This is a genomic window from Streptomyces vastus (genome assembly GCF_039532825.1).
In the GTDB taxonomy this organism is placed as follows: Bacteria; Actinomycetota; Actinomycetes; order Streptomycetales; family Streptomycetaceae; genus Streptomyces; species Streptomyces vastus.
On record NZ_BAAASJ010000104.1, the window covers coordinates 142,581 to 199,357 of the forward strand.

49 protein-coding genes, 1 tRNA gene and 2 pseudogenes (2 of these 52 cut by a window edge) are annotated in these 56,777 nt (G+C 69.7%); 24 read left to right on the forward strand and 28 right to left on the reverse strand.

What is annotated here, in order from left to right; genetic code table 11:
* Positions 1-661 carry the 3' portion of a PaaX family transcriptional regulator gene (locus tag ABD357_RS33645; RefSeq protein ID WP_425585116.1) on the forward strand. The gene continues 212 nt to the left of window position 1, outside the view, so only the last 661 of its 873 coding nucleotides appear in the window; its start codon lies off the left edge, out of view; the stop codon is at positions 659-661.
* 337 nt (positions 662-998) lie between these two features.
* Positions 999-3,107, forward strand: coding sequence for a glycosyltransferase family 4 protein (locus tag ABD357_RS33650; protein WP_344394970.1), 2,109 nt, complete (start codon positions 999-1,001; stop codon positions 3,105-3,107).
* Between the two features lie 131 nt (positions 3,108-3,238).
* On the opposite strand, the gene ABD357_RS33655 is transcribed toward ABD357_RS33650, so the two are convergent.
* On the reverse strand, positions 3,239-3,910 hold the full coding sequence (locus ABD357_RS33655) for a TetR family transcriptional regulator (RefSeq protein WP_344394972.1): 672 nt from the start codon (positions 3,908-3,910) through the stop codon (positions 3,239-3,241).
* On the reverse strand, positions 3,907-4,917 hold the full coding sequence (locus tag ABD357_RS33660; RefSeq protein ID WP_344394974.1) for an acyl-CoA desaturase: 1,011 nt from the start codon (positions 4,915-4,917) through the stop codon (positions 3,907-3,909). The genes ABD357_RS33655 and ABD357_RS33660 overlap by 4 nt, the downstream gene beginning before the upstream one ends.
* 317 nt (positions 4,918-5,234) lie before the next feature.
* Here ABD357_RS33660 and ppc point away from each other — a divergent pair, with 317 nt between their 5' ends.
* Positions 5,235-7,967 (forward strand): phosphoenolpyruvate carboxylase, encoded by a 2,733-nt coding sequence (ppc, locus tag ABD357_RS33665; RefSeq protein ID WP_344394976.1) that lies wholly within the window; start codon positions 5,235-5,237, stop codon positions 7,965-7,967.
* A gap of 581 nt (positions 7,968-8,548) precedes the next feature.
* Here the strand turns inward: ppc and ABD357_RS33670 are convergent.
* From ABD357_RS33670 to ABD357_RS33695, 6 genes are all read right to left on the reverse strand, one after another.
* Positions 8,549-9,034, reverse strand: a complete 486-nt coding sequence (locus ABD357_RS33670; RefSeq protein ID WP_344394978.1) for a hypothetical protein — start codon at positions 9,032-9,034, stop codon at positions 8,549-8,551.
* A gap of 65 nt (positions 9,035-9,099) precedes the next feature.
* Positions 9,100-9,702: an aminoacyl-tRNA hydrolase gene (gene pth / locus ABD357_RS33675; RefSeq protein ID WP_344394980.1), complete on the reverse strand. Its 603-nt coding sequence runs from the start codon at positions 9,700-9,702 to the stop codon at positions 9,100-9,102.
* Between the two features lie 95 nt (positions 9,703-9,797).
* Positions 9,798-10,388, reverse strand: coding sequence for a 50S ribosomal protein L25/general stress protein Ctc (locus ABD357_RS33680; RefSeq protein ID WP_344394982.1), 591 nt, complete (start codon positions 10,386-10,388; stop codon positions 9,798-9,800).
* 222 nt (positions 10,389-10,610) lie between these two features.
* Positions 10,611-11,585, reverse strand: a complete 975-nt coding sequence (locus ABD357_RS33685; protein WP_344394984.1) for a ribose-phosphate diphosphokinase — start codon at positions 11,583-11,585, stop codon at positions 10,611-10,613.
* A 109-nt stretch (positions 11,586-11,694) separates the two neighbouring features.
* Entirely contained in the window at positions 11,695-13,143 is a 1,449-nt protein-coding gene (gene glmU, locus ABD357_RS33690) for a bifunctional UDP-N-acetylglucosamine diphosphorylase/glucosamine-1-phosphate N-acetyltransferase GlmU (protein WP_344394986.1), read from the reverse strand.
* 143 nt (positions 13,144-13,286) lie between these two features.
* Positions 13,287-13,358: transfer RNA gene (locus ABD357_RS33695), tRNA-Gln, on the reverse strand.
* Between the two features lie 225 nt (positions 13,359-13,583).
* Between ABD357_RS33695 and ABD357_RS33700 the strand changes: the two genes are divergently transcribed.
* From ABD357_RS33700 to ABD357_RS33710, 3 genes are all read left to right on the forward strand, one after another.
* The gene (locus ABD357_RS33700) at positions 13,584-13,991 is read left to right on the forward strand and encodes a YciI family protein (protein WP_344394988.1); all 408 of its coding nucleotides are present in this window, start codon (positions 13,584-13,586) and stop codon (positions 13,989-13,991) included.
* Positions 13,992-14,026: 35 nt separating this feature from the next.
* Complete coding sequence (locus ABD357_RS33705) at positions 14,027-15,172, forward strand: RNA polymerase sigma factor (protein WP_344395065.1); 1,146 nt, start codon at positions 14,027-14,029, stop codon at positions 15,170-15,172.
* Between the two features lie 131 nt (positions 15,173-15,303).
* Positions 15,304-16,617 (forward strand): sensor histidine kinase, encoded by a 1,314-nt coding sequence (locus tag ABD357_RS33710; RefSeq protein WP_344394990.1) that lies wholly within the window; start codon positions 15,304-15,306, stop codon positions 16,615-16,617.
* A gap of 22 nt (positions 16,618-16,639) precedes the next feature.
* Here the strand turns inward: ABD357_RS33710 and ABD357_RS33715 are convergent, their stop codons facing one another.
* The gene (locus ABD357_RS33715) at positions 16,640-17,137 is read right to left on the reverse strand and encodes an SUKH-3 domain-containing protein (RefSeq protein WP_344394992.1); all 498 of its coding nucleotides are present in this window, start codon (positions 17,135-17,137) and stop codon (positions 16,640-16,642) included.
* Between the two features lie 67 nt (positions 17,138-17,204).
* Positions 17,205-17,708: a YwqJ-related putative deaminase gene (locus ABD357_RS33720; RefSeq protein WP_344394994.1), complete on the reverse strand. Its 504-nt coding sequence runs from the start codon at positions 17,706-17,708 to the stop codon at positions 17,205-17,207.
* Between the two features lie 274 nt (positions 17,709-17,982).
* Here ABD357_RS33720 and ABD357_RS33725 point away from each other — a divergent pair, with 274 nt between their 5' ends.
* The 3 genes from ABD357_RS33725 to ABD357_RS33735 all read left to right on the forward strand — a co-directional run bounded on the left by ABD357_RS33725 (position 17,983) and on the right by ABD357_RS33735 (position 23,325).
* The gene (locus tag ABD357_RS33725) at positions 17,983-18,969 is read left to right on the forward strand and encodes an SMI1/KNR4 family protein (RefSeq protein ID WP_344394996.1); all 987 of its coding nucleotides are present in this window, start codon (positions 17,983-17,985) and stop codon (positions 18,967-18,969) included.
* Positions 18,970-18,976: 7 nt separating this feature from the next.
* On the forward strand, positions 18,977-22,168 hold the full coding sequence (locus ABD357_RS33730; RefSeq protein WP_344394998.1) for an SUKH-4 family immunity protein: 3,192 nt from the start codon (positions 18,977-18,979) through the stop codon (positions 22,166-22,168).
* Positions 22,169-22,428: 260 nt separating this feature from the next.
* Entirely contained in the window at positions 22,429-23,325 is an 897-nt protein-coding gene (locus tag ABD357_RS33735; RefSeq protein ID WP_344395000.1) for a coiled-coil domain-containing protein, read from the forward strand.
* A gap of 3 nt (positions 23,326-23,328) precedes the next feature.
* Here ABD357_RS33735 and ABD357_RS33740 read toward each other — a convergent pair whose 3' ends face one another.
* The 7 genes from ABD357_RS33740 to ABD357_RS33770 form a co-directional block, all read right to left on the reverse strand.
* Entirely contained in the window at positions 23,329-24,939 is a 1,611-nt protein-coding gene (locus ABD357_RS33740) for a sodium/solute symporter (RefSeq protein WP_344395002.1), read from the reverse strand.
* Positions 24,936-25,379 carry a DUF485 domain-containing protein gene (locus ABD357_RS33745; protein WP_344395004.1) on the reverse strand — a complete coding sequence of 148 codons (444 nt, stop codon included), beginning with the start codon at positions 25,377-25,379 and terminating at the stop codon, positions 24,936-24,938. The genes ABD357_RS33740 and ABD357_RS33745 overlap by 4 nt, the downstream gene beginning before the upstream one ends.
* Before the next feature lie 167 nt (positions 25,380-25,546).
* Entirely contained in the window at positions 25,547-25,981 is a 435-nt protein-coding gene (locus ABD357_RS33750) for a nitroreductase family protein (protein ID WP_344395006.1), read from the reverse strand.
* 460 nt (positions 25,982-26,441) lie between these two features.
* Positions 26,442-27,302, reverse strand: coding sequence for an ABC transporter permease (locus tag ABD357_RS33755; protein ID WP_344395008.1), 861 nt, complete (start codon positions 27,300-27,302; stop codon positions 26,442-26,444).
* Positions 27,303-27,313: 11 nt separating this feature from the next.
* Positions 27,314-28,246: an ABC transporter ATP-binding protein gene (locus ABD357_RS33760; protein ID WP_344395010.1), complete on the reverse strand. Its 933-nt coding sequence runs from the start codon at positions 28,244-28,246 to the stop codon at positions 27,314-27,316.
* Positions 28,243-28,587, reverse strand: a complete 345-nt coding sequence (locus ABD357_RS33765) for a transcriptional regulator (RefSeq protein ID WP_344395012.1) — start codon at positions 28,585-28,587, stop codon at positions 28,243-28,245. The genes ABD357_RS33760 and ABD357_RS33765 overlap by 4 nt, the downstream gene beginning before the upstream one ends.
* Positions 28,584-29,096, reverse strand: coding sequence for a hypothetical protein (locus ABD357_RS33770; protein ID WP_344395014.1), 513 nt, complete (start codon positions 29,094-29,096; stop codon positions 28,584-28,586). Before ABD357_RS33770 ends, ABD357_RS33765 begins: the two co-directional genes overlap by 4 nt.
* A 437-nt stretch (positions 29,097-29,533) precedes the next feature.
* Here ABD357_RS33770 and ABD357_RS33775 point away from each other — a divergent pair, with 437 nt between their 5' ends.
* Positions 29,534-29,770, forward strand: a complete 237-nt coding sequence (locus tag ABD357_RS33775) for an XRE family transcriptional regulator (protein ID WP_344395016.1) — start codon at positions 29,534-29,536, stop codon at positions 29,768-29,770.
* A 63-nt stretch (positions 29,771-29,833) separates the two neighbouring features.
* On the opposite strand, the gene ABD357_RS33780 is transcribed toward ABD357_RS33775, so the two are convergent.
* Positions 29,834-30,241: an ATP-binding protein gene (locus ABD357_RS33780; protein WP_344395018.1), complete on the reverse strand. Its 408-nt coding sequence runs from the start codon at positions 30,239-30,241 to the stop codon at positions 29,834-29,836.
* Positions 30,242-30,426: 185 nt separating this feature from the next.
* Between ABD357_RS33780 and ABD357_RS33785 the strand changes: the two genes are divergently transcribed.
* Positions 30,427-30,843 (forward strand): DUF3662 domain-containing protein, encoded by a 417-nt coding sequence (locus ABD357_RS33785; RefSeq protein WP_344395020.1) that lies wholly within the window; start codon positions 30,427-30,429, stop codon positions 30,841-30,843.
* 54 nt (positions 30,844-30,897) lie between these two features.
* Here ABD357_RS33785 and ABD357_RS33790 read toward each other — a convergent pair whose 3' ends face one another.
* Together ABD357_RS33790 and ABD357_RS33795 are read right to left on the reverse strand one after the other, a co-directional pair.
* Positions 30,898-31,296, reverse strand: coding sequence for a cupin domain-containing protein (locus ABD357_RS33790; RefSeq protein WP_344395021.1), 399 nt, complete (start codon positions 31,294-31,296; stop codon positions 30,898-30,900).
* A gap of 47 nt (positions 31,297-31,343) precedes the next feature.
* Positions 31,344-32,240: an alpha/beta hydrolase gene (locus tag ABD357_RS33795; protein ID WP_344395066.1), complete on the reverse strand. Its 897-nt coding sequence runs from the start codon at positions 32,238-32,240 to the stop codon at positions 31,344-31,346.
* A 118-nt stretch (positions 32,241-32,358) separates the two neighbouring features.
* On the opposite strand from ABD357_RS33795, the gene ABD357_RS33800 reads away from it, so the two are divergent.
* The gene (locus ABD357_RS33800; RefSeq protein WP_344395023.1) at positions 32,359-33,393 is read left to right on the forward strand and encodes a PucR family transcriptional regulator; all 1,035 of its coding nucleotides are present in this window, start codon (positions 32,359-32,361) and stop codon (positions 33,391-33,393) included.
* Between the two features lie 15 nt (positions 33,394-33,408).
* Complete coding sequence (locus ABD357_RS33805; protein WP_344395025.1) at positions 33,409-33,834, forward strand: VOC family protein; 426 nt, start codon at positions 33,409-33,411, stop codon at positions 33,832-33,834.
* Between the two features lie 9 nt (positions 33,835-33,843).
* Here the strand turns inward: ABD357_RS33805 and ABD357_RS33810 are convergent, their stop codons facing one another.
* The gene (locus ABD357_RS33810) at positions 33,844-35,391 is read right to left on the reverse strand and encodes an MFS transporter (protein WP_425585117.1); all 1,548 of its coding nucleotides are present in this window, start codon (positions 35,389-35,391) and stop codon (positions 33,844-33,846) included.
* A gap of 378 nt (positions 35,392-35,769) precedes the next feature.
* On the opposite strand from ABD357_RS33810, the gene ABD357_RS33815 reads away from it, so the two are divergent.
* Both ABD357_RS33815 and ABD357_RS33820 read left to right on the forward strand, forming a co-directional pair.
* Complete coding sequence (locus ABD357_RS33815) at positions 35,770-36,558, forward strand: ABC transporter ATP-binding protein (protein WP_344395027.1); 789 nt, start codon at positions 35,770-35,772, stop codon at positions 36,556-36,558.
* Positions 36,555-39,134, forward strand: coding sequence for an ABC transporter permease (locus ABD357_RS33820; RefSeq protein ID WP_344395029.1), 2,580 nt, complete (start codon positions 36,555-36,557; stop codon positions 39,132-39,134). The genes ABD357_RS33815 and ABD357_RS33820 overlap by 4 nt, the downstream gene beginning before the upstream one ends.
* Positions 39,135-39,680: 546 nt before the next feature.
* On the opposite strand, the gene ABD357_RS33825 is transcribed toward ABD357_RS33820, so the two are convergent.
* Positions 39,681-41,138, reverse strand: a complete 1,458-nt coding sequence (locus ABD357_RS33825) for a DUF2079 domain-containing protein (protein ID WP_425585118.1) — start codon at positions 41,136-41,138, stop codon at positions 39,681-39,683.
* A 219-nt stretch (positions 41,139-41,357) separates the two neighbouring features.
* Between ABD357_RS33825 and mfd the strand changes: the two genes are divergently transcribed.
* Positions 41,358-44,897 (forward strand): transcription-repair coupling factor, encoded by a 3,540-nt coding sequence (mfd, locus tag ABD357_RS33830; RefSeq protein WP_344395031.1) that lies wholly within the window; start codon positions 41,358-41,360, stop codon positions 44,895-44,897.
* 27 nt (positions 44,898-44,924) lie between these two features.
* On the opposite strand, the gene ABD357_RS33835 is transcribed toward mfd, so the two are convergent.
* Together ABD357_RS33835 and ABD357_RS33840 are read right to left on the reverse strand one after the other, a co-directional pair.
* Positions 44,925-45,311 (reverse strand): hypothetical protein, encoded by a 387-nt coding sequence (locus ABD357_RS33835; protein ID WP_344395032.1) that lies wholly within the window; start codon positions 45,309-45,311, stop codon positions 44,925-44,927.
* A 63-nt stretch (positions 45,312-45,374) separates the two neighbouring features.
* Positions 45,375-45,995 (reverse strand): TetR/AcrR family transcriptional regulator, encoded by a 621-nt coding sequence (locus tag ABD357_RS33840; protein ID WP_344395034.1) that lies wholly within the window; start codon positions 45,993-45,995, stop codon positions 45,375-45,377.
* A 107-nt stretch (positions 45,996-46,102) separates the two neighbouring features.
* Between ABD357_RS33840 and ABD357_RS33845 the strand changes: the two genes are divergently transcribed.
* From ABD357_RS33845 to ABD357_RS33865, 5 genes and pseudogenes are all read left to right on the forward strand, one after another.
* Positions 46,103-47,002 (forward strand): SCO6745 family protein, encoded by a 900-nt coding sequence (locus ABD357_RS33845; protein WP_344395036.1) that lies wholly within the window; start codon positions 46,103-46,105, stop codon positions 47,000-47,002.
* 150 nt (positions 47,003-47,152) lie between these two features.
* Positions 47,153-47,491 (forward strand): hypothetical protein, encoded by a 339-nt coding sequence (locus ABD357_RS33850; RefSeq protein ID WP_425585119.1) that lies wholly within the window; start codon positions 47,153-47,155, stop codon positions 47,489-47,491.
* 7 nt (positions 47,492-47,498) lie between these two features.
* Positions 47,499-48,083: pseudogene (locus tag ABD357_RS33855) on the forward strand (HNH endonuclease family protein); the annotation flags it as partial.
* 63 nt (positions 48,084-48,146) lie between these two features.
* The gene (locus tag ABD357_RS33860) at positions 48,147-48,917 is read left to right on the forward strand and encodes an HNH endonuclease family protein (RefSeq protein ID WP_344395037.1); all 771 of its coding nucleotides are present in this window, start codon (positions 48,147-48,149) and stop codon (positions 48,915-48,917) included.
* A 71-nt stretch (positions 48,918-48,988) separates the two neighbouring features.
* Positions 48,989-49,720 carry a hypothetical protein gene (locus tag ABD357_RS33865; protein WP_344395038.1) on the forward strand — a complete coding sequence of 244 codons (732 nt, stop codon included), beginning with the start codon at positions 48,989-48,991 and terminating at the stop codon, positions 49,718-49,720.
* 6 nt (positions 49,721-49,726) lie between these two features.
* On the opposite strand, the gene ABD357_RS33870 is transcribed toward ABD357_RS33865, so the two are convergent.
* From ABD357_RS33870 to ABD357_RS33885, 4 genes are read right to left on the reverse strand one after another with little or no spacing between them, the layout of a single operon-like run.
* Entirely contained in the window at positions 49,727-50,233 is a 507-nt protein-coding gene (locus ABD357_RS33870) for a hypothetical protein (RefSeq protein WP_344395039.1), read from the reverse strand.
* Positions 50,230-52,365 carry a hypothetical protein gene (locus ABD357_RS33875; RefSeq protein ID WP_344395040.1) on the reverse strand — a complete coding sequence of 712 codons (2,136 nt, stop codon included), beginning with the start codon at positions 52,363-52,365 and terminating at the stop codon, positions 50,230-50,232. Before ABD357_RS33875 ends, ABD357_RS33870 begins: the two co-directional genes overlap by 4 nt.
* On the reverse strand, positions 52,362-54,173 hold the full coding sequence (locus ABD357_RS33880; protein ID WP_344395041.1) for a hypothetical protein: 1,812 nt from the start codon (positions 54,171-54,173) through the stop codon (positions 52,362-52,364). Before ABD357_RS33880 ends, ABD357_RS33875 begins: the two co-directional genes overlap by 4 nt.
* On the reverse strand, positions 54,170-55,654 hold the full coding sequence (locus ABD357_RS33885) for a tyrosine-type recombinase/integrase (protein ID WP_344395042.1): 1,485 nt from the start codon (positions 55,652-55,654) through the stop codon (positions 54,170-54,172). The genes ABD357_RS33880 and ABD357_RS33885 overlap by 4 nt, the downstream gene beginning before the upstream one ends.
* Positions 55,655-55,738: 84 nt before the next feature.
* On the opposite strand from ABD357_RS33885, the pseudogene ABD357_RS33890 reads away from it, so the two are divergent.
* The 3 genes and pseudogenes from ABD357_RS33890 to ABD357_RS33900 all read left to right on the forward strand — a co-directional run.
* Positions 55,739-56,002 (forward strand): annotated as a pseudogene (locus ABD357_RS33890) (HNH endonuclease family protein); the annotation flags it as partial.
* Positions 56,003-56,124: 122 nt separating this feature from the next.
* Complete coding sequence (locus ABD357_RS33895; RefSeq protein ID WP_344395043.1) at positions 56,125-56,694, forward strand: hypothetical protein; 570 nt, start codon at positions 56,125-56,127, stop codon at positions 56,692-56,694.
* 38 nt (positions 56,695-56,732) lie between these two features.
* Positions 56,733-56,777 carry the 5' portion of a serine/threonine-protein kinase gene (locus tag ABD357_RS33900; protein ID WP_344395069.1) on the forward strand. Its footprint extends 1,437 nt past the window's final position, so 45 of the gene's 1,482 nt are visible here — the first part of the coding sequence; the start codon lies at positions 56,733-56,735; the stop codon falls past the right edge of the window.

A 56,777-nucleotide genomic window follows, 5' to 3' on the forward strand; every position in this document is an offset into this window, starting at 1 on the left:
GACGCGGATGGTCAACCGGGGTCTGCTGAGGCGCCAGCGCGAGGGCCGCAAGATGTTCTTCGGGCTCACCCCGCAGGCCGTCCGGATCCTCGAGGACGGCGGACAGCGCATCTGGCGCGACGGCGCGGTCAACGAGGACTGGGACGGCACCTGGACCCTGCTCGGCTTCTCCCTCCCCGAGTCCTGGCAGCGCCAGCGCCACGACCTGCGCTCCCGGCTGACCTGGTCCGGCTTCGGCGCCCTCTACAGCGGGCTGTGGATCGCCCCGGGCCATGCCGACGTTCGCGAAGCCATCTCCGAACTCGGCCTCGACGCCCACGTCAAGGTCTTCCACGCCCGCGCCGACGCGTTCACCGACGTCGGCCTGATGATCCGCGAGAGCTGGGATCTGGAGAGCATCGCGGCGCGGTACGTCGCCTTCGACAAGCGGTGGGCGGCCGTGTCCCCACCGGCCGACCCCGTCGCCACGCGGCTCCGACTGGTCGCCGAATGGCTGCGGATCATACGTACGGACCCTCGGCTGCCGGTCCAGCACCTGCCCCCCGAGTGGCCGGCCCGCCAGGCCCAGGAGACGTTCCGCCGGATGGCGGAGGAGACGGCGGGGCCGGCTCGGCGGATGGCAGCGCAGCTGCTGGAGACGGTGCCGGTGCGCTCCTCTTGAGGAGTTGAGCCGGCTCCAGTGGTTGTCTGGTTTTCAGCGCAACCCTTTCCCCTCACCCGCTAATTAGGTGACCCGCATTCCGCTTCTGGTCGACCCGCCGAACGTATGCCCCGTGTCACCCGTTTCTTCGGTGTAAATTCAGCTGGCGTTTGTTAAGGTTTGATGCCGCAGGGGGGTCTGTGACCAGGTGCGCTGTTTCTTGTTTTCCTTTTCTGCTGCCGCTTTCTGGTGGCGTCGGCTTGCCCTGCTGTTGTTTCCGCGGAGCGGCTCCGCTTCCTGAGAGGAATTCTTCGGTGGTATACAGACTCCGGATTGTTCGAGTGAAGCCGAGAACGCTGTGAAGATCGCTTTCCTGATCAACAACGCGTACGGGATCGGCGGCACCATCCGCTCCACGGCGAACCTCTCGGCCGCGTTCGCCGACCGCCACGACGTCGAGGTCGTCAGCGTGCACCGCGTACGGGACGAACCGGCGCTCCCCTTCGACCCGCGCGTACGCCTGACGTCGCTGATCGACATGCGGGAGGACAGCCCGGGCTACGAGGGCGCGCACGAACTCACCCGGCAGCCCTGCACGATGTTCCCCGACACGGGCGCGGCCAAGTATTCGTTGAAGCTGCCGTACACGGGCCTCCAGGACGAGCGCATCGGCGGCTACCTCAAGGACACCGACGCCGACGTGGTGATCGCCACCCGCCCGGACCTCAACGGCTACCTCGCCCGCGACGGCCGGCCCCGCTATCTGCGGATCGGCCAGGAACACCTGAGCCTGGACGCCCACAGCGACCTGTTACGCGAGCACCAGAACGGAGCCGTCGCGGGCCTCGACGCCTTCGTCACCGTGTCCGAGGCGGACGCCGCGCAGTACCGCGCCGCACTGCCCGAGGTGACGACGCGGATCGTCTGCGTACCCAACGGCGTGCGCACCCCGGCCGTTCTCCCCTCGTCCCTGGACTCCGGCGTCGTCGTGGCGGCCGGACGTCTGATCGCCGTCAAGCGGTACGACCGGCTGGTATCCGCCTTCGCCAAGGTGGCCGCGGAGCATCCCGGCTGGACCCTGCGGATCTACGGACGCGGCCCGGAGAAGGCGAGGCTGCGGGAGCAGATCGAGCGGCTCGGGCTGTACGACCGTGCCTTCCTCATGGGACCCGTGTCGCCCATCGAGACCGAGTGGGCGAAGGGCGCGATCGCGGCCGTCTCCTCCGACATGGAGTCCTTCGGCATGACGATCGTCGAGGCCATGCACTGCGGCGTCCCGGTCGTAGCGACCGACTGCCCGCACGGACCCGGCGAGATCATCACCGACGGCCAGGACGGACTCCTCGTACCGCTCTCCGGCGGCGTCGATGCCTTCGCCGACGGACTGAAGCGCCTCATCGCGGACCCCGAACTGCGCCGCAAAATGGCCGCAGGCGCCATGGAGAAGGCCGCGACCTACGCCCCCTCCGCCATCGCCCGCCGCTACGAAGCGCTCATCGAGGAACTGTCCCGCAAGCGCCGCCGCACCTTGGCCGGCGGAAGCGCGGCCCTGATCCGGCGCCTGAGCCGCACCGTCCTGTCCCGCCCGGCCGGGCCCACCGCCGTCCCGGAGAGCACCACGCAGCCCACCGCACACGCCCGCGCGACAGCGGAAGGCGGCCTGACCGTCCTGCTGGACACGGCCGAACTCCCCACTGGACCCCTGGACTTCGTCCTGCGTCTGCGCCGCGACCCGGAAAAGCGGGAGGTCCGCCTCCCCATGCTCCCGGACCCGGACTCCCCGGACACCGTCGCCCGCGTCACCCTGCACCGAGCCGAGCACAGCCTCGCCGAGGGCCGCTGGGACTGCTACGTCGCCCCGCGCACCGGCTCCAGGACCCGCTCGCGCCTCACCGCCCGGCTCGTCGAGCAGGCGCCTCTGCTGCGAAGACCCCTCACCGTCCGCGAACCCGGCGGCGTGAGCGCGTGGATCCCGTACACCACCGCCGACGGCTTCCTCGCCCTGCGCACCTGGCTGCGGCCCGCCCACGCCGAGGTCGAGCAGATCGAGGCCGGCAAGCGCTCGTTCTCCGTCACCGTCTCGCTGCACGGGGCCACCGGTCTCGCGGCCGGGGCCGGGGCCGGGGCCGGGGTCACGGTGCAGGCGGTGTCCCGGACGGAGCGGGCGTACGACTTCTCCGTGCCCGCCAGTCCCGCAGGCGCCGGCAGCCTCCGCTTCACCGTCCCGTACGAGGAGGTCATGACGCGGCGCACCACGGAACAGGACCTCTGGGATCTGCGGCTGTCCACCGCTGACGGGACCGTCCCGGTGGGCCGGATCGGCGGGGACATCGTGGAGCGCAAGAAGACGGATGTGGTCCCGGCGGCCGTCCTCGACCACCCCCATCGTGGCCGTACCCGGGTCAGACCGTTCTTCTCCGCCCCCAACGACCTGGCACTGACCGCCCGCGACATCGAGGACGACTGAGGACCGACTGACGGCGGTCTGGGGGCGGACTGGGGGCAGGCTGAACGGCCGACCCCGCAGACCCCGCCGGACCAGCCGCTCCTCAGCCCCCGCCGGCCCGCAGCTGCATCACCGTTCTTCCAGCGGAGCGCTCAGCTCTTGCGGTGGCCGATGAGGCGCGGCTTCGCCTCCAGGCCGTCAAGGCCGTGCCAGGCCAGATTCACCAGGTGGGCGGCCACTTCGGCCTTCTTGGGGCGCCGTACGTCCAGCCACCACTGGCCGGTCAGGGCGACCATGCCGACCAGGGCCTGGGCGTACAGCGGCGCGAGCTTCGGGTCGAAGCCCCGGCTCTTGAACTCGCGGCCCAGGATGTCCTCGACCTGGGTCGCGATGTCGGAGATCAGCGAGGCGAAGGAACCCGTGGACTGGGGGATGGGGGAGTCACGGACGAGGATGCGGAACCCGTCCGTGTACTCCTCGATGTAGTCGAGCAGCGCGAACGCCGCCTGCTCGCACAGTTCGCGGGGGTGGCCTGCCGTGAGTGAGCTGGTCACCATGTCCAGCAGGCGCCGCATCTCACGGTCCACCACCACCGCGTACAGGCCCTCTTTGCCGCCGAAGTGCTCGTACACCACCGGCTTGGAGACCCCGGCCTTCGCCGCTATCTCCTCCACCGACGTGCCCTCGAAGCCCTTGGCGGCGAAGAGCGTTCGGCCGATCTCCAGGAGTTGCTGGCGTCGCTCCGCCCCCGTCATCCGGGTCCGGCGCGCACGCCTCGGCTTGTCGTTGCTGGGTGTGCTGGAGTCGGCCACGCCGTCAATCATGCCGCCTCGGCGGCCTCCGTCTTCTGCCGGGAGCCCTTCCCGTCGGGGTTCCGGCGGGAATCGATACGCGAGCGTGACGGCCAGCGCACGTCGTACGCCCAGCCGAGCATCTCGAACCAGCGGATGATCCGTGCCGAGGAGTCCACCTGTCCGCGCTCCACGCCGTGCCGTGCTGACGTCGGATCGGCGTGGTGCAGGTTGTGCCAGGACTCGCCGCAGGACAGTACGGCCAGCCACCACACGTTGCCCGAGCGGTCACGCGACTTGAAGGGGCGCTTGCCCACCGCGTGACAGATCGAGTTGATGGACCAGGTGACGTGATGCAACAGCGCCACCCGGACGAGTGAGCCCCAGAAGAGCGCCGTGAAGGCTCCCCACCAGGACATCGTCACCAGACCGCCGATCAGCGGCGGCAGCGCCAGGGAGAGCAGGGTCCACAGAATGAACTGGCGGGAGATCGCACGGATCGCCCCGTCCTTGATCAGATCCGGCGCGTACTTGTCCTGCGGCGTCTGCTCCTCGTCGAACATCCAGCCGATGTGCGCCCACCACAGGCCCTTCATCAGAGCCGGGACGGTCTCGCCGAAGCGCCACGGCGAGTGCGGGTCGCCCTCGGCGTCGGAGAACTTGTGGTGTTTGCGGTGGTCGGCGACCCAGCGGACCAGCGGGCCCTCCACCGCCATCGAGCCCATGATCGCGAGCGCGATCCGCAGCGGGCGCTTGGCCTTGAAGGAGCCGTGCGTGAAGTAGCGGTGGAAACCGATGGTGATGCCGTGGCAGCCGAGGAAGTAGAAGAACACCAGCAGACCGAGGTCCAGCCAGCTCACTCCCCAGCCCCAGGCCAGCGGTACGGCCGCGACCAGGGCGAGGAACGGGACGGTGATGAAGAGGAGAAGCGTGATCTGCTCGATCGAGCGCTTCTGCTCGCCGCCCAGCGTGGCGGAGGGGATCGGGGTGTCGTTGTTCGCCTTCGGGGCGTCGTCGATCACATCGGAGCTTGTGGTCATGGGGCGTCCCCTGTGGGGTTCGTGGATTGAGACGATGCCGGATGTACGGGCATACAGATCCGTATGTCATGCCTACGGTTCCGTAACCTACGGCGTCGTAAGTATGGCAGCGCACAGCCCGGCGGCAAGAGGCCGAGAGTCTGCGCCTCCGTATCGAGACCTATCCTTGGAATCGGTCGGACAGCGCGGTCCGCTCTGTTTCTTAACTTCCCGGATGCCCTCTTGCTATGCGGCCACCGCTGCCGCAGGCCGACGGGTTCCGGGGTCCCACTCAGCCGAGCCTCAGATGAGCTTCACCACTGCAAGGAGCCGCACCTGTGAGCAGTGCCGACGACCAGACCACCACGACCAGCAGTGAGCTGCGCGCCGACATCCGCCGCCTGGGCGACCTGCTGGGCGAGACCCTCGTACGCCAGGAGGGCCCCGAGCTCCTCGAACTGGTCGAAAAGGTGCGCCGCCTCACCCGGGAGAACGGCGAAGCCGCCGCCGAGTTGCTGCGCGGCACGGAACTGGAGACCGCCGCCAAGCTGGTCCGCGCCTTCTCGACGTACTTCCATCTCGCGAACGTCACCGAGCAGGTGCACCGTGGCCGCGAGCTGCGCGCCAAGCGGGCCGCCGAGGGCGGACTCCTCGCGCGTACGGCGGACCGGCTCAAGGACGCCGATCCCGAGCACCTGCGCGCGACCGTACGGCACCTGAATGTTCGCCCGGTCTTCACCGCCCACCCGACCGAGGCCGCCCGCCGCTCCGTCCTCAACAAGCTGCGCCGGATCGCCGCCCTCCTCGAGACCCCGGTCATCGAGGCGGACCGCCGCCGCTACGACACCCGTCTCGCCGAGAACATCGACCTCGTCTGGCAGACCGACGAGCTGCGCGTCGTACGCCCCGAGCCCGCCGACGAGGCCCGTAACGCGATCTACTACCTGGACGAACTGCACGCCGGCGCAGTCGGCGACGTCCTGGAGGATCTGACCGCCGAGCTGGAACGCGTCGGCGTCCAGCTGCCCGACGAGACCCGCCCGCTGACCTTCGGCACCTGGATCGGCGGCGACCGCGACGGCAACCCGAACGTCACCCCCCAGGTGACCTGGGACGTACTGATCCTCCAGCACGAGCACGGCATCAACGACGCCCTGGAGATGATCGACGAACTCCGCGGCTTCCTCTCCAACTCCATCCGCTACTCGGGCGCGACCGAGGAACTGCTGGAGTCCCTCCGGGCCGACCTGGAGAACCTTCCGGAGATCAGCCCCCGCTACAAGCGCCTCAACGCCGAGGAGCCCTACCGCCTCAAGGCCACCTGCATCCGGCAGAAGCTGGAGAACACCAAGCAGCGGCTCGCCAAGGGCATCCCGCACGAGGAAGGCCGCGACTACCTCGGGACCTCCGAGCTGCTGCGCGACCTCACGCTGATCCAGACGTCCCTGCGCCAACACCGCGGCGCGCTCTTCGCCGACGGCCGCATGAACCGTACGATCCGCACGCTCGCGGCCTTCGGTCTCCAGCTCGCCACCATGGACGTACGGGAACACGCCGACGCCCATCACTACGCGCTCGGCCAGCTCTTCGACCGGCTCGGCGAGGAGTCGTGGCGCTACGAGGACATGCCGCGCGAGTACCGGCACAAGCTGCTCGCCAGGGAACTGCGCTCCCGCCGGCCCCTCGCGCCGACTCCGGCGCCGCTGGACGCGGCCGGGCAGAAGACCCTCGGGGTGTTCGAGACGGTCAAGCGGGCCCTGGAGGTCTTCGGACCCGAGGTCATCGAGTCGTACATCATCTCCATGTGCCAGGGCGCCGACGACGTGTTCGCCGCGGCCGTCCTCGCTCGCGAGGCCGGGCTGATGGACCTGCACGCGGGCTGGGCGAAGATCGGCATCGTGCCGCTCCTGGAGACGACGGACGAGCTGCGCGCGGCCGACACCATCCTCGAGGGCATGCTCGCCGACCCCTCCTACCGGCGGCTCGTGGCGCTCAGGGGCGATGTCCAGGAGGTCATGCTCGGGTACTCCGACTCGTCCAAGTTCGGCGGCATCACCACCTCCCAGTGGGAGATTCACCGTGCCCAGCGGCGGCTGCGCGACGTCGCCCACCGCTACGGCGTACGCCTTCGCCTCTTCCACGGCCGCGGCGGCACCGTCGGCCGGGGCGGCGGTCCCACGCACGACGCGATCCTCGCCCAGCCCTGGGGAACCCTCGAAGGCGAGATCAAGGTCACCGAGCAGGGCGAGGTCATCTCCGACAAGTACCTGATCCCCGCGCTGGCTCGGGAGAACCTCGAACTGTCCGTCGCCGCCACCCTCCAGGCCTCCGCCCTCCACACGGCCCCGCGTCAGCCCGGCGACGCGCTGGCGCGCTGGGACGCCGCGATGGACGTCGTCTCCGACGCCGCCCATGCCGCATACCGGCGCCTGGTCGAGGACCCGGACCTGCCCGCGTACTTCTTCGCCTCCACCCCCGTCGACCAGCTTGCCGACCTGCACCTCGGCTCCCGGCCCTCGCGGCGGCCCGACTCCGGCGCGGGCCTCGACGGCCTGCGCGCCATTCCGTGGGTGTTCGGCTGGACCCAGTCCCGGCAGATCGTGCCGGGCTGGTTCGGCGTCGGCTCGGGCCTGAAGGCCCTGCGCGAGGCGGGCTTGGACTCTGTCCTGGAGGAAATGCACGAACAGTGGCACTTCTTCCGCAACTTCGTCTCCAACGTAGAGATGACCCTCGCCAAGACGGACCTGCGGATCGCCCGCCACTACGTCGACACGCTGGTCCCCGACGACCTGAAGCACGTCTTCGGAACCATCGAAGCCGAACACGAGCTGACGCTGAGGGAGGTCCTCCGGATCACCGGCGAACAGGAACTCCTGGACGCCCAGCCGGTCCTCAAGCAGACCTTCACGATCCGGGACGCCTACCTGGACCCGATCTCGTACCTCCAGGTCGCCCTGCTGAAGCGCCAGCGCGACGCGGCCGCCTCCGGCGCGGCTCCCGATCCGCTCCTGTCCCGTGCTCTGCTGCTCACGGTGAACGGCGTGGCGGCGGGCTTGCGCAACACGGGGTGATTGTCTGCGGGGCGCTGCCCCTGGGCCCCGCTGGGGGCTGCGCCCCCAGACCCCCCATCGGCCTGAACGGCCTCGTCCTCAAACGCCGGACGGGCTGCTTGATGCCGGCCTCGGCTGCAAAGACTCAGCTCCGCTGCAGCGACTCAGCCCCGCTGCGATGAGACTCAGCCCCGCCGCGAAAACCAGCCAGGCCACCAAGAACAGCCCGTCCGGTAACAAAATCAGCTTGCTCGCACAAAATCAGCCCGTCCGGCAACAAAATCAGCCTGCCCGCACAAAATCAGCCCGTCCGGCGACAAATGAGCTGGTTCGGCAGAGAATCAGCCGTCCGACAACGAATCAGCTAGTTCGGCAACAAATCAGCCCGTCCAGCAACAAATCAGCCGGTCCGGCAACAAATCAGCCTGTCCGGCGTTTGAGGACCGGGGGTCCGGGGGCTGGCCCCCGAAACGGGGTCCGGGGCGGAGCCCCGAGCGGGGGCCAGGGGCGCAGCCCCGAAGGGGGTCTGGGGGCGCAGCCCTCAGCGGGTTCCGGGGCCGGCCCCGGGATGGGACGGGTAGGGGCGGCGGGGGCGAAACCCCTCACAGGGCCACGAACGCCGCCGTCAGCAACGTCAACCCCGCGCCACCCAGCGCCCACGCAAGCCGAGACAACCGCAGCCCACCCGCCACCACCAGCGAAGCAAGAAGCAGCGCACCCCCAAGCGGAACCCACGCATAAAGCAGCCCGCCGGGCCCCGTACGGACCACCTCGTCGCTCCCCGGCTTCACCACCACCGCATACGTCTCGCCCTTCTTCGCCACCACCGTGCTCGAGATGGTGACCCGGTCACGAGGGGTCGACCCCTCGGACACCGGCGCGTACGACCCCGTACAGCGATCGTCAGCGCACCGAGTGACCGTCATCGTCCCGCGCTCACGCCCCTTGGTGAGCATCACGTGCTGCGCGGTACCCCACGAGGCCCAGACGCCGGCGATCAGCAGAAGCGCCGCGACCGTCCCCATCGTCGCGAGCCGCCCGAACCGCAGCGCGGAGCCTGCGCTCGGGCGGGAGGTGAGGGCAGACATGGCGGCGATCCTTGGCCATCGCCCTGCGCCCGGTCAACTTCGACTTGCTCACACCGGGGGACAAGTCAGGAGTTGTACGTACTCTGCGCCCGCGTCAGCCCATCGATCACCAGACACTCCACCGCATCGGTCGCCCGGTCCACGAAGTAGTCCAGCTCCTTGCGCTCCGCCGACGAGAAGTCCTTCAGCACGTAGTCCACGACCTGCATACGCCCCGGAGGCCGCCCGATCCCGAACCGCACCCGGTGATAGTCCGAACCCATCACCTTCGTCATCGACTTCAGCCCGTTGTGACCGTTGTCGCCACCGCCCAGTTTCAGCCGCAGCACGCCGTAGTCGATGTCCAGCTCGTCATGGACGGCGACGATGTTCGCGACCGGCACCTTGTAGAAATCCCGCAGGGCGTTCACCGGACCGCCCGACAGGTTCATGTACGACATGGGCTTGGCCACCACCACCCGCCGGCTCCCCGGCCCGGGCGGCCCGATCCGCCCCTCCACCACCAGAGCCTGCGCCTTCCCGGCCCGCTTGAACTTCCCCCCGATCCGCTCCGCCAGCAGATCGGCCACCATGAACCCCACGTTGTGCCGGTTCATCGCATACTCGGACCCCGGGTTACCCAGCCCCACCACCAGCCAGGGGGCCCCTGCGTCGCTCGTCACGTGCATGTCTCCTTCATACGCGCAGAGCCGCCGCTCCCCGTAGGGAGCGGCGGCTGACACTGCTGACTGCTGTGGGCAAACGTAGGGTTTCCCCCGACCGGTCAGGCCTCCGCAGTCTCGCCCTCGCCTTCGCCCTCCGCCGTCGGCTCCTCCGCCTGCGCGGAAAGAACCTGGAGGACAACCGCATCCTCGTCGATGGCAAGCGTCGTACCGGCCGGCAGCGTGATGTCCTTCGCCAGGATGGAGTCACCCGCCGCCAGGCCCTCGATGGACACGGTGACCGACTCCGGAATGTGCGTGGCCTCGGCCTCGACCGGCAGTGCGTTCAGCACGTGCTCGAGCAGGTAGGCGCCGGGAGCCAGCTCGCCCTCGGTGTGGACGTAGATCTCGACGTTGACCTTCTCGCCACTGCGCACCAGCAGCAGGTCCACGTGCTCAAGGAAGCCCTTGATCGCGTCACGCTGAACGGCCTTCGGAATCGCCAGCCGCTTCTTGCCGTCGATCTCGAGGGCAAGAAGAACGTTCGGCGTACGCAGCGCCAGCAGCAGATCGTGACCCGGCAGCGTCACATGAACCGGTTCGCCACCGTGGCCGTACAGCACACCGGGAACCTTGCTCTCACGGCGGATACGACGCGCCGCACCCTTGCCGAACTCGGTACGCGTCTCGGCGGCGAGCTTCACCTCGGCCATGCTCATCACTCCTCGTAGATAAAGGGGAACGTGGTCACCCGGCCATACATCGGCCTGCTACGAAGAGCGCGTCGATTACGGACCGCCGTGCCGGCGCATTTCACAACGCCGTACGGCCTCCCTCGCCGAGCAACTGTGACAGCTTACGCGGCGGGAAGGCCGTACCAGAAATCGATCTTCAGGAGTGCATCCGGCCTGCTGACCGGCCTGCTGCTGTCCGGGTTACTGCTCCTCGAACAGGCTCGTCACCGAACCGTCCTCGAACACCTCACGCACCGCACTCGCGATCGTCGGCGCGATCGACAGCACCGTGATCTTGTCGAGCTCCAGCTCACCCGGCGTGGGCAGCGTGTTCGTGAAGATGAACTCGCTGACCTTCGAGTTCTTCAGGCGGTCCCCGGCCGGACCCGACAGCACACCGTGCGTCGCCGTCACGATCACATCCTCCGCACCGTGCGCGAACAACGCGTCCGCCGCAGCGCAGATCGTGCCACCCGTGTCGATCATGTCGTCGACCAGCACACACACGCGGCCTTCGACGTCACCGACCACCTCGTGCACCGTGACCTGATTCGCCACGTCCTTGTCGCGACGCTTGTGCACGATCGCCAGCGGAGCGCCCAGACGGTCACACCACCGGTCCGCCACCCGCACCCGGCCCGCGTCCGGCGAGACCACCGTCAGCTTCGTGCGGTCCACCTTCTTGCCCACGTAGTCCGCGAGCAGCGGCAGCGCGAAGAGATGGTCCACCGGGCCGTCGAAGAAGCCCTGGATCTGGTCCGTGTGCAGATCGACCGTGAGTATGCGGTCGGCACCCGCCGTCGCCATCAGGTCCGCGACCAGACGCGCCGAAATCGGTTCACGTCCCCGGTGCTTCTTGTCCTGACGGGCGTAACCGTAGAACGGCACAATCACGGTGATGCTCCGAGCGGAAGCCCGCTTCAGAGCGTCGATCATGATCAACTGCTCCATGACCCACTGATTGATCGGAGCCGTGTGGCTCTGGATCACAAAGCAGTCCGCACCACGCGCCGACTCCTCGTAACGGACATAGATCTCACCGTTCGCGAAGTCGTAGGCCTTCGTCGGGACAACCCCGACACCCAGCTGCTGGGCGACCTCCTCGGCAAGCTCGGGGTGGGCGCGGCCGGAGAAGAACATCAGCTTCTTCTCGCCGGTCGTCTTGATCCCGGTCACAGCACTGTCTCCTCAGAGGTTTCTCAGCCGGTCGTCACACGGTGATCCCAGCCGGGTGTGCGGATGTGCACCTATCACGGTACGCCGTCGCAGACGCGCCGTTTTCTGGTCAGCTTTCGCTTTCGGCCTCCCGGGAAGCCGCTTCAGCCGCCTTCGCAGCCGCGCTCCCCGGACGCTTCCGAGCCACCCAACCCTCGATATTCCGCTGCTGGCCACGGGCCACGGCCAGCGAACCGGGCGGCACGTCCTTGGTGATGACCGAGCCCGCCGCGGTGTAGGCGCCGTCCCCGACCGTGACAGGAGCCACAAACATGTTGTCCGAACCCGTCTTGCAGTGTGAACCCACGGTGGTGTGGTGCTTGGCCTCACCGTCGTAGTTCACGAAGACGCTCGCCGCGCCGATGTTGGAGTACTCGCCGATCGTCGCATCGCCCACGTACGACAGATGCGGAACCTTCGTGCCCTCGCCGATCGACGCGTTCTTCGTCTCGACGTACGTCCCCACCTTGGCCTTCAGCCCCAGCCGCGTCCCCGGACGCAGATACGCGAACGGCCCCACATTCGCCTGAGGCCCGACCTCGGCACCGTTCGCCACCGTGTTGTCCACCCGGGCGCCCGCACCCACCCTCGTGTCCTTGAGACGGGAGTTGGGGCCGACCTCCGCGCCCTCGCCCAGATGCGTCGCGCCGTGCAACTGCGTACCCGGATGCACGATCGCGTCCTGCTCGAACGTCACCGTCACATCGACCCATGTGGTCGCCGGGTCGACCACCGTCACACCGGCGAGCATGGCCCGGTCCAGAAGCCGGTCGTTCAGGATGCGACGGGCCTCCGCCAGCTGCACGCGGTTGTTGATCCCCGCGATCTCACGGTGATCGCCGGCCACGGAAGCCCCGACGCGATGCCCGGCCTCGCGCAGGATGCCAAGAACGTCGGTGAGGTACTCCTCACCCTGACTGTTGTCCGTACGGACCTTGCCGAGCGCATCCGCGAGGAGCCGGCCATCGAAGGCGAACACGCCCGAGTTGATCTCACGGATCTCGCGCTGCGACTCGGTGGCGTCCTTGTGCTCGACGATCGCCGTGACAGCACCCGAGGCCCCGTCACGGACTATCCGCCCATAACCGGTCGCGTCCGGCACCTCGGCGGTCAGCACGGTCACGGCGTTCCCGTCGGCGGTGTGCGTGGTCGCGAGCTTCTGAAGCGTCTCGCCACTGAGAAGGGGAGTATCGCCGCACACGACCACCACGGTCCCCTCGACGCCGCCGCCCAGCTCCTCCAGGCCCATCCGCACCGCGTGCCCGGTCCCGTTCTGCTCGGCCTGCACGGCCGTACGTACATCCGGATCGATCTCGGCGAGATGCGCGACAACCTTCTCCCGCGCGTGCCCCACCACGACGACCAACTGCTCGGGCTGCAACTCCCGCGCGGCGGCAAGCACATGCCCCACAAGGGGACGGCCGCAAATGTCGTGCAGAACCTTTGGTGTGGCCGACTTCATACGGGTGCCCTCACCCGCTGCGAGAACGACTACGGCTGCCGGGCGAATGGCGCTCACGGGTTTTGCCCTTCGGCTTCGATGACTGCGATGTCTGATGTATTTGGGGTGCGGACATCGGCAGGATACCGGGGCGTTGTGCGGGGGAAATGTGAGCGGGGCCCGACCCCGTCTTCCTGGGGCGGGCCCCGAACCGACCAGGGCTCCCCCGCCAGGACTCGAACCCGGACAGATGGCACCAAAAGCCACAGTGCTGCCAATTACACCACGGGGGAATGAAGCCGACCGAACCGGACATTCGGCCAGGTCGCCGTGTGGGCACCCAACACTATGCCGTACCAGGCGCCTTCCACGCGACGATACAACTCGGCGCTCTTGGTGACGTGGATGGCCAGGCAGCCGAAAAAAAGTCGGCCGGCGATGTCGAGAACGCGTGACCGGCTCCGTCCCTGCTGTGAACGCGACCACAATGGGTCGCACGAGCACCGAGGAGAACCACGATGGCCAAGTACCTGCTGCTCAAGCACTACCGAGGCGCCCCGGCCGCGGTCAACGACGTCCCCATGGACCGGTGGACGCCGGAGGAGATCTCGGCCCACATGCAGTACATGAACGACTTCGCCGCCCGACTGGAGAAGACCGGCGAGTTCGTCGACGGTCAGGCGCTCGCCCCCGAGGGGACCTGGGTCCGGTACGACGGTGAGGGGCGCCCGCCGGTCACCGACGGCCCGTTCGCCGAGACCAAGGACCTCATCGCCGGCTGGATGGTGATCGACGTCGACAGCTACGAGCGCGCCGTCGAGCTGGCCGGGGAGCTGTCGGCAGCCCCCGGGGCGGGCGGGAAGCCGATCCACGAGTGGCTCGAGCTGCGCCCGTTCTACGGCGTGTCGCCCACCATCACGGAGTGACCTCTCAGGTGACTCAGGTGACTCGGGTGACTCAGATGAACGAGGCCCTGCTGAGGAGTCTCACGCCGAGCGTGCTCGCCATCCTCGTCCGCCGCGGAGCCGACTTCGCGGCGGCCGAGGACGCCGTGCAGGACGCGCTGGTCGAGGCGGTCCGCGTGTGGCCGGCCGACCCTCCGCGGGATGCGAAGGGCTGGCTGGTCACCGTGGCCTGGCGCAAGTTCCTCGACGCGACCCGCGCGGACACCGCCCGCCGTCGTCGTGAGCACCTCGTCGACGAGGAGCCGGCGCCCGGGCCCACGCCCGCGGTGGACGACACGCTCCAGCTCTACTTCCTGTGCGCCCACCCGTCGCTGACGCCGTCGTCGGCGGTCGCGCTCACGCTGCGCGCCGTCGGCGGGCTGACCACCCGCCAGATCGCCCAGGCCTACCTGGTGCCCGAGGCGACGATGGCGCAGCGGATCAGCCGGGCCAAGCGCACCGTCTCCGGGGTGCGGTTCGACCAGCCAGGTGACGTCGCCACCGTGCTGCGCGTCCTCTACCTGGTCTTCAACGAGGGCTACTCCGGTGACGTCGACCTCGCGGCCGAGGCCATCCGGCTCACCCGGCAGCTCGCGGCCGCGATCGACCACCCCGAGGTGGCGGGTCTGCTCGCCCTCATGCTGCTCCACCACGCCCGGCGCGCCGCCCGGACCGCGCCCGACGGCAGCCTCGTACCGCTCGCCGAGCAGGACCGCGGCCGGTGGGACACGAACGTGATCGCCGAGGGCGTCGAGATCCTGCAGGCGGCCCTCGCGCGCGACCGGCTGGGCGAGTTCCAGGCCCAGGCCGCCATCGCAGCACTGCACGCCGACGCGCCCACCGCCGAGGAGACCGACTGGGTGCAGATCGTCGAGTGGTACGACGAACTCGCGCGCCTGACCGACAGCCCGGTCGTCCGCCTCAACCGCGCGGTCGCCGTCGGCGAGGCCGACGGACCGCGCGCCGGCCTGGCGGCACTCGCGGCGCTGGACGACTCGCTGCCCCGCCACACCGCGGTGGCGGCCTACCTCCACGAGCGCGACGGCGACCTGGCGACGGCGGCACGGCTGTACGCCGAGGCGGCCCACAAGGCACCCAACCTCGCCGAGCGCGGCCACCTGACGCGCCAGGCCGCCCGGCTCAACGCCGGCCGACGTCGCTGACGGGTCGCGCCCGGATTCTCCCGCGGCACGATACCGGGCGCTTTCGGCCCCTGTTCGATTACGGGCTGTGGTGTAGGCCAGTGCGGGAAAGTCACCGGAAAAGGTGGGGTGGACGAACGTAGGCTGGAGGCATGACCACGACGGGGGAAGACTGCACCGCGGCCGGGACGGGGCCGTGGTGGTGGGTGCGGTGGCGGGGTGCGTTGCTCGACGGTGGGCTCGCGTTGGCGTCCGCTGTCGAGTGTGCGTTCGAGGGGGTGCCGTTCGCTCGGGATGCGGGGTTGCCGGAGCCGGCGGGGATTGTTTTCGGGGCGTTGGCGGGGTCCGCACTGCTGTTTCGGCGTAGGTGGCCGATTGCTGTCGTTCTTGTCTCGATCGCGATCACGCCTGCCGCGATGGGCTATCTGATGGGGCTCGTCGCGCTCTATACGCTGGCCGCCTCCGAGTTGCCGCGGCGGATCATCGGTGCGCTGGCGTCGATGTCGATGGTCGGTGTGCTGATCGTCACGTATGTGCGGGCGCATCAGGGCGTCGTACGCGGCGATGTGGCGTTCGGCGAGTGGGCCGTGCCGTTCTTGTCGCTGACGACCTCTCTGGGCTTGACCGCGCCGCCGATTCTTCTCGGCTTGTACGTGGGTGCGCGGCGCCGCCTGATGGAGAGCCTGCGGGAGCGGGCCGACTCCCTGGAGCGGGAGTTGCAGCTGCTGGCCGAGCGGGCCGAGGAGCGGGCCGAGTGGGCGCGGAACGAGGAGCGGACGCGGATCGCCCGTGAGATGCACGACGTGGTCGCGCACCGGGTGAGCCTGATGGTCGTACATGCGGCGGCCCTTCAGGCCGTTGCCCGGAAGGATCCCGAGAAGGCCGTCAGGAACGCGGCGCTCGTGGGGGACATGGGCCGTCAGGCGCTGACGGAGCTGCGGGAGATGCTGGGCGTGCTGCGTACGGGGGACGGTCTGTCGCCCCGGACACAGCCGGTGCCGCTCGCGGCGGTGGGTGCCGCGGCAGCCGCCGCGGCGTCCCGGGCCGTCGACGACGAGGGCGGCGACGGGCCGTGCCTGGCCGATCTCGACGAGCTGGTCGGGCAGTCGGCGGCGGCCGGGATGGCCGTGGATCTGTCGGTCGACGGCGATTCGCGTGCGTACGCGCCGGAGGTGGAGCAGACCGCGTACCGCGTGGTGCAGGAGGCGTTGACGAACGTCCACAAGCATGCGGCGGGTGCGAAGACGCATGTGCGGCTGGCGCATCGTTCGGCGGAGATCGCCATGCAGGTGGAGAACGAGCCGCCGCCGATACTGGAAGCGGCCTCGGACGCGCGCCTGCCGAGCGGGGGGAACGGCCTGGTGGGCATGAAGGAGCGGGTTGCCGCGCTGGGCGGGGTGTTCGTGTCGGGGCCCACGGACGCGGGTGGGTTCCGGGTGTCCGCGGTGATTCCCGCGGAAGGCTGAGAGAGTCCCGGAGCCAGCAGGTTCAGCCAGTCGTCAGGCGTACCGGCTCGATGCCCGACAACAGCCCCGTCAGCGCCCGGTCGACATCGGGGCCCAGGTACCAGTCGCCGGTGTGGTCGAGCGTGTAGACGCGCCCCTCGGAGTCGATCGCGAGCAGCGCGCGGCTCTCGGATTCCTCGCCCAGCGGGCAGACCTGGGCGTCCAGGGCCCGGCCGAGGTCGGCGAGCGTACGGGCCATGTGCAGGCCGTGCAGCGGGTCGAGGTGAAGAGGGGACGGGGCGACCTGCCGGCCGGGCCCCGAGACGGGCACGTGGAGTCCGCCGAATTCGGCCCACGCTTCGACGGCCGCCGGGAACACGGCGTGCCGGTGTCCGGCCGGGGACTCGTGGTTGCGCAGGGCGTCGGCCCAGTACTCGGCCTGCTTTATGTCCCAGCGGCCCGGCTGCCACCCGGCGGCGCGCAGCGCGGCGTCGACGGGTACGGGAAAGCGGGTCGTGGAGATGGAGCGGTCGGCGTGCATGGGTCCTACGTTCGTCTGTGCGGCGTTCCTGCGGTGCAGATAGGTGCGTGTGTACGTGTGGGAAGGCTCACGCCCCCGGTGTCGTCGGGTCGACGATGCGTACGCCGAAGTGGGCGCTGAGCGCGGTGCAGGAGCGGCAGGGCGCGGCGAAGCTGCCGTGCAGTGGGTCGCCGTCCTCGCGGATGTAGCGGGCGGTGAGTTTGGCGCTTTTGAGGGATTTGCGGGCTTCGCCGTTGGTCATGGGTTTGCGGGCGGCGCGTTTGGAGCGGGCCGTGTCGGCGGCGCTCAGGTGCCGGGAGATGAGGATCGTCTCGGCGCACCGGCCGGTGAAGCGGTCGCGCTGGGCGCTCGTGAGGGTGTCGAGGAAGTCTCGTACGAGCGGGTGGAGTTCGGGCAGTTGGTCGCCGCGTGCGGCCGTGCCGGTGAGGGTGGCGCCGCGTACGGAGAGGGCGGCGGCGACGGTGGGCAGTATGCCGTCGCGGCGGTGGCGGAGGGCAGGCGCATGGGGTCTCTCGGTGCTGCTCCAGCCGACCCGTGGGTCACCGGATGTGCCCGTCTGCGTGGCGCTCATGATCTTGTTTCCTCCCCATCCCCGCGGTGCGGCCGCTGTTGTCACAGCCCCCGGGTGCGGGGACAGAGTGCCAAACTCCGTAGCTGGTGGGGAAGCTGAGGCCACCCGACACGCCTGTTCTTCGTCGCAGGGTCACGGCGGGGTGACGGCAGGTCACGGTGGTGGGAGCCCTGCGGCCCGGGAGCGGAACCGGAGGCCCGGTGACCGGTGTCGTACAACCGCATAGGCTGTCGACATCCACGATCCAATCGGAACGCCGCAGGGGGCAACCGCCATGACGACAGGTCGGCTCGGGCAGCAAGCCGCGCCGCCGAACGCGGCCTATGCCGGGCAGGTCGTACATTTTCCGGACCCGGTCCGGGCCGCCCGTCACCCCAGAGGTGTACGGGTCGACGAGTACGGCTACCCCGACTTCTCGGGCTATGCGCGTGCCGCGGCGGAGATCGCCGAGCCGCCCGAGGGCTTCGGTGTCGATGAACTGCGGCTGACGGACTATGTGTCGGCGAACGCGGCGATGGCGGCCACGGGGCACGAACTGTGGGACACCATCCCGGCGGTGGCGACTCCGCACGGCTGGACCTGGCACCATGTGCCGGGTTCGCGGCGCCTCGAGCTGGTGCCGGTCGAGGTGAAGGCCTTGCTGCGGCATCACGGCGGGCTCGCGACGGCGGCCGTCGACCAGACCAAGAGGGGTACGCGGCCGTTGCAGGAGACGCGGCCCGTGCATTTCGGGCTGCCGAAGACGTCGGTCGCGGTGACCGAGCAACAAGTGCAGAGCGTCGAGGAGGACTTGGGGTACCGGCTTCCGGGTGCCTATCGCTCGTTCCTGAAGGCGGCGGGCGGCTGTGCTCCGGTGGGGGCCGCGCTGGACGCCGAGCTGGGTCTGCTGGTCGACCAGCCGTTCTTCACGGTGCGCGACGAGGCGGCCGTCAACGACCTCGTGTACGTCAACAAGTGCCTGCGGGACCACCTCACCAAGGACTACCTGGGAGTCGGCTTCGTCCAGGGCGGGCTGCTCGCGGTGAAGGTGAAGGGTGAGCGGGCCGGGTCGGTGTGGTTCTGCGCGTTCGACGACGCCCGTGACCAGGACGCGTGGCCGCCGGGCGAGCGGGTGCAGCGGCTGCTGCTGCCCTGCGGTGACGACTTCGACCAGTTCCTGGGCCGGCTCGCGGGCAACCCGCCGGAGCTGGAGACCGTGGCGAACCTGATGGTGGACGGCGGCTTCGCGCGAGCCGTGTCCGTCTCTTCGGTGGGGGAGTGAACGTCCGATGGTGACCTTCGCGCAGGCGCAGGAGCGCGCGGAAGAGTGGATCAACGGTGATGTGCCCTCGTACCAGCATCGTGAGGTGCGGGTGCGGGAGTTCGAACTCGGCTTCGTCGTCTGGGCGGAGGACCGGGCCGAGGGCCCGCGCTCCGACGGCGGCGAACAGCGGCTCGTGATCGCCCGGGACAGCGGGGAGGCCACGTTGTGGCCCTCGCTGCCGGTGGGTGAGGTGATCCGCCGGTACGAGGAGGAGTACGGGCTGCCGGACGCGGCCCCCGAACCGGCGTCGGCGCCTCCGGCGCGGGTGGATCTGAACCAGACGTCGTTCCTGCTGACTCCTCCGGAGTGGTTGCAGGAGGCGGCGGACCGGATGGGGATTCCGAACCGGCGGGAAGGATCGGGGGCGGGTTCGCCTTCGGGGTCTGCCGGTTCGCCCGGTTCGTCCGCCGGTTCGGCGCTGGGTTCTGCCGGTTCGCCCGGTTCTGCCGGTTCGTCCTCGGGTTCGTCCGAGGGAGCGGGGGCTCGTCCGGCTGTCGCCTCCGCCGACGCCGGGTCCGCCAATGGGGCGTCGGGGAGCGGGAGTTCGCCGTCCGGGACGTCGCCGGGCGGGTCCTCCGCTCCCGGTGCTCCGTCGTGGCCGGCCGCCGGGGGCGGTTCCGAGCCGGGTTCCGGTGACGGGCCCGGTACGCCTCCCGCGGCGACCCCGTGGGCCGGGACCGACACCAACGCCGACGCGGGCGAGGACCGTTCGGTGCCGCTGCCCGCGACGGTGTTCTCACCGCCGCTGAGCGACGCCGACGACGACGGCAGGACGCCGCCGCCCACGCCGCCGGACGCCAAGACCGCCCTGATGCACGGCGGCAGCCGGCTTCCGCGCACGGCGGTGGCCCCGACCGTCGACGACGAGCAGAGGCCGGGGGCGCCGGGTAGGCCGGGTACGCCTCCGCCTGGAGCTTCGCACGGGGTGGGTGCGGCCGGCACTCCGCCGCCCGGTTCCTCGTACGGGTATCCGCAGGGGCCCGGTGCGTCCGCTCCGGGAGGTCCACAGGGGACACCGCCTCCGGGTGCGCCCGGTACTCCGCCTCCTGGATCGTCGTACGGGTATCCGCAGGGGCCCGGTTCGCAGGGCGCCCCGCCTCCGGCTGCGCCCGGTACTCCGCCGCCCGGTTCGGCGTACGGGTACCCGCAGGCGCCCGGTGCTGCTCCGGGCACGCCGCCGCCCGCCGGCCCGGGTGCGCCGCAGCCGCCCGCCGGGCCCAACGCGCCGCAGCCGCCTGCCGGTTCGGGTGCGCCGGGGCGGCCGTTGGCGCCGAATGCCGGTGACATCGCCGACGCCGCGACCAGCAAGGCGCAGTCGCCGCCGCGCGGGGCGCGCGGCGGTGGCGCGACCACGCCGCCTCCGCCGGGTGCGCCCGGGACGCCGGGTGCGCGGCCGGGGGGTACGCCTCCGCCGTCCGGCCCCGGCGCGCCGGGTGCCTCGGGAGGCGGTGGGTACGTGCCTACGCAGCTTGTCTCGCAGCTCGGTTCTGACGGCCCCGGACAGCCGGGTGCGCCCGGAGGACCTGGTGCCCCGCAGCCGCCCGGTGCTCCCAACCCCCCGGGCGGCACGCCCTCGGGTGGCGTCCACCACCAGGCCACCGTGTTCGCCGACCCGAACCAGCCCGGCGCCGGCACCGGCGGCCCCAAGCCTCCGGGCCCGCCCGGTGCCCCCGGCCGGCCCGGCACGCCGGGTACGCCTCCGCCGGGTGCGCCGCAGCCTCCGGGTGCCCCGAACCCTCCGGGCGGTACGCCCTCGGGTGGCGTCCACCACGCGGCGACCATGCTCTCCGGTCCCGGCCCCGGAGGCGCTTCCGGCCCCGGCGCGCCTCAGCCGCCGGGCGCTCCCGGCACCCCGGGTGCGCCCGGAGGACCTGGTGCTCCGCAACCGCCCGGCGCCCCGAACCCTCCGGGCGGTACGCCGTCCGGTGGCGTCCACCATGCCCAGACGGTGCTGTCCGGTCCTGGTCCCGCAGGCCCGCCTACGCCCCCGCCGCCACAGGCTCCGGGGATGCCGCCGGGTGCGCCTCAGCATCCGACGCCGGGTCAGCCGATCCCGGGCCGGCCCCCCATGCCGGGTCCGGGCGGCGGTCCGACGCCCGGTCAACCCCTGCCCGGTCAACCCCTGCCCGGTCAGCCCATGCCGGGCCAGCAGCCCCCGGCCTACGGCTACCCGCAGCAGGGCCAGCCGACCGTCGGCCCCGGCTATCAGGCCGTACTCCGTTACCGCGCGCAGGACGGTTCCGAACAGCAGCTCATCCGGCGCTCGGCGCCCGGCACCCCGCACCCGGAGTGGCAGATCCTGCACGAGCTGCGCGCGATGAACGTGCCCCCGCAGCAGGTGCTGGAGCTCCACACGGAGCTGGAGTCCTGCGAACTGCCGGGCGCGTACTGTGCGCGGATGATCCGCGAGAGCTGGCCGCAGGCGAGGATCACCAGCATCGCCCCGTACGGCACGGACCACGCGAGCCGTCAGCAGGGCATGGCCCAACTCATCGCGCACCAGGGCGAGTTGCACCAGGTCGCGGACGGGCCCGCCCGGCCGGCGCCGGTGCGCGCGCCGCTGCCGCCGGTGCAGCCCGCGCCGCCGATCCCGCCGGAGGCGATCGGTCAGGAGCTGGCGGCGGCGTTCGGACCGGGGATCTTCCGGTTCGACCAGGCGGCGGTGTCCCGGCAGGGCGTGCCGCCGGTCGTGGCGCACACCCTGGTCGTGGCCGGACTGCCCGTGGATATGAACCCGTTCTTCTGGGCCCAGGCCCAGCCGGGCCGCCCGGTCCCCACGCTCGCCGAACTGGCCCAGGAACGCGGGGTGCAGCCGGCCTCGGACGCGGGCTCGTACCTCGTCATGGGCAGCGACTTCGGCAAGGCGATCTGCGTCCAGTACGGCACGGCGAACATCGTGGCCGTACCGGTCGAGGCGGGCCCGGGCGGCGCATCCGTACCGCCGCAGTTCGTGAACACCGGGCTGCCCGAGTTCGCCCGCAGCCTCGCGCTGCTCGGGCGGATGTGGCGTCTGCGCTTCGGCCTGAACCAGGAGCAGGCGGGCCGCTGGACCGTCGACTTCCAGGCCCAGCTGGCCGCACTCGACCCGGCGGCACTCGGTTCGCCGGAGAGCTGGTGGTCGGTCCTGCTGGAACAGATGTGGGACGGCTTGCTCTGACATCACCTTCCTGAGAAGCGCCGGGCCCGGTCGATCGACCGGGCCCGGCGCTTTTGTCATCCGGCTCGTCATCCGGCTCGTCATCCGGCTCGTCATCCGGCTCGTCATCCGGCCTGTCGTCCGGCTTGTCATCCGACCCTTTACCGAGTCCGGCCCCTTACTGACCGAACGGGCGGAGTGTCGCATTATGAACACTTCCGTCTGATCTACCAGGATGTGCGGCACATCATGCTGTACGCCGCCGAAGAGGGGATTCGAGGATGAGCAGCGCATCGGGCGCATCGGTGTCGCCTCATGGCTTCATGGCCGTACGAGGCCGTGGCTACCGTCCCGAGCAGGTGGACGCGTACGCCGCGGAACTCTCGCAGGACCGCGACGCCGCGTGGGAACGAGCCGCCCGCCTGACCGTACTGGCCAAGGAGATGGAGGCGGAGGCAGGCCGGCTGGCCGAGCAGGTGGCAGCGCTCCCTCCGCAGACGTACGAGACGCTCGGCGAAGGTGCCGCGCACCTCTTCGAACTCACCAAGGAGGAAGCGGCGGCCGTCCGCGAGAACGCCCACCGGGAGGCGAGGCGCGCCCTGGAGGCGGCGGAGTCCGAGGCCGACCGGGTACGCGAGGCGGCACGGGCGGAGGCCGACGCGGTACGGGCCGAGGCCGACGAACGGGCCCGCCAGCGCCTGCTCGCCGCCCAGGCCGAGGCCGATGAACTGCGTATCGCCGCACGCCTGGACGCGAAGGAGCACCGCGGCGAGGCGCTGGCCGCACTGCGCGACATGCGTGAACGCTCAGAGGCGAAGCTGGCCGAGCAGGCCAAGGAACACGCCGACCGCTTGGCCGAGGTCGACCGCGCAACGGCGGAACAGGAGGCCGCCCTGGACGCACAGCACGCTCCGCAACTGTCACGAGCCGAAGCAGCCCTGGCCGAAGCCGAACGGGCCCTGTCCGAGGCCCAGGCCGCAACCCGCCACCTCCAGGAGGAAGCAGAGTCGCAGGCCGCCGCCCTCCTGGCGGAGGCGCAAGCCCGCGAGACCCGAATCGCCCACGAAACGGAACGCCTGCTCCGAGCCCACGCGGACCAGAGGGACGAAGTGCAGGCCCACATGAGCCACGTACGGGACAGCTTGGTAACGCTGACGGGCCAATCGACGGGGGAATGAGAGCTAACGCCCTCGCCGAACCACCCCCGCCAGAATCCACCCCTCAACCGCCTCGTACTGCCGCCGCTCCTCCTCCGCCTGCCGCCGCCCGGAAACCACCGTCCCCAGCCATCCGAAGGCGAACCCGAGCGGAATGGACAGCAGCCCGGTCGTGGTGAACGGAAACCACGTGAAGTCATGGTCGGGAAAAGCCGAAATGGGCGACCCGGAGACCAGGTTGGTCCCGGTCATCAGCACGAACGTACTGACCGAGCCCCCGATCAACGTACAGAGCAGCCCCACCCGCGTATAACGCCGCCAAAACAGTCCGTACACCAGCGCGGGCGCGATCGCCGAAGCCCCGACGCAGAACGACAGCGTCACCAGCGGCTGCAGGCTCCGATGCTGGACGAGCGTGGCCAGCAGAATCGTCGGCACGCCCACCGCCGCCGCCGACACCCGGGCCAGCGTCATCTCACGCCGAGGCGACAACTGCTTCCGGCCGTGGGCGAAGACGTCATGCGCAAGGGAGTTGGCGCAGGCGAGAATCATCCCGGCCACAGACGCGAGCACGGTCAGAAAGATCGCGGTCGTGACGGTCGTGAACAACAGCGTCTCGGCCGTCGACACATCCGCCCCGAACACGGCTCGCGAGCCCAGTAGATACGCCGTGTTGCCCTGCGGATCCACCGCGGTGATCGCTTCCCGCCCGATCATGGCGACCGTACCGAAGCCGACCACCGTGATGATCAGCACGAACAGTGCCACGGCCGGCACCGCCCACGACATCGACCGCCGCACCTCACGCGCACTGCCCGCGGTGTACATGCGCATGGTGATGTGCGGCAGCACCGCGGCACCGAGCACCACCGTCAACTCCGAGGTGATCATGTCGAGTTCGGAACTCGGCCCACCCGCGAACTGCAACCCCGAGTTCAAGAACGCCGACCCCGCCCCGCTGCCCTCTGCCGCCGCGTTGAAGAGCCCACCGAGATCCCAGTCGAACCTGTTGAGGATGAGTACGGAGATGACGGCGCCGGAACCGAGCAGGATCACGATCTTCAGGATCTGGATGAGGGCGGTGCCCTTCATGCCGCCGATCGCCGCGTAGCTGATCATCAGCGTGCCGAGCCCGATGATGCAGCCGGTCTTCAGTGCGTCGCTGGAGAAGCCGAGGAGAAACGCCAGCAGATCGCCCGTACCCGCGAGTTGGACCAGCATCATCGGCATCAGCGCGGCAAGCGTCACGACACAGGCCGCGATGCGTACGGAACGGCCCGGCATCCGGCGCGCGAATACGTCGCCCATGGTGAACCGGCCCGCGTTGCGCAGCGGTTCGGCCAGCAGGAACATCAGCAGCATCAGGGAGAGGGCGGTGCTCAGGGCGAGTACGACCCCGTCGTAGCCGAACAGCGCGATCACGCCGCCCGTGCCGAGCACGGTCGCGGCGGAGATGTAGTCGCCCGCAATGGCCAGGCCGTTGCGCATCGGGGACAGCGAGCTGTAGCCGGTGTAGAACTCGTCGAGGTCGTCGTGGTCGGGGCCGGTCATCACGCACAGCAGCAGCGTGATGGTGGCGATGGCCGTGAACGCCACCAGTGACATCGCCTGCGCGGAACTGCTGAACCCGGTCATCGGGCGGCCTCCGCCCGCTTGGCGTCCAACTCGGCCTGTTTCCTTATCCGTTCGGCGATCGGGTCGACGCCTCGGCGGGCCGTGTACTCGTACAGCGCGATCGCCGCGCAGGTGACGGGCACCTGGATGAGCCCGAGCAGCAGTCCGAGGGGAAGTCCGTCGGTGACGTCCTGGGTCATGAACTCGGGCGCGTACGCGGACAGGACGAGAAAGAGCGTGAAGTAACCCAGCGCGGTGAGCGTCGCCACGCGCCGCTGCCACCGGTAAGCGGTGCGCAGGACGCGGATGTCGCTGTGGTGGCCGAGTGCGGTGTGCCGGTGCTGGTGGCGCGCGGGTTCGGGTTCCGGCTGCGGCTGTGGTGCCCAGGGATAGGTGGAGTAGGAGGGTGACGAGTCGTGCGGCGGTGGAACTGGGTGCGACGCGGACGGTTCGTAGGACATCCCGGTCTTCCTTGCGTGGCTCGGGCCCGGTACGGGCCGCAGGGAACGGTGGGGAATGGGCTGGAACGAGCCACGCACGCTACTCGGCGTCCTGGAGATGCGCTGCCTTTTCACCAAACTGACCGGTCGGTATGCGCTTACTCCGCTGACCTCGGGTGTTACCTCCGTTAACCCCACTTGCCCCATTGGTCAGTTATGACCAAAACGTAAACGTCGCCGGGGCGCTTCCCGCCGTACGCGTGCCCGAAGTGCCTACGGGCTGTTCGAGATGGCCGACGCCCAGCAGCGCCAGAGGGTGCCGGCCGGTACGACCGCGCGGGTGAGGCCGAGGAGCCGGTCGTCTGGCTGGCGTGGCCGGCCTCCAGCCATACGTACCGTCGGCCTCGACTGCCTTGCGGCGGCTGGTCGGCGAAGTGGCGTGTGGCCGTGTGCATGTCGCCGCTGAGCAACAGCGCCGCCGCATGTCGCAACCAGTCGTGGTCGGCGAGGGTGGTGCGGGCGACGCGGTCGCGGTGATCGCCGTCGGCGACCAGGGTCAGTGCATGCCGCTCGGCGTCGTACTGGTAGGCCCCGGCGGCCAGGCCGTCCACGTTGCCCGCCACCACGGTGAGGGTCAGGGGATACAGCGCGTGCGCCGACGGGCATGTGCGGTGCGAAGCGCGCGGGTTCCCGCAATCCTGAGCGTTGGTAAGCCGGAACCTGCATGTCAGCTGATGGCTGTGATGGTCCCGCGCGCGGGTTCGCCGTGGTTGACGGAATCTGGCTTCCCGAGCGTTCGCCGTGCCGCATCCGACTGGCTAGGAGCTCTCTCTCGGATCACTTGGTGGAGGTTCGATCTCAGGGCCTGCTGGCGCCGGCGGAACTGCTGCCTGCGACGATGCGCCGGTGAGCTATGACCTTGCGGTGTGGGACGGCGACCGTCCACTCGATGACGACCAAGCGGGCTCCACCTACGACGAGCGCTACTTGGAGTCGGATAAGAGCAAGTGCTGACCCGCAGGGTCTAGGTGGGCCGTGCCGTCGAGGCAGGCCACGGCGTAGCCCCGGTGGTCGCGAGGCCGCCTACACGGGCAGCGCGCCGCTCTGTGCCGCCTTGCGGTGGCGCGCGGACAGGCGGGAGCCGGACTCGCGGCGGGCGGCGCGGCGCAGGAGGGGCACCGCGAGGAGGAACCCGAGGACCGCCCAGGCGGTCAGGACCAGGGCGACCATGGGCAGTTCCCAGGAGCCGGCCGCCTCGGCGGTCCGTGCCGAGTCCGGGAGCAGCGCCGAACGCAGGCCCTGCGCCATCCACTTGAGCGGGAAGACCGCGGCCACGTGCTGGACCGGCACGGGCAGCGCGGTGATCGGGAACACCGCCCCTGAGGTGAGCAGCAGCCCCATCGTCGGCAGCATGATCAACGCCAGCGCTTCGCGGGGGTTGGGCAGTACGGCGCCTATGGCCGCGCCGAGCGGTACGACGGCGAGCAGCCCGAGTGTGGTGACCCACAGCAGCGTCAGCCAGGCGCCCGGACCGTGCGGCAGTGGTCCGTCCGCCAGCAGCGCCCCGGCGACCAGGAGCAGCGCCAGGGTGCCGACCGCCAGGACGACCACCAGCAGGCACTTGGCGACGAGGTAGGCCGGTATCCCGCCGGGCGTGGCGCGCAGCCGCAGCAGGGTGCCCTCCTCCCGCTCGGTCACGAGGATCTGCGGGAGGTTGATCAGCCCGACCTGGAACAGCAGGTAGGCGGCGAAGCCCGCCAACACCAGATGAGTCATCGGGGTCCGGGTCCCGGGCACGTCGTCGCTGACGTAGGCGGCGACGAGCAGCGCGACGACCACGTTGGTCAGATGGCCGGACATCTCCTTGCCGTTGCGCAGGAGGTGCCGCAGCTCGATTCCGCCGCGCTGGAGCCCGGCACGCCAGCTGTTCGTCCTGTTCGTCATGTGTGCCCCCCTCATGCGGCCGGTGCCTCCTCGTCCGCGTCCCTGTCCGTGCCGTCGGCCCCATCCGTGCCATCGGCCTCCCGGTGCACCATGTGCAGATAGGTGTCCTCCAGCGTCGGGCGGCGGACCTCCAGGTCGGCGATCGGGCCGGCCGCGTGCCGGTGGAGTTCCCAGACCAGCCGTGAGGGGTCCTCGGTGCGTTCGCGGCAGGGCGTCCCGTCGTCGGCCGTCCAGCGGACCTCGGCCTGGGCGGCGGCTCGCCGGGCCAGTTCCGACGGAGTGCCGCAGGCCCGGATCCGGCCGCCGACCAGCATGGCGATCCGGTCGGCGAGCCGCTCGGCCTCCGCCAGGTCGTGGGTGGTGAGCAGGACGGTGACGCCTTCGTCGCGGGCCAGCCGTTCGACCAGGACGTGGAACTCGTGCCGCGCCTGAGGGTCGAAGCCCGTGGTCGGCTCGTCCAGGAAGAGGAGTTCGGGGCGGCCGACGATGCCGAGCGCGACGTCGAGGCGCCGGCGCTGGCCGCCGGACAGCCGGTCCACCTGCCGGCCGGCCTGGTCGGTGAGGCCGACCAGGGCCAGCAGTTCGGCCGGGTCGCGCGAGTCGGGGTAGTAGGTCGCGAAGTGCGTCAGCAGCTCGGCGACCCGCCAGCGGCGGTGGTCGCGCCAGGACTGCAGGACCAGGCCGATCCGGGCTCGCCACGCGTCGCCGCCCCGCTCGGGATCCGTAGCGAGGACGCTCATCTCCCCGCCGGAGCGCTGCCGGAAGCCTTCCAGGATCTCGACGGTGGTGGTCTTCCCCGCGCCGTTGGGCCCGAGCAGCGCGAAGACCTCGCCGCGGTGGATGTCCAGATCGACGCCGCGCAGGACGTCGATATCGCCGTACGCCATGGTCAGATCGCGTACCTGGATCACGGGCTGGACGTCGGTGCGCCCGAACGTCGTCATCGGCCCGCCTCCGCGTGGGGCTGCTGTTGTGCCGCCCCGGTCGCGGGTCCGACGCTGTCGACGATGGCCCGGAGTGCCGCCACATGTCCCTCGAAGGCGGTGCGACCGCGGTCCGTCAGCCGTACCTTCGTACGGCGGTTGCGGCCGCCGCCCTCCTTCTGGATCTCCAGGTATCCGGCCCCCTCCAAGGTGTGCAGCTGCTTGGAGAGCGCGGAGTCGCTGAGCGAGAGGCTGTCGCGGACGAACGCGAAGTCCGCCCACTCGGTGGCGGCGAGCAGCGCGACCACCGACAGTCGGGTGGCGGGGTGGATCAGCTCGTCGAAGCCGGCGGGGGTGCTCATCGGCCCGCCTCCTCGTCGGCCGCCGGTTCGCCGCTGCTCCGCACCGAGTCGGCCGCCCAGCGGTTGGCGGGACCGAGGGAGAGCAGGTACACGGCCACCGCGGCCGTGGCCTGGATGAGGCCGGCGTAGATCGGCTCCAGTGGCTCGGTCAGGTGGTCCGACAGCACGATCGTCCCGCCGACCAGCACCGCCACCGCACCGAACGCGGCCCACATACGCCCGGGGCAGCGAGTGTGGTGCAGTCGCATCCGGCTCCTGCGGCTGCTCATCACGACCAGCAAGCTCAACAGGCCGACGTAGGCTGCTATGAACAGTCCGACGCCCCACTGGGGCAGGTCCATGCCCACGCCGGCAAGGAACACCCACATGAGCGCGGCCGTGCCGTAGGTCATGCCGCGCCCGCCGGACACGGAGCGCTCGAACTCGTCGTACACCCGCTCCTGCGGCACTCGGATGCGCTGGAGATCCTTCCATGCCTGTTCGGCATCCACCGGCATGCTCACGGCCATCGCCCTCCCGTCCCCGATTACTTTCCTATCAGGAAAGTTACTCTTGGCTTTCCTGATAGGCAAGTCGGAGGTTTGCCGGTACTGGGAGGCGGGAGCCGCGACGGTTACGACGGTGAGGCCACGGGTTGGGCCTGGTCCCAGCCGGACACCGTCCGGGTGGCGAGAGCGCGGACCGTGGATCGGTGAGGGTGCGCGGCAGCGTGAACAGGGAAAGCCGGCCCCACATCTGCGACTCCAGTACCGCCGCACTGGCTGGCTCTTTGCACTGCTTCCACCTGGCCTTTGACTCTACGTATAAGAACCTGACGGTTACGCAGCCCGTGACACTGCGGTCGGACTGCGCGCGATCCACACGGATCGACGGCCAGTCGGCCGTGCCTCAGAGTCACCGTGCAGGCGGGGCGGCTAAGTCCGCTGGTTCAGGGCAGGCGAAAGTAATGGCCGAACTTTCACAGCTGTTGCAGCAGACCATGCGGCGCAGGCGCATGAACGCGCAGGCCCTCGCCGCCCGTACGGGCATCCGCACCCCGCGGATCCGCGTCTTCGCCGAGGACGGTGCCCACGGTCCCGTGCGGCCGACCCCGGAGGAACTGGCGGAACTCGCCGAGGCTCTGGCGCTGCCCCTGCTCGATGTCCAGAAAGCCGCTCGCACCGCTACACCGGTGCAGGCCTGACGACTGCCGCGGTCACAGACGACAGGCGGACTCCAGCTGTCGGACTCCGACTTCCCTCGGAACTCAGTGGGACAGCGGCAGGACCGCGGACACCGTCTTCCCTCGGGGCCCGATACTGACCCGCACGTCTGCGGACAGCTCCTGCACCAGGTGCCAGCCGAACCCGCCCGGCCTGGCCGCGTCAGTCTGCCGCGGCCGCGGGGCGGTGGTGCTGGCGTCTTCCACCGACACCGTCACCGTTCCGGGCCCGGCCGCCAGATGGAGCCGGGTCACCCCGCCGGCGTGCCGTACCGCGTTGGTGACCAGTTCCGACACCACGAGCAGCACCGCATCCGTCTCGGCCCCGGCACGTGCGGCCACTGCGGACAAAAACCCGCGGGTCACATTCCTCGCCCGCCCCGCGCTCTGCGGACTTGTCCCTTGCAGGGGTTGGTGGCCTTCCTCTTCTTCCTCGGATGAATGCACGATCATAAGCCTCCGGTGGTGGACGCTGACCTTTTTCTCGCTTGCCCAGAGAAACTTCAGTCATCCCCCGACACTCGAACGACTCCTACTGCCGCCCGGGGGCCCTGCGGCTGCCGGGCGCTCCCGGCGCTTTCTGGATCAACACCCGTACGGAGGAGTGTGCCCAGCATTCCGGCGGGCAGCGGCAGAAGATGAAATCCCTCACCGCCCTGGAACACGCCATGGAGCGATGGAGCAATGCCCTATGGACCTTGCTCATTCCACCCGCCCACCGACAGCACAACCAAACAGAGCTGGTGAGGACGCTGCACCGGGAATGCGACGACCGTGCTCTGATCATGGACCGGCAACGCATCCTGGTGCCCAATGCGTTCGTCGTCGAACTGCCACCGGAATCGCACCGGCAACTGGCCGACAGCAGAAGGCAGTTGGACAGTTACCTGTCAAACCACGTGCGCAAGCACGCCGCGGAGCAGGGCTACACATTCGCCGGACCGGTTGCCGTTCAGCTCACGGAAGCGGAGAGGAGCGAGGTCGACCGTTTCCGTGTCCGCAGTTACATCGCTCCCACCGAGAACATCACCAAGGAAGAGCCGGACTCTCAATGAGGGTGACGGCGCTCCAGGCGTCGCTCACACACGTCGGCCGAAATAGGGCCCTGCTCAGGCTTCGGCCCGCTTCTCCAGGCGGCTGCCCCGTGGCAGCGTGACGGACATGATGTCGCCGGGGGCGTCCAACGCGATGCGGTGCCATCGTCCGCGCGGTACGACGACCGCGGTGCCGGCCGTCAGCTTGACCTCCTCCTCCTTGTCTCCCGGCCGCTCCGGGCGGAAGCAGAGGCGTATCCCACCGGAGAGGCAGGAGACGAACTCGTCCGCCTCGGGGTGGACTTCCCAGTGGCCGGCGTGGACGTCGGCGTCGGTCTCCACGTGGAAGGCCATCAACTGCCAGCCGTCTCGCCCGGGGTCGAACACCGGTTGCTCGGCGTGCACTTGGCCGCCTTCGCGAAGGTGGATGAAGGACGCGAAGAGGTCGATCGGGGTGTTCGGGGTGACAGTCATGCCGAGATGTCCCTCCTGTAGTGATCTTTCATCGGTGGGTTGTCGCCTCACTCGGCCACGCCACGGCGCAGGACCGCGGTGAGTTCGGCCATCTGCCGCTGGGACACCTCCGCGGACAGGATCGCCTGCGAGCCGTGGAAAGTGCCGGACCACTGGTGCAGCTCGACCGATGCGCCCGCCTGCAGCAGGCGTAGCGCGTAGTCGACGGCTTCGTCGCGGTTCGGGCAGAACTCCGCGGTGGCGATGTAGGCGGGGGGCAGTCCGGACAGATCGGTGGCCCGCGCGGGGGCGGCGTACGGCGTTGCGGGCGCGGAGCCCAGGTAGTGCCGCCACGCGGCGGTGACCTTGTCGCGAGTCATCCAGGGCGTGTCGGTGAAGTGGCGCGCCGACCATGTCTCTTGACGGTCGTCGAGCCCGGGCTGGTTGAGCAGCTGGAAACAGATCGTCGGCCCCTGCTGGTCACGCGCCCGCAGCGCCACCGCTGCCGCGATACACGCGCCGGCACTGTGGCCGCCGACGGCGATCCGCTCCGGGTCGATGCCCAGCTCGGCCGCATGCTCGGCCGCCCAGGTCAGTACGGCGTACGTGTCGTCCAGGGCGGCCGGGAACCGATGTTCGGGGGCCACCCGGTAGCCCACCGAGATCACCACCGCGCCGGATCCCATCGCGACCCGGGCGGCCCAAGGATGCTCGGTGTTCAGGTCACCCATGACGAATCCGCCGCCGTGCAGCCAGACGACGGCGCCCTGCGCCTGCCGCGGGCGATAGATCCGCACCGGCACGTCCGGGTGGGCGGGCACCGTGCGGTCCTCGATCTCCAGTTCCATGAAGTCCGGAGGCGGCGCCGCGCCGGCCAACTCGGCGAGGTCCTTGCGCGCCGTGGCCGGGTCGTTCAGGTCGGCCTTGGGGAACAACGGGACGAATGCTTCGAGTTCGGGATCCATGCCGGCCATCCTGACGGCCGCCACTCCCGGGTTCATCCGCCAACCGTCGGGCATACCGCTCGCTTCACGCACCGATCGGCGCCTGCCCTCATGCCCTCGAGGTCCCTATCCTCATGCCATGGAGGCACTGGCCGCACGGCTGTCGCACCTGGATTCCCAAGCCGAAGGCGCGATCCGCGTCGTCATGTTCTACGACACTCTGATGCGCCGACGGGTGGACCTCCCGGCGCTCGCCCGGGCCTCGGCTGGCCTGGCCGAGTGCGTGGCCGGGATCCGGCTCCACGGCACGGGGCGGGTCATCCGTATGGCGCCCGACGGCAGGCAAGCTTCCGCCCCGCCGTCACCGTCGTCCACCACGATGCCGATCAGCCTCGACGAGGAGGAGATCGGCACGGTGTGGCTGGAACGCCCCGGCCCACCCGGCCCGCTCGACGAACAGCTCCTCGAGCGGCTCGCCATCGCCGTCGCCGCGGTCGTCGAGAGGTACGGCCCGGCCCGCACCACCATGGCCGACCCTGCCCTCGTCGAACTCGCGATCAGCGCCGACTGCGACGAGGCGGCCCGAGCCCGGGCGCTACGGCTCCTGGGTTTCGCGGCCGACCTGCCCGTCCGTGTCGTCGCCGTACGCTCGCACCTTCCGCTCGACAAGATCGGCGGCCTGCTCTGCCCTGCTCGGCCGGTGAAGGCCGCGCCGCTCGCCGACGTGGGCGTCATCCTGGCCACCACCGTGGATCCGGCCCGGTTCCCGGCGGACGTACGCGCGGGCATGGGCGCCGCCGAAAGCCCCGACCGGTCCTGGCAGCAGGCCCGCACCGCCCTCCGCTTCACCACCCCGCGCGAACCGGTCGTCCACTACGACGACTTGGGGGCTTTGGCGCTGCTCGCCCAGATACCGCGGGACGCCGCACGAGGCAACTCCGACGTGGCTGCGATCGCCCGCCTGTCCGGCAACCCGGACGATCTGGAGACTCTGGACGCCTACTGCGCCACCGGCTCCGTACGCCGGGCCGCCGACCTTCTCCACCTGCACCACAGCAGCGTCGCCCGCCGTCTCGAACAGCTCGGAAAAACCCTGGGTGTCGAACTCACCGAGCCCACCGGCCTGACCCGGACCAGACTCGCCCTCACCGCATGGCGGCTGCTCGACGGCTGAGCACACACTGGAGGCATGGACGCAGACGACAGGAATCTTCTGGCCCGGGGAAGCGTGGCGACCAGGCTTCCCGCCCAGGACCTGGACCGGGCGCGGCGTTTCTACTCCGAGCAGCTCGGGCTGGAGCCCGTCGACGAGCGGCCCGGCGGGCTGTTGTACCGGTGCGGGGGTGTGGAGTTCGCGGTGTTCCAGTCGACGGGAGCCTCGCCCGGCACCTTCACCCAGATGGGCTGGCAGGTCGACGACATCGAGGCAGTCGTGGCGGACCTCAAACAGCGCGGCGTGGTGTTCGAGGAGGTCGACGTGCCCGGGCTCCGGACGAGGAACGGAATCGCGGACATCGACGGCAACTATCCGAGCAAGGGAGCACGGGGCGAACGCGCCGCCTGGTTCCGGGACAGTGAGGGGAATCTGCTGGGTATCGGCGAGCCGGTTTACTGAGAGGGCCGATTACGAGTCGGCAGCGCTCTTCAGGACCGGAAACCGTCGCGGTGCCATCAACAACAGGACCAGGAAGGCGAGTCCGGCCGCGCAGGCCGCCCCGTAATAAACGGCGTGGACCGCGTCGGCCACCGCGTGGCGGAGGTGTTCGGAGGACGTGCCCGAGTCGAGGGAGCGGGTGATCGAGTCGAGGTCGCCGGCGCCGCCCAGGCGGGTGGCGAGCACGCCGTTGGCGATCGCTCCGAACAGGGCCGCGCCCAGTGTCTGTCCGGTCTGCCGGCAGAAGAGTACGGAACCGGTGGCCGTGCCGCGTTCGGACCAGACGACGATCGACTGGACGCCTATGAGCAGGGGAAGTTGGAACAGGCCGAGCGCGGCGCCGAGGAGAAGCATGAGCAGGGCCGGCTGCCAGGGTTCGCCGGGGTAGGGCAGGAACGGGAACGCGAGCAGGAGCAGTGCCGCCGTACCGATACCGATCAGCGCCGAGTTGCGGAAACCGATCCTGCGGTACACATGCTGGCTGAGCGCCGCCGACACCGGCCAGCTCAACGTCCATACGGAGAGCACGAATCCGGCCGCTATGGGAGCGAGGCCGAGGACCGCCTGGGCGTAGGTCGGGAGGAAGACCGTCGGTGCCACCATCAGCAACCCCAGCGCGCCCAGCGCCAGATTGACCGCCGCGATGGTGCGACGGCGCCAGACCCAGCCGGGGATGATCGGTTCGGCGGCCCGGCGTTCGATCACCACGACGAGCGCGACGAGGGCAAGTCCCGTACCCAGCAAGGCGACTGAGGGAGCGGACAGCCAGGCCCACGCGACTCCGCCCTGGACCAGCGCCGTCAGCAGGACGCCGCCGCAGGCGAAGACCGCGAGCGCGCCCGCCCAGTCGATACGGGGACGGGGGCCGGGCGTCCGCGCGGGTTCGTGCAGGTGACGGACGACCAGCCAGAGGGCCAGAGCTCCGATCGGCAGGTTGATGAGGAAGATCCACCGCCAGTCGGCGTACGCCGCGAGGACTCCGCCGACGGCCGGGCCCGCGACCGCCGAGGTCGCCCAGACCGTGGACAACTTCGCCTGGATCTTGGGGCGTTGCTTCAGGGGGTAGAGATCGGCGGCCAGGGTCTGCACGGTCCCCTGCAGGGCGCCGCCGCCGAGACCCTGGACGATACGGAAGGCGATGAGCGCCGCCATGTTCCAGGCGAGCGCGCAGAGCAGGGAGCCGAGCAGGAAGATGGCGGCACCCGCGATCAGTACCGGCTTGCGGCCGAAGGTGTCGGAGAGCTTGCCGTAGACGGGGAGCGTGACCGTCACAGCCAGCAGATAGCCCGAGAACAGCCAGGAGAACACGGAGAAGCCGCCGAGGTCGCCCACGATCTGCGGCACGGCGGTCGACACGATCGTGGAGTCGAGCGCGGCCATGCCCATCGCGAGCATGAGCGCGGCGACGACGGCACGGCGTTTACGGGGCTCGACCGGCCCGGCGGCCGGCGCTGACGGTATGCCGGTGTCCGGCCCCTGGGTTTCCTCCTGACTCACGGATTTCCTTTCCCCCTGCATCTATCTGCCGGAGGACACTCTCCCACTTCAGCCTCAAGCCGTGGGAGGTATGACGCCGACTGGCCTCAAGGGTGGAGGCGCCCCCTAGGACCCCTCCGCCGCCGGGTGGAGATCCCTTAGGGGTACCTCCGTACTACGGACCGGGGAGGCTTCGTACCGCCGGAGGACGAGACGCGGCATGCCCCCTCCTTAACCTGGCTTTACGCCGCTGAGGGCGGAGTACCGCACCTCCGGAGGTGGGGTTTACCCCCGGAAAAGACTGCGCTGGGCACCAGCGCGCCGGACCTCCTCCCGCCGCCAGACTCATTCCACGTAGAAGAGCACGCACAGCACCGCAGACCACGTACAACATCTGCTGACCGACTTAGGAGACATACCGTGACTACGGCTGTAACCATTCCCAGGCACGGGGGCACTGGAGGGCGTACGGCCGTTGCCGCGCGGGCGCGGCAGGTCGTCAAGGCGTACGGGTCCGGGGAGACCCGCGTCGTCGCCCTGGACCACGTCGACGTGGACATCGCGCGGGGCCAGTTCACCGCGATCATGGGCCCTTCGGGGTCCGGCAAGTCCACGCTGATGCACTGCCTCGCCGGCCTCGACACCGTCACCTCCGGGCAGATCTACCTGGACGAGACGGAGATCACCGGCCTCAAGGACAAGAAGCTCACGAAGCTGCGCCGGGACCGGATCGGCTTCATCTTCCAGGCCTTCAACCTGCTGCCGACGCTGAACGCGCTCGAGAACATCACGCTGCCCATGGACATCGCGGGCCGTAAGCCGGACAAGGGCTGGCTGAGCCAGGTCGTCGAGACCGTCGGTCTGAGCGACCGTCTGAAGCACCGGCCGACCCAGCTCTCCGGCGGCCAGCAGCAACGCGTCGCCGTGGCAAGGGCGTTGGCCGCGAGGCCCGAGATCATCTTCGGTGACGAGCCGACAGGGAACCTCGACTCCCGTGCCGGCGCGGAGGTGCTCGGCTTCCTGCGGCGCTCCGTCGACGAGCTCGGTCAGACCATCGTGATGGTCACCCACGACCCGGTGGCCGCCTCGTACGCGGACCGGGTGCTGTACCTGGCCGACGGCCGGATCGTCGACGAGATGTGGAAGCCCACCGCCGAAACCGTCCTGGACCGGATGAAGGACTTCGACGCGCGGGGGCGCACGTCATGACCGTCATGAAGACCTCGATGCGCAACTTCTTCGCGCACAAGGGACGTATGGCCCTCTCGGCCGTGGCGGTCCTGCTGTCGGTGGCCTTCGTCTGCGGCACGCTCGTCTTCACCGACACGATGAACACGACGTTCGACAAGCTCTTCGCGGCCACCTCGTCCGACGTCCAGGTCAGCGCCAAGGGCGCCTCGGACACCGGTGAGACCCAGGCCGACAACGGCAAGCCGCCGGTCATGCCCGCGTCCGTGCTGGGCGAGGTGCGCAAGGCGGAGGGCGTCAAGTCCGCCGAAGGAACCGTCTTCTCCACTTCGGTGACCGTCGTCGACGCCGACAAGGACAGCCTCTCGCCCTCGGGCGGCGCCCCGACCATCGTCGGCAACTGGAACGCCAACGAGGCCCGCACCATGAAGATCTCCTCCGGCAACGCCCCGCGCGGGCCGGACCAGATCATGGTCGACGCGGACACCGCCGACAAGCACCACCTGAAGCTCGGCGACGAGATCGGCGTCATCACGGCGGTGGGCACGCACCGTGCCAAGGTCTCGGGCTTCGCGGAGTTCGAGGTCACCAACCCGGGTGCCGCGATCTTCTACCTGGACACGAAGACCGCGCAGAAGGCGCTGGTCGGCGACACCGGCGTCTACACCAACGTCAACGTCACCGCTGCCTCCGGCTTCAGCGACGCCCAGGTGAAGAAGAACGTCACGGCCGCGCTCGACAGCGGCTACCAGATCCAGACGGCCAAGGAGGTCGCGGACGCCAACGCCGAGGACGTCGGCGAGTTCATGGGCGTGATGAAGTACGCGATGCTCGGCTTCGCCGGGATCGCCTTCCTCGTCGGCATCTTCCTGATCATCAACACCTTCTCGATGCTGGTCGCCCAGCGGACCCGCGAGATCGGCCTGATGCGGGCCGTCGGGTCGAGCCGCCGGCAGGTCAACCGGTCCGTGCTGGCCGAGGCGCTGCTGCTCGGTGTCTTCGGCTCGGTGCTGGGGGTCGGGGCGGGCGTGGGCCTGGCCATCGGCCTGATGAAGCTCATGGGCGCCACCGGCATGAACCTCTCCACCGACGACCTCACCGTCGCCTGGACCACCCCGGTGGTCGGCCTGCTGCTCGGCGTCGTGGTCACCGTGCTCGCCGCGTACCTGCCCGCCCGGCGGGCCGGCAAGGTCTCGCCGATGGCGGCACTGCGGGACTCCGGGGCGCCGGTGGACGCCAAGGCCGGTGTCATACGGGCCCTGCTGGGCCTGGTCCTGACAGGCGCCGGCGGCTACGGGCTCTACCTCGCGTCCCAGGCCGACAAGGCGAGCGAGGGCTCGATGTGGCTGGGCGGTGGTGTGGTGCTGTCGCTGATCGGCTTCGTCGTCATCGGCCCGCTGCTCGCGAGCGGCGTCGTGCGGGTGCTGAGTGCCGTGGTGCTGCGGATCTTCGGCCCGGTCGGGCGCATGGCGGAGCGGAACGCGCTGCGCAACCCGCGTCGTACGGGGGCGACCGGCGCCGCGCTCATGATCGGCCTCGCGCTGGTCGCATGCCTGTCGGTGGTCGGCTCGTCGATGGTCGCGTCGGCCACGGACCAGCTGGACAAGACCGTCGGTACGGACTTCATCATCCAGTCCGACGGCGGCCAGCTGATCACGCCGCAGGCGGTACAGGCGGCCAGGTCGGCGGAGGGCCTGAAGGGGGTCACCGAGTACAAGTGGACCGAGGCCGACTTCACCACCCCCGACGGCAAGACGCTCAAGGAAACGGCCATCACGGCGGCCGACCCGAGCTACGCCACGGACCTGAACACCGAAACGGTCGCAGGCAACCTCAAGGACGCCTACCGGCCCGACTCGATGTCCGTCCACGAGGAGTTCGCCAAGGCCCACGGCATCAGCCTGGGCTCGAAGATCTCGGTCGCCTTCAAGGACGGCTCCACCGCCCGGCTGACGGTCCGTGCGATCACCAGCAGTGAGGTCGTCATCGACCAGGGGGCCATGTACACATCCATCGACACGATGGCCAAGTACGTCCCAACCGACAAGATGCCGCTCGACACACTGCTCTTCGCCTCGGCGAAGGACGGCCAGGAGACGGCCGCGTACAAGTCGCTGAAGACCGCGCTGGACGACTACCCGCAGTACACCGTTCGCGACCAGACCGACTACAAGGAAGCGCTGAAGGACCAGATCGGCCAGCTGCTGAACATGATCTACGGCCTGCTGGCCCTGGCGATCATCGTCGCGATCCTGGGTGTGGTGAACACCCTGGCGCTGTCGGTGGTGGAGCGGACACGGGAGATCGGCCTGATGCGGGCGATCGGCCTCTCGCGGCGTCAACTGCGGCGCATGATCCGCCTGGAGTCGGTGGTGATCGCCCTGTTCGGCGCCCTGCTGGGACTCGGCCTGGGCATGGGCTGGGGCGCGACCGCCCAGCAGCTCCTGGCCCTGGAGGGCATGAAGGTCCTGGAGATTCCGTGGCCGACGATCACCGGGGTGTTCCTGGGATCGGCGTTCGTGGGGCTGTTCGCAGCGCTGGTACCGGCGTTCAGGGCGGGCCGGATGAACGTACTGAACGCCATCGCAACGGAGTAGCTGCGCAGGCTTCTGTGGACGGGGGTACGGGGGAAGGAGCCCGGCGCTGGGGGGCGCCGGGCTCCTTCGCGATCGTTGTCGACTGCGGGTGCGTTGTGGTTGCTCGCGCCCCGCGGCGGAGCCGCTGATGTCACAGCCCCGCGCCCCTGGGTGGGTGGTGGGTGCGGGGCCGTGGGCCGGTGCGTCAGCCCGTCGCAGGCCGGGCGTACGGCCCGGTGTCGGTACACGGTGCGGGTGACCTGAGACAGAACCTGAGCGACGGGCATACGACGCACCGGCCCACGTCCCCTCCCGCCGGTGGGAGACTGCGGGCAGTCGGGGGTACGGGCTTGCTCTGGGCGCGGGGAGTCGCAGGCTTTGGTTTTTCAGGGGCGCGGGGCTGTGACACATGCGGCTCCGCCGCGGGGCGCGACCAGCCACAACGCACCCGCAGCCGCGACACGCAGTGTCACCCCACCCCCTGGCGGGGGCCTGGGGGCGCAGCCCCCAGTTCCGGGAAGGGGAGGGGCTGGGGAAAGAAAACCCTTCCCCCACCCACGACTTACGTCACCCAACCCGTTCGAGAACCACGTACCCCTCGGCCGAGCCGACGACGACGTACTCCGCGCGGGGGTGCAACTGCCGGACGTAGCCCGGGACGTCCTCGTAACGCCCGGACGCGTTGTCCAGGGCGACGAAATCCGGTGTCACCCCTCGGGTGTTGGTGACCCAGAAGACCCGGCACCGAGAGGTGAGCCGACTGATCGGCCCGATGTTGGACTCGACGGTCGCACCGTCCGGGATCCGCCCCAGCAGCCCGTCGATGGCGGAAACACGCGCGGGCACGCTATAGGCCGCGGACTCGGTCAGCGCCCCCAGCGGCAACGTGGTCGTCAGCGCGAGCGCCGCCGAGGCGACCGCGGTAGGCAGATGAAGGGCGTACGAACGCAGCCAGGGCCGCGCACTGTGCCGCGCCGCGGCGAGCGCGTCGGCCAGGGCGAGCACGACGACCGGCATCAGAACCGCGCTGTAGTGCCACTCCGTATCCCAGTGATGCGGATCGGAGGAGAAGAAGCGCCACCCCAGGGTCGGCAGGACGATCAGGAGGAGCGGGGAACGCAGGGCCAGCAGCCCGGTGGTGGGGATCAACAGCCAGGCGACGGTGCGGAGTTTGGTGTCGAAGCCGTCGAAGGGGCCGCTCGAGTCGCTGACCTTGCTCCAGTAGTCGTAGGCGTCCGTGGTGTTGAAGGCAGGTATGACCAGGGTCATGGTGACGACCGTGGCCAGCACGCCGAAGGCCGCGACCCCGAGCGCGGCCAGCGCCGTCCGGGGAGCGGATTTCCGGGCCCGCAAGGCGACGACGAGCGCGAGAGTCGCCAGGGTCAGACCGAGGTCCTCCTTGACCAGCACCAGGGGGAGGGCCCAGTACAGAGCGGCCCGCCAGTGCTGTCGCAGCAACGCCTCCAGGGAGAAGGCGATCAGGGGAACGGCGAAGCAGATCTCGTGGAAGTCGAAGTCGACGGCTCGCTGGATGCCCCACGACAGCCCGTACGCGACGCCGAGCGCGAGCCCGCGCCGGCGCCCGAGCAGCCGGGCGGCAGCACGGGTGACCGGCACGGCGGACAGCGCCAGCAGCGCGGCCTGGGCGACGAGCAGCGTGACGGGGGAGGGGAAGAGCCGGTAGAAGGGGGCGAGCAGCGCGGTGACGGGGCTGAAGTGGTCGCCCAGGACGTTGGCGCCGGGACCCTTGAGATCCACGACGGGCACCTGGAGATGCGCGTACGCGCGCACGGCCTGCTCGAAGATGCCGAGATCCCAGGACCTGGTCCCCAGCCGCAGGTAGCGGCCTATGGAGACCACGGCATACGCCACGAACAGCACGGCGGCCAGGATGTGCGGGTCCCGCCGCCCGTCCAGCAGGTGGCGAAGCCCCCGGTCACGGGACGGCGCGACCGGCGCCGCACTCCGGGGCGGGTCCTTCGCGGTCCGGTCGGCTTCGGACGTGGCGACGGGGGCTCCGTGCACGGGGGTCGGTCCTTCGGTCGGGCGATCGGTCTGGGGGGCTCGATCTGAGACGGTACCTCTGCGGTGAGGGCGGCCAGTAAGGGGAGCGGGGCCGTTCCGGACCCAGACGTTGTCCACAGCCCCGGCACCCGTGACCGAGCCGACGTACGCTAGGACACCCCCGGCCCGTAAGACGTGTCGGGCGCTACGCGTTGCCCACCTCCGGATGGAAGCCCCTTCATGAGCCTGCACGGTCTGCTCGACGCCGTCGTCAAGGACGCCGCTCTCACCGAAGCGGTGAAGGCCGCCACGGACGGCAACCGGATGCACATCGACGTGGTCGGCCCCCCGGCAGCCCGCCCGTTCACGATCGCGGCCCTGGCGCGTGAATCCCGCCGTACGGTCCTCGCGGTCACCGCCACGGGCCGCGAGGCCGAGGATCTGGCGGCGGCGCTCAGGTCGCTGCTGCCCCCCGACACGGTCGTGGAGTACCCCTCCTGGGAAACCCTTCCGCACGAACGCCTCTCCCCGCGCAGCGACACCGTGGGGAGGCGGCTCGCGGTGCTGCGGCGGCTCGCGCACCCGCGCCCGGACGACCCGGAGACCGGGCCGGTCTCGGTCATCGTCTCGCCCGTGCGCTCCGTGCTCCAGCCCCAGGTCAAGGGCCTGGGCGACCTGGAGCCCGTGGCCCTGCGGACCGGCGAGAGCGCCGACCTCGGTGATGTCGTCGAGGCGCTGGCGGCAGCGGCGTACTCCCGGGTCGAACTGGTCGAGAAGCGCGGCGAGTTCGCCGTACGCGGTGGAATTCTCGACGTCTTCCCGCCCACCGAGGAGCACCCGCTGCGCGTGGAGTTCTGGGGCGACGACATCGAGGAGATCCGTTACTTCAAGGTCGCCGACCAGCGTTCCCTCGAAGTCGCCGAGCACGGGCTGTGGGCGCCGCCCTGCCGTGAGCTGCTGCTCACGGACGAGGTTCGCCGGCGGGCGGCGGCGCTGGCCGAGGCGCATCCCGAGCTGGGCGAACTGCTCGGGAAGATCGCGGAGGGCATCGCCGTCGAGGGCATGGAGTCCCTGGCTCCCGTACTCGTCGACGACATGGAGCTTCTCCTCGACGTACTGCCGAAGGGCGCCATGGCCGTCGTATGCGATCCGGAGCGGGTGCGGACGCGGGCCTCGGACCTGGTGGCGACCTCGCAGGAGTTTCTGCAGGCGTCGTGGGCGGCTACCGCAGGCGGGGGCGAGGCGCCCATCGACGTCGGTGCGGCCTCCCTGTGGTCCATCGCGGATGTCCGGGACCGGGCCCGTGAGCTGGGCATGATGTGGTGGTCGGTGTCGCCCTTCGCGGCGGACGAGTCCATCGACGACACGAACGGGGACTCGCTGAAGCTCGGCATGCACGCCCCGGAGGCGTACCGCGGCGACACCGCCAGGGCGCTCGCCGACACCAAGGGATGGCTCGCGGACGGCTGGCGCGCGGTGTTCGTCACCGAGGGCCACGGCCCCGCCGCCCGTACCGTCGAGGTCCTCGGCGGCGAGGGCATCGCCGCCCGCCTGGAGTCGGACCTCGGCGCGCTGGCGCCGTCCGTCGTCCAGGTGGCGTGCGGTTCGATCGAGTACGGCTTCGTCGATACGGCGCTGAAGCTCGCCGTCCTCACCGAGACCGACCTCACGGGTCAGCGGGCGGCCGGCAAGGAGGGCGCGCGTATGCCCGCCCGCCGCCGCAAGACCATCGACCCGCTCACCCTGGAGACGGGCGACTACATCGTCCACGAGCAGCACGGAGTCGGCCGCTACATCGAGATGGTGCAGCGGACCGTGCAGGGCGCGACCCGCGAGTATCTGGTCGTCGAGTACGCCCCCGCCAAGCGCGGTCAGCCCGGCGACCGGCTCTACATCCCGACCGACCAGCTGGAGCAGATCACCAAGTACGTGGGCGGCGAGGCCCCCACGCTGCATCGCCTGGGCGGCGCGGACTGGACGAAGACGAAGGCGCGCGCGAAGAAGGCCGTCAAGGAGATCGCGGCCGACCTGATCAGGCTCTACAGCGCGCGGATGGCGGCACCGGGGCACGCGTTCGGCGCGGACACCCCGTGGCAGCGGGAGCTGGAGGACGCCTTCCCGTATGTGGAGACGCCCGATCAGCTGACGACCATCGCCGAGGTCAAGGAGGACATGGAGAAGACGGTCCCGATGGACCGGCTGATCTGCGGAGACGTCGGCTACGGCAAGACGGAGATCGCGGTACGGGCCGCGTTCAAGGCCGTGCAGGACGGCAAGCAGGTGGCGGTGCTCGTGCCGACCACCCTGCTGGTGCAGCAGCACTTCGGGACGTTCGGCGAGCGTTACTCCCAGTTCCCGGTGAATGTCCGGGCGTTGTCGCGCTTCCAGTCGGACACGGAGGCGAAGGCGGTCCTGGAGGGTCTGCGGGACGGCTCGGTGGACGTCGTCATCGGCACGCATCGGCTGTTCTCCGCCGAGACGAAGTTCAAGGACCTGGGGCTCGTGATCGTCGACGAGGAGCAGCGGTTCGGTGTCGAGCACAAGGAGCAGCTGAAGAAGCTGCGGGCCAACGTGGATGTGCTGACGATGTCGGCCACTCCGATTCCCCGGACCCTGGAGATGGCGGTGACGGGCATCCGCGAGATGTCGACGATCACGACGCCTCCGGAGGAGCGGCACCCGGTCCTGACCTTCGTCGGGCCGTACGAGGAGAAGCAGATCGGCGCGGCGATCCGACGCGAACTGCTGCGTGAGGGGCAGGTCTTCTACATCCACAACCGCGTCGAGTCAATCGACCGCGCGGCGGCGAGGCTCAGGCAGATCGTCCCGGAGGCGCGCATCGCGACGGCCCACGGCCAGATGTCGGAACAGGCCCTGGAACAGGTCGTCGTCGACTTCTGGGAGAAGAAGTTCGACGTGCTCGTGTCGACCACGATCGTGGAGTCCGGCATCGACATCTCCAACGCGAACACGCTGATCGTGGAGCGCGGCGACAACTTCGGCCTCTCTCAACTGCACCAGCTGCGGGGCCGGGTGGGGCGTGGCCGCGAGCGTGGTTACTCGTACTTCCTGTACCCCCCGGAGAAACCGCTGACCGAGACGGCCCACGAACGCCTCGCCACCATCGCCCAGCACACGGAGATGGGCGCGGGCATGTACGTGGCCATGAAGGACCTGGAGATCCGAGGCGCCGGAAACCTCCTGGGCGGCGAGCAGTCGGGCCACATCGCAGGCGTCGGCTTCGACCTGTACGTACGCATGGTGGGCGAGGCGGTCGCGGACTACCGGGCGTCGCTGGAAGGCGGCGTCGAGGAGGAGCCGCCGCTGGAGGTCAAGATCGAGCTCCCGGTCGACGCACACGTCCCGCACGACTACGCGCCCGGCGAGCGGCTGCGCCTCCAGGCGTACCGGGCGATCGCCTCGGTGAACACCGAGGAAGACATCAAGTCCGTACGCGAGGAACTCGTCGACCGCTACGGCAAGTTGCCTGAGCCTGTGGAGAACCTGCTCCTCGTCGCCGGGCTCCGCATGCTCGCGCGAGCATGCGGAGTCGCCGAGATCGTGCTCCAGGGCAACAACATCCGCTTCGCACCCGTGGAGTTGAGGGAGTCCCAGGAGCTGCGGGTCAGGCGTCTGTACCCGGGGGTCGTCATCAAGCCCGCCGTCCGCCAGGTCCTGGTGCCGCGCCCGAAGACGGCGAAGGTGGGCGGAAAGCCGCTGGTCGGGCGGGAGCTGCTGGGGTGGACGGGGGAGTTCCTGGCTTCGATCCTGGGGTCGTGACTGAGTCCCTTCCGGTCCAGTCGTGACTCAGTCCTTCCAGTCGAGCTGGGGTTCCGGTACGCCCACCGAGCGGGCGTACTCCTCCACTTCGGCGCGAGCCTTCGCGTCACCGCGCGGGTAGCGGAAGACGCGGTCGGCGAAGACGACGAAGGCCTCGGTCGCGGTGCTGTAGTTGACGTACCAGCCGCCGGTCGGCGCCAGGCAGTTGGCCAGCGCGCCGGCCAGTGGCCCGGCCGCGTCCTGAGGCGCCTGGAAGTCCAGCAGGGTCCACTGCTCGGGCTGGTCGGCCGTCGCGTTGCCGACCGCGATGCGCTGAATCGCCGTGACCTGGAGTGGAACGCCGCTCAACTCGCTGCCGACACGCAGGCTCTCGGCGATCAGGACACCGCTGAGTGTGCGGGGTGGATGGGTCATGCCGGGCTCCTCCTGCTGGCGATGGGCTGTCAATGGGCGAGGTCGGCGACATCAGCGCCTGGGTCAGCCCGACCGCGACTGGAACAGCATCCCCGTCAGCAGGCGGAAGACGTCCTCCGGGTCCTGGTCACCCACCGGGCCGTCCAGGTTGTGGCTGAGCAGGAGCGTCGCGAAGCCGTGGGCCAGGGACCAGGCGGCGACACCGGCGAGGCGGGGGTCTGGGCCACGTCCGGAGGGTGGTACGGCGGCTACCGCCTCGCGCAGGCGCTCGCCCGCGAGGGCTCTGGCCGTCGTGAGTTCCAGGTCGTTCTCGCGGAGCAGCTCAGGCGCGAACATCACCTGGAAGTGCGCCGGGTGCTCGCGCGCGAATCGTACGTAGCGGACGCCGGCGTCGCGCAGGTCCTCGGCCTCCGCGAGCGTGGCCGCCAAGAGCCCGTACCCCTCTGCCGCGATGGCGGTGAGCAGACCCGTGCGGTCCTTGAAGTGATGGGCCGGCGCCGCGTGCGAGACGCCCGCGCGGCGGGCCAGATCGCGAAGGCTCAGGGCGGAGGGGCCCTCGGCGGAGATGACGTCCAGGGCGGCGGCCAGGATCGCGCGGCGCAGGTCGCCGTGGTGGTAGGGGCGGCGGCGGTCCGGCTTCGCGGGGTCTGGCTTGGTGCGGTCCGGCTCGGTGGTGTCGCTCATGGTCAGCAGCGTACGCGGAATCTAGGCATTGACAAGTTCGATGACGGCGGGCAATCTAGTCAGTGTCAAGTTATCGAAGGGGCGAGAACGGGACGAGGGGTTACGCCATGTCTGTGAACGTCGGTACGTCCGTGCGGGATGGCGAGGTCGGGCTCGGCAAGGTGCGCCAGATGTGGCACCTGCTCGAGCCGCTGCACGCCGTGGTCTATTACGCGCCGGAGGTCTTTGAGGAGTCGGCCGCGCTCGGTTTCGGCGTCGAGGAGCGGTGGCCGAGCTACTTTCCGTTGCGGGCGGCCCCGTTGGGCGCGGTCGGGAGTGAGCGGGTGACCTCCGCGTTCTACAGCTTCAGCCCGCGGATGGTCGCCCAGCACATGCACCCGGCATGGGAGATCGCGAGCCCTGGCCGACTGCTCGCGGCACGGGAGCGCGGGATCGACCGGGCGTACGGAGCGATATTCGGCGACCGCATACACAGCCCCGAACTCGCCGTAGCCGCCGCCCTGGCCCGGCGCGCGGCCGAATCCGCGAACACGGCGGGCCGCCCCCTGGCCGCCGCCAACGCCGAGCTGCCCTGGCCGCAGGCCCCGCACCAACAGCTCTGGCACGCGGCGACGATCCTGCGCGAGCACCGAGGCGACGGGCACCTGGCCGCGCTGCTCGTCGCGGGCCTGGATCCGGTCGAGTCCCTCGTCTCGTTCGCGGCGATAGGCGCCGCCTCGGTGGAGCGCTTCGAGAGCCGCGGCTGGCGCTCCGAGGAATGGTCCGCCGCGAGTGAACGGCTCATCGAGCGGGGCCTGTTGAACGCGGACGGCACGGCGACGGAGGCGGGCCGTGCCCTGCGTAAGTCGGTCGAGCAGCACACCGACGAACTCGCGGCCGCGCCCTGGCAGGCGCTGGGCCCGGATGCCGTTGCCCAACTCGCCGACCTGCTGGGTGAGTTCTGGGTTGCCGTGCTGGGCTCGGGGCTGCTGCCTTCAGAGACGACGTTGGGAATCGGGAAGGTGTGATCAGGACCCTCACGCGCGGCGACGCTCCGGGGTGCGCGCCGCCCTGCACTTGGGCCCCGTTACGGCCCGAACTCCCGGTCGCTACCGTGGGGACCAGCGATAACCGCCGGACCAGGGTGGATCCGGGGAGGCAAGGGGAGGGGAGCGCGCGTGACGCTCTGGACGAAGGGTGCCGGTGCTGCTGTCATGCTGCTCGCCGTGGCGGGCTGCACCGTGGACGGCACGGGTTCGGCGGGACCGGACGAACCGGCGGGGTCATCGGCTTCGAGCGGTTCCGGGGAATCGGCCGGCGGCGCAGCCCTCGCCGCCGTCGACTCACTGGCCGTCAAGGGGAGGGCGCCCAGGACGGGATACGACCGTGACAGGTTCGGCAGCCCCTGGGCCGACACCGACTCGAACGGCTGTGGGACCCGCGTTATCTCTATGCTGCGCCGGATGACTGAGGTGTTCGTCCAGCTCATACAGGGTGGGGTGGCCTGTGCTTACTGAGAGGCACATGGGGCACGGGAGTGCAGGGACCGGCGCGCGATTCCGCGGGGTCGCAATCGTGTTGGCGGCCGCTACGGTTCTCGTCTCCGGGTGTGACGGCATTGGAGGAGGTGACTCCTCGACGGGAGCGGGGCCGTCCGCATCGGACGGACGGGCGGTCAGTCCGCTGAAGAACCCCGACGGTACGAAGACGGGGCTCGCGCCCCTGACGGCGGACGCGGACAAGGAGACGGCCCGAAAGCTCATTGAGGAGCTGTCAACGAAGGGGAGAGGGCCAAAGACCGGCTATGCCCGGGACGAATTCGGCTACGCCTGGATGGACACGGCCGACGGGGTGCCGCTGGCGAGGAACGGGTGTGACACTCGGAACGATCTCATCCGGCGCGACGGTCAGAACCTGCACTTTCGCAGTGGTTCCGACTGCGTGGTCGTCGCCATGACGTTGCAGGATCCGTACACCGGCACGACCATCGAGTGGCGCAAGCAGAAGGCCGCCGAGGTACAGATAGACCATGTGGTGCCGTTGTCGTACAGCTGGCAGATGGGCTCGTCACGGTGGCCGGAGAGCAAGCGCAAGCAGCTTGCGAACGACCTTATGTTGGCGGTGTAGGTGTCTCACGGTGATGTGTCTCAGAGGCGGGGTGGCCGCGTGTCCATGCGGTGTCTCACGAGCGGCGGCGTGCTGCATGGCGGCGCTGTGGTGGTTGTCGGGATGGTCCTGGCGGGCTGTACGGGAGGCGGGCTCTCGGGCGAGAGCGGTTCATCAGGCGGCGGCTCGTCAGCATCCGCCAAGTACGGAACCAGCCCCTTGGTCGACCCCGACGGAACGAAGCCGGGGCTGGCCCCGATCTCGTCCGAGAAGGATGAGGCGACAGCACGTGAGTTGATTTCCAAGCTGCCGACCAAGGGCCGGGGGCCGAAGACCGGATACGACCGGGACGAATTCGGCTACGCGTGGATGGACACGGCGGACGGTGTGCCGCTGGCCAGGAACGGCTGTGACACGCGGAACGACTTGCTGGAACTGCACGGGCAGAACGTCCGGTTCCGCACCGGTTCCGACTGCGTGGTCGTCTCGATGGACCTGTACGACCCGTACACCGGCAAGGACATCGTCTGGAAGAAGGCGAAGGCCGCTGAGGTGCAGATAGATCACGTGGTGCCGTTGTCGTACGCCTGGCAGATGGGCGCCGCACGCTGGAGCAAGGAGAAGCGGCAGCAGCTGGCCAACGACGTGCTGAACCTTCTGCCGGTATCGGGTTCCGCGAACTCCGCCAAGCGTGACTCCGGTCCGGCGTCCTGGCTGCCGCCCAACAAGGCGATCCGGTGCTCGTACTCGGTGCGGTTCGCGCAGGTGGCGGAGAAATACGAACTGTCTGTGACAGTGGCGGACAAGCAGGCGATGATGAGGCAGTGCGGCGGGTGACCCGGCAGCCGTAAGCGCCGGTCGTAGCGGGACGGTCGCTCACGCGGGGTCCTTTCAACGCTGGGGGTGTCGTGACGGAGACGGATGTCGACTACGAGGGCGCCATCGCGTACGCGCGCAAGCATCTGGCTTCCCTTGGGGTTACGTCCGAGGGAGGCAATCTCGCCAATGCGGCGGCCATGGGGATCACCCAATTGGTCTGGCGAAACGGACCCATCGAGGATGCGCACGCGGGGGCCAGAGGTCGGCGCAACGGTCTGCATGATGGCGTCATGTTCGCGCGCAACACGTGGGTCTACCACCAGGCGTTGGAAGCGGTGCAGAGCGATCACAAGTACGCCCTGCTCCGGTTCGAGAAGCGGATTCTTGACAGAGAGCTCGTCTGGCCGGGCACGTCAGGCACCCTGACGCAGTTCGGATACGGCGCGCTTGGCGAGATCAAGAAGCACGCCAAGAAGCGCATCGACTACTTGATGTTCCTCCAAGAGGAGTTTCAACCCGAGGAGTTCATGCTCCTGGCGTCGATCCACGGCTTCGGAGCGTCCGACCATTTCGGAATGCCTGGCTGGGAACCTCGCGTCCGTGCAGCCATCGAGCGTATCCGTGGGGATGATCCCGATTTCGTAGAGCGCCTCAGGGCCGTGTATGACATCGACTTCGGCGAGATCCTGAAGAAGGCCCCCGCTGTCGTCCACGACGATCTGCCCGAGGTTGAGCGAACTCTTCTCAACGCACCGTACGAGCTGGGGGCCGAAGCGCTGGACTGGTTCGCGTGGAATCCGGTCCTCGACCGAAGCGCCTGAGCGAGATCAGCCCAGTGGGTCTCGCTGCAGCGGGCTGACGATGCTGCGTGGTGTCGTTGACAGGGCTTGCCGCAGTTTGTGCGCGTCCGCCTCCAACTCGGCGTTCCTGAGAGCGAGGATCTGGATCTGGTTCGCGTACGCCGTGACAGTGGCTCGCAGCTCCCGGATCTCAGACGCCTTCTCCCGGCGGAGCTTTGCTTCGGACTGCTTCAGGCCTGCGATCTCCTGCCTGAGTTCGTCGGTCTCGGGGCGCCGGGCATCACCAGAACCGAGGATTTCCTTGACGACCTTCGAGACGGGAGAGCGGTAGTACGAGGCACGGGAGACGCCGGCCTCGGCGCAGATGTTCACCGCCGACGTGCGGCCGTCAGTGATCTGCGGGCGGCCGAGCATGAGCTGCTCGAAAGCGCGAATGAGCTTGTGGTCGATGTCGGTCAGGCCGGGGTTCTCCCGGGCCAGGCGGGCGAAGGCCGCGCGAACGGTTTGAAGCGTCTCGTCCGTGGAGTCAGTCATCGGCGGGTGTCCTCGGGGTCGATTTCGGCGATCAGGTGGGTGAGCGTTGCCAGGTGCTCGGTGATGGCGAGTTGCTGGAGTCGCGGGAGGCCGGCTGCCTCACCCAGTTCGGCTTGTGCCATGTCGTGCGCCCGTTCCAGGCGGGGCTGATGGACGGCGGAGCGCCGTGAGTTGGGGCAGCGCATGCACATGTCGAGCATGGGGACGGGGCGCCCCAAGGGCTTGGCGCGCTTGCGGCACACCGCCGTCTCCGTCTGGTAGAAGCAGTCGTTGAGTACGCCTGGGTGCAGGGTCTTCGTCAGGTGGTGCAGCAGCGTCCGGAGCCGGGAGGGGCTGGCCACGGCACCGGGCAGGTCGCCGAGTTCGCTGCGGATGCGGTCGAACTCGGCCTCGATGCGCTGGGCGGCGCCGCCCGCGGAGCGTCCGCCTTCGTTCCAGTCGTGGTAGAGGTCCTCCACGTAGTCGAGTTTGGCCACGGCCTCCTCGGCGGCGACCTCGTCGGCGAAGCCGGAGGCGGAGGTGCCCGCGTATCCCTCGAACATGGTGATCGCGGCGTGCTTGTACTGGCGGGCGCCCGCGACCACTCCGAAGGGCTGGTGGGCGATGTGCCAGGCGAGGGTGCGCCGGAACTGCCTGGTGTCAAAGGCCCAGGGAAGCGCCGTGGGCGTCGGCGCGTCTTCTTCGGCTTCGTCTTCCTTGTCCGGGGAGTGCCCGTTCGGGGACGCCGTCGTCAGCGGGATGTAGAGCTCGCCCGCCGTGCTGAAAAGCTCGTTGAGGTGGTCGCGGAAGGCTCGGATGCGCCGGGGCACGTTGGTGAGGAGTACGTATCCGTTGCGGCCGCCGCCGTCGTAGCCGAAGAGGTGGCCGGGGTCGTCGTTGATCTCCCTGAGGACGGCGACGGCCTGGTGCACGACCTGGAGGACCACCCACTCGGCCTCGTCCCCGCTGAGCTTGCGGTCCTTCCCCTTGTAGACCCGGCCACGGAGTTTGTACCGGGGACGCCCCTCGGCCCCGGTCTCGGTGGCGGCGCAGTCGCGCCCCAGCTCACGTACTTCCACGTCCCGCATCCCCGACAGATAGGCGATGACGATCCAGCACGCCGTTCGCAGGAATGACAGCTCGCTGGCCAACGTGTGGGGACTGAGTCGCGGGCGCCACGGCCTGCCGGAGGCCGACCACTCGGACATCGGGGTGTCCAAGCCACCTTCCTCATAGCCGATGTCCTTGCCAGCTTCGGCCATCAGCGGCCGTAGATGTGCGGCGTTGCCGCAGCCGGTCAGGAGGGAGACGAGGCTGTGGTTCGGGCTCTGCGGTACGCCGTCGACGGTGACGGCGTCGGGCACGGTGTGCGCGGTTTCGCGGGGGAGCGCGGGGATGCCCCGGCCGGCCGCGCGGCGTTCGGCGATGAAAGCCGTGACTCGTTCGCGCGCCTGACCAGCACCGAGATTCTGGCCCTTGCGTGCTGCTTCGAGCGTGGCGACCTCCTGCTGAGCGGCAAGGATGTCGCCGCTGGCTGTTTCCACGTAGAAGACCGCAGCCCGCAGCAGCGGCGCGATGACCTCCTCGGGAATGCGTGGGGTGGCGTTCTCTCCCTTGACCCGACGCACCCCGACGACGGCGTAGGCGCTGCGGCCGTTCCAGGGCAGGACGTTCAGCCGGTCCTGGGACAGGAACGGCCCGTGGGCCGCCAGGTGCTTGAGCAGCGTGACGTTACGGACGGCATTGTCCGGGCTGGGCTTCCACCTCGTCAGCACGGCGTCCAGGTGAGTGCGGCCGACGGCGGACAATCGTGGGGCACCCACCTCCCGCAGGTCTTTCATCACGGCGATGAAGACGCGCAGCTCTCCGGCCGCCGCCGTGGCCTTCATGGGGCCGAGGCCCAGGGAGCCCCGGTGGAGGCGGGAGGCGACGTACTCCTTCGCTGTGCGCCGTGTCGTCGGATCGCCGATCTGCGTGAAGTCGAGCCGCCACGTCCGCCAGGTGCGGGGCAGCACGCACCGCAGATCCCACACGTCCTCGGTCAGGAGCGGACCCCGGCTCGGCAGGCCTCGCGTGAGCCGCTCCGGGAGCACGTACTCCGAGGCCGAGGACAGGCCGTGATCACCGGTCCGCGGCTTGGGGACGGCAGTCATGCGATGACCTCCAGGAACGACGGGGGCAGCAGCAGGCGATCGCCGCCGCCCTCGGCGATGGCCTGCGCCGTGGTGATCTGGCGCGTGCTGAAGCGGGCGCGGACCCCGTGGACGATGCGATCCCACGAGAGACCGAACCGCGCGGTCCACTCAGCGGCCGGATACTCCTTGCGCTGTCGCTCCAGGAAGTCCAGGAAGGACAGCAGACTCGGCAGGTGGCGGCTGGTGAACACCGCGTTCGGGCATTCCAGGCACCCCCAGGCCGGAACCGGGCAGGCCGCCCCGGGCTTGCGCGCGAACGGCGAGGCGAAGAAGTCGCGGCAGGAGGCGAGCCATACGTCCTGCTCGCCGGAGAGCGCCGAATCGATCTCCCGCGCGGTCAGTGCGGCCTGGCCAGCGTCGAGTCGGTCGCCGTTGTCCGACAGCACCACCGGTGGGGCCAGCGCCACACCCAGCGCCTGTGTAAGGCCCGCCTCCACGGCCTGGTCGTGGGTCTCTTCGTGGGCGCCGATGTCCGCATAGTGCTTCGCGGCGACCGGCCGGGTGTGGCCGGAGGCGAAGTCCTCAAGAACTCCGCCGGTCCGCAGATACTGACGGGACTTGACGGTCTTGCGTACCCGCCGCAGGTCGAGGGCGACTGGAGCGCCGTCGCGGTCGGCGAGGCGGTCGAGTCCATGCTCGGACATCCACCGCCGGGTCACGGCCGACCAGCCCTGGGGACCGCCGTCGAAAGGCGCACGAGCTCGTCCATGGCCACCGACGTCGCACCACAGCGCGTCGCTGCCGATCAGCTCACGGGTGCGTTTCGTCAAGCGCAGGGCCAGCCGGATCACGCCGCCGGGGAAGCGCAGCGAGCCGCCGTCGGCGACCCTGACCGTCTTGTGCGTAGAACCCGGGGCGCGCTTCTTGACATAGGCGATGCTGACGTAGCCGCGTGCCGGACTCGCCAGGCAGTCGGAGCGCAGCTGCCGGATGCACTCGGGTTCCATCCCGGTCTGGCAGGCGAGCAGGAGCAGGAAGGGCACCAGATCCCTTGCGGTGAAGTGGAGGCGACCGTTGAGTTCCTCTCTTCCGCCCCAGGGGCGCAGGATCTTGTACGAGGCGTCGTCGGCGGTCAGCGGGCCGTGGTGTGCGATGTACCAGAGGACGTTCTCCAGCCGGTCCCACCCGTGTTGGCGCGGGTCGCGGCCCGTAGCTGCCAGCTTCTCGCCCTCCAGGATTCGGTCGCGGATGCGGGCGACGTCGTCCCGGGCGGCGGTCTCCAACGCGTCGAGCACCGGGAACGGATACGCGTCGAGAGGCTTCGACGCCCGGTGAGCCGACGCCGATGTGAAGCCCAGACGGGCGTGAAAGGCGGCCCCGAAGGCATCGGGGTGCGCCTCGTGCACCGTCTTCAGCAACCGCACGAGGTACGTCATGGTGAGGTACGGCTCCTTGCTCTTCTCGCCGTACTGAGCGATCAGACGCGTCTCGAACGCGTCCAGGAGGTCGGGGTCCAGGTCACTCAGACGCAGGTCGGCGGCCGAGTCGGGCAGGGCGGTGGCGGTGAACTCGACGAATTCCCGGATGCGTTTGACGACATAGCGGACGCCACTGCGGTCGCGCAGGGTGCCGGGAGCGCTGACGACTTCGGCGAGAGCGGCGGCGAGGGCCCGGGTGAGACGGGGACACGGGAGCCCTGACAGATCGATGGTCTCGGGACTCCCGTTGAGATCCACGGTGAAGATCACGGGGCCGACCGTCGGCACGGGCTCAGCCGCGGCAGGGCTCTCGACAGCAGTGGGGAAGCGGACGCGGCGCGGGCTCACTGATCCTCCTCCGCATCCGCGTGGATCCGCTCGAAGGCGGCGGCCTGCTCGTCCCAGTCGCCGAGCGCCGCGAGCACGATCTCCTGGGCCTCGTCCAGGACGTCGAGGTACGTGTAGACGGTCGTCTCGTGGCGATGGCCGAGCAGGAGCTGGAGCTTGCGCAGAGGATTGCCGATGAGTAGGCGCTTCACCTCCGCGTGGGTGAACCGGCGGTCCTCGCGCATGCCGAGTGCCCGGACGGTCTGCCGCAGCAGGAGGCCGAGCATGTGCACCGCGAACGTGTGCCGCAGGGTGTGCGGGTGGACGTCGAATTCGAGCCCGAAGGCGGCACACCGCTCGTTCGCACGCTGGAAGACCGACTGCCAGGTACTGCGCCGCAGCGGCAGCCCATTCTCCCCGAGCCACAGACACAGGGGGCCGACCACGCTTCCCCGGCCGTCGACCTGGACGAGCCGTGCCCGGTCCGCCGCACCGATGCGCGAGTACGACCAGCTCGTTCCGTTCTCGACCAACAGCGCGTGCCGGCTCGCCCGGCGCACCGGCAGCCGCTCCGCAGCCGCTTCGTACACGCCTTGGACACGCCGCCGCTGCACCAGCTCGTCACGCTCCATACCGATGTAGTGATGCAGGTCGCGGGCCACCCGGGGACGTACATACACCGTGCGTGCCCTGCCGCGCTTTGTCACTGCGGCCGAGACGGTGATGTCGCCGATCAGCCGTCTGCCAGTCACCGGTGGCAGCTCCGTCGTCAGCAGGCTCGCGACCTCACCCAGCCGCATGCCGGTGCAGACCAGGAGGTCGGCGAAGAGGGCGTTGCGCTCGCCGTTGCGCCCGCGCCACCTGACATCCGGGGAGCCGTCCGGCAGCAACCCCCGCAGCCCGACGTCCCGCCAGAGCATGAAGTCCTCGTGCGACAGGAACCGGATCGGCTGCCGGGGCACCTCGGGCTCGGCGTCGGCGTTGACCCGTACGCGCTTCGGTCCCTGCGGCGACACCACGGTCTTGTCGACGTACCGGAACGGTTCGGCCGACAACAACTCCTCGTACAGCGACCACTGCACCCACTTGTCGAGTGCGGCGACGGACCGGTTCCAGGTCGCCACCGAGATGGTGCCCGGTCCGTCGCCGTGCAGCCGTACGGCTTTGTAGGCCCGAAGATCGGAACCGTCCGTGTCCCAGATGGACTTGCCGCCCCGGGACTCGTGGAGGAACCGGCAATAGAGCATGACGTCGGTGCTGTAGGCGACGCGGCTGTTCTCCGATCGCACGCCCCAGTTCTCCAGATCACGCAAGAAGCGGTTCAGGTGGTGGTCGTAGCTGCCGTCCGGCCCGAGGATGAAGGGTCTGCCCTCGTCGGCACCGGCTCGCCGAAGGACCGAGTGCCCGTCGAAGGGAAGTGAGTCGATGGCCGGTGCCCCGAGCGCTGTCCGGTGCAACAACACCGGCGTCCCGGAACCGGCATCCGCTTCTTCTGGCGCCATCGCGTGCAAGCCACCCTCCCCGTGAGACAAGCTGTACGCACACATAACGGAGAGGTTGGTGAGACAGTTACGGGTGCCGACATAAACGACCCGCTCAACCTCATCGCTGTCGACGCGGGCGCCAACCGCAGCAAGAGTGACGGTGACACGGCGACCTGGCTTCCGCCCAACAAGGCGTACCGCTGCACGTACGTGGCAGGGCAGGTGGCGGTGAAGAAGAAGTACGGGCTGTGGGTCACGGAGGCCGAGAAGGCCGCCATGGAGCGGGTGTTGTCCGGTTGCCCCGGGCAGAAGCTCCCCTCGGGAGGGAACCCGACAACGGCGCCGGAACGGTTCCACGCGAACTGAGTAGCCCCGTAGGCGCTCGGCGTTACAACGGTTCGGCACAAGCAGGGACCGTTGTCCTTGTCGGCCTATACGCTCGTCTCCACACTCGTACGTCTGCTGGCATCAGGTCTTCAGGAGCATCCATGCACGGCCACGGCTACGCGCCGCCACCGCCGCGTCGACCTTCGACGGGGGCGGTGGTTACGCTGCGCGTGATCCTCGTGGCGGTGCCCCTGATGACCTGCGGGTTCCTCGGCTGGCCGGCGACGCTGCGGGCCGCCCTGGTGACCCGCCGACAGCGCGAGTGGTGGGCCTTCGGAGCCTCGCTCGCGATCTGGACCTTCGCCATCGCGCTCATGAGCACCGACAACACCGACGACTTCAGCAGCCCGAACGGCACCCTGGGCCTGGTCCTCATGATGCTGAGCGGCGTAGCCTGCGCCATCTACTTCCTGATCGTGGACATCCACCACTACGGGCAGCCCATGGTCATGGGCAACGTGCCGCCCCAGCAGACGACCCTCTACGGCTACCAGCAGGCGCCGCCCGCCCCCCAGCCGTATGCCGGCACACCCGTCCCGCAGCCTCCCCAGCCCCAGTCGTCACCCGTCCCGCCGCCCCCGCAGCGCCCCGCGCCCGTCCGGATCGATCAGGTGCGCGCCGAGCTCGACGAGCTGAGTGACTACCTCCGCAAGCACGAGGACGACAGGTGACCGTGGCGTCGGGACGCGTGATCACCGGCCGCTACGAACTGTCCACGCTCATCGGCCAGGGCGGCATGGGCCAGGTGTGGACG

Excerpts from the sequence above, each read along its gene's own strand:
- ABD357_RS33655 (WP_344394972.1), bottom strand. The coding sequence starts at position 3,910 with ATGATTGACGGCGTGGCCGACTCCAGCACACCCAGCAACGACAAGCCG.
- ABD357_RS33660 (WP_344394974.1), bottom strand. The coding sequence starts at position 4,917 with ATGACCACAAGCTCCGATGTGATCGACGACGCCCCGAAGGCGAACAAC.
- ABD357_RS33670 (WP_344394978.1), bottom strand. The coding sequence starts at position 9,034 with ATGTCTGCCCTCACCTCCCGCCCGAGCGCAGGCTCCGCGCTGCGGTTC.
- pth (WP_344394980.1), bottom strand. The coding sequence starts at position 9,702 with ATGCACGTGACGAGCGACGCAGGGGCCCCCTGGCTGGTGGTGGGGCTG.
- ABD357_RS33680 (WP_344394982.1), bottom strand. The coding sequence starts at position 10,388 with ATGGCCGAGGTGAAGCTCGCCGCCGAGACGCGTACCGAGTTCGGCAAG.
- ABD357_RS33700 (WP_344394988.1), top strand. The coding sequence starts at position 13,584 with ATGGCCAAGTACCTGCTGCTCAAGCACTACCGAGGCGCCCCGGCCGCG.
- ABD357_RS33705 (WP_344395065.1), top strand. The coding sequence starts at position 14,027 with ATGAACGAGGCCCTGCTGAGGAGTCTCACGCCGAGCGTGCTCGCCATC.
- ABD357_RS33710 (WP_344394990.1), top strand. The coding sequence starts at position 15,304 with ATGACCACGACGGGGGAAGACTGCACCGCGGCCGGGACGGGGCCGTGG.
- ABD357_RS33715 (WP_344394992.1), bottom strand. The coding sequence starts at position 17,137 with ATGCACGCCGACCGCTCCATCTCCACGACCCGCTTTCCCGTACCCGTC.
- ABD357_RS33720 (WP_344394994.1), bottom strand. The coding sequence starts at position 17,708 with ATGAGCGCCACGCAGACGGGCACATCCGGTGACCCACGGGTCGGCTGG.
- ABD357_RS33725 (WP_344394996.1), top strand. The coding sequence starts at position 17,983 with ATGACGACAGGTCGGCTCGGGCAGCAAGCCGCGCCGCCGAACGCGGCC.
- ABD357_RS33730 (WP_344394998.1), top strand. The coding sequence starts at position 18,977 with ATGGTGACCTTCGCGCAGGCGCAGGAGCGCGCGGAAGAGTGGATCAAC.
- ABD357_RS33735 (WP_344395000.1), top strand. The coding sequence starts at position 22,429 with ATGAGCAGCGCATCGGGCGCATCGGTGTCGCCTCATGGCTTCATGGCC.
- ABD357_RS33740 (WP_344395002.1), bottom strand. The coding sequence starts at position 24,939 with ATGACCGGGTTCAGCAGTTCCGCGCAGGCGATGTCACTGGTGGCGTTC.
- ABD357_RS33745 (WP_344395004.1), bottom strand. The coding sequence starts at position 25,379 with ATGTCCTACGAACCGTCCGCGTCGCACCCAGTTCCACCGCCGCACGAC.
- ABD357_RS33755 (WP_344395008.1), bottom strand. The coding sequence starts at position 27,302 with ATGACGAACAGGACGAACAGCTGGCGTGCCGGGCTCCAGCGCGGCGGA.
- ABD357_RS33760 (WP_344395010.1), bottom strand. The coding sequence starts at position 28,246 with ATGACGACGTTCGGGCGCACCGACGTCCAGCCCGTGATCCAGGTACGC.
- ABD357_RS33765 (WP_344395012.1), bottom strand. The coding sequence starts at position 28,587 with ATGAGCACCCCCGCCGGCTTCGACGAGCTGATCCACCCCGCCACCCGA.
- ABD357_RS33770 (WP_344395014.1), bottom strand. The coding sequence starts at position 29,096 with ATGGCCGTGAGCATGCCGGTGGATGCCGAACAGGCATGGAAGGATCTC.
- ABD357_RS33775 (WP_344395016.1), top strand. The coding sequence starts at position 29,534 with ATGGCCGAACTTTCACAGCTGTTGCAGCAGACCATGCGGCGCAGGCGC.
- ABD357_RS33780 (WP_344395018.1), bottom strand. The coding sequence starts at position 30,241 with ATGATCGTGCATTCATCCGAGGAAGAAGAGGAAGGCCACCAACCCCTG.
- ABD357_RS33785 (WP_344395020.1), top strand. The coding sequence starts at position 30,427 with ATGAAATCCCTCACCGCCCTGGAACACGCCATGGAGCGATGGAGCAAT.
- ABD357_RS33790 (WP_344395021.1), bottom strand. The coding sequence starts at position 31,296 with ATGACTGTCACCCCGAACACCCCGATCGACCTCTTCGCGTCCTTCATC.
- ABD357_RS33795 (WP_344395066.1), bottom strand. The coding sequence starts at position 32,240 with ATGGATCCCGAACTCGAAGCATTCGTCCCGTTGTTCCCCAAGGCCGAC.
- ABD357_RS33800 (WP_344395023.1), top strand. The coding sequence starts at position 32,359 with ATGGAGGCACTGGCCGCACGGCTGTCGCACCTGGATTCCCAAGCCGAA.
- ABD357_RS33805 (WP_344395025.1), top strand. The coding sequence starts at position 33,409 with ATGGACGCAGACGACAGGAATCTTCTGGCCCGGGGAAGCGTGGCGACC.
- ABD357_RS33810 (WP_425585117.1), bottom strand. The coding sequence starts at position 35,391 with ATGCAGGGGGAAAGGAAATCCGTGAGTCAGGAGGAAACCCAGGGGCCG.
- ABD357_RS33820 (WP_344395029.1), top strand. The coding sequence starts at position 36,555 with ATGACCGTCATGAAGACCTCGATGCGCAACTTCTTCGCGCACAAGGGA.
- mfd (WP_344395031.1), top strand. The coding sequence starts at position 41,358 with ATGAGCCTGCACGGTCTGCTCGACGCCGTCGTCAAGGACGCCGCTCTC.
- ABD357_RS33835 (WP_344395032.1), bottom strand. The coding sequence starts at position 45,311 with ATGACCCATCCACCCCGCACACTCAGCGGTGTCCTGATCGCCGAGAGC.
- ABD357_RS33840 (WP_344395034.1), bottom strand. The coding sequence starts at position 45,995 with ATGAGCGACACCACCGAGCCGGACCGCACCAAGCCAGACCCCGCGAAG.
- ABD357_RS33845 (WP_344395036.1), top strand. The coding sequence starts at position 46,103 with ATGTCTGTGAACGTCGGTACGTCCGTGCGGGATGGCGAGGTCGGGCTC.
- ABD357_RS33860 (WP_344395037.1), top strand. The coding sequence starts at position 48,147 with ATGCGGTGTCTCACGAGCGGCGGCGTGCTGCATGGCGGCGCTGTGGTG.
- ABD357_RS33870 (WP_344395039.1), bottom strand. The coding sequence starts at position 50,233 with ATGACTGACTCCACGGACGAGACGCTTCAAACCGTTCGCGCGGCCTTC.
- ABD357_RS33875 (WP_344395040.1), bottom strand. The coding sequence starts at position 52,365 with ATGACTGCCGTCCCCAAGCCGCGGACCGGTGATCACGGCCTGTCCTCG.
- ABD357_RS33885 (WP_344395042.1), bottom strand. The coding sequence starts at position 55,654 with ATGGCGCCAGAAGAAGCGGATGCCGGTTCCGGGACGCCGGTGTTGTTG.
- ABD357_RS33895 (WP_344395043.1), top strand. The coding sequence starts at position 56,125 with ATGCACGGCCACGGCTACGCGCCGCCACCGCCGCGTCGACCTTCGACG.